General features: G+C 62.4%; 46 protein-coding genes (1 of these 46 running past the window's edge). 40 read left to right on the top strand and 6 right to left on the bottom strand.

The annotated features are described in order from the left end of the window. Window positions 1-1376 carry the 5' portion of a heavy metal translocating P-type ATPase gene (locus H7C19_RS18660; RefSeq protein ID WP_185670564.1) on the bottom strand. The gene continues 922 nt to the left of window position 1, outside the view, so the window shows 1376 of its 2298 coding nt (coding positions 1-1376); it begins with the start codon at window positions 1374-1376; the stop codon falls past the left edge of the window. A gap of 190 nt (window positions 1377-1566) precedes the next feature. On the opposite strand from H7C19_RS18660, the gene H7C19_RS18655 reads away from it, so the two are divergent. The 9 genes from H7C19_RS18655 to H7C19_RS18615 all read left to right on the top strand — a co-directional run bounded on the left by H7C19_RS18655 (window position 1567) and on the right by H7C19_RS18615 (window position 9368). Then, window positions 1567-1740 (top strand): hypothetical protein, encoded by a 174-nt coding sequence (locus H7C19_RS18655; RefSeq protein WP_185670563.1) that lies wholly within the window; start codon window positions 1567-1569, stop codon window positions 1738-1740. Window positions 1741-1747: 7 nt separating this feature from the next. Beyond that, entirely contained in the window at window positions 1748-2134 is a 387-nt protein-coding gene (locus H7C19_RS18650; protein WP_185670562.1) for an ArsR/SmtB family transcription factor, read from the top strand. Window positions 2135-2600: 466 nt separating this feature from the next. Next, entirely contained in the window at window positions 2601-2948 is a 348-nt protein-coding gene (locus H7C19_RS18645) for a YkgJ family cysteine cluster protein (RefSeq protein ID WP_185670561.1), read from the top strand. 105 nt (window positions 2949-3053) lie between these two features. Next, window positions 3054-4034, top strand: a complete 981-nt coding sequence (locus H7C19_RS18640; RefSeq protein ID WP_313731796.1) for a cation diffusion facilitator family transporter — start codon at window positions 3054-3056, stop codon at window positions 4032-4034. A gap of 278 nt (window positions 4035-4312) precedes the next feature. Continuing rightward, complete coding sequence (locus tag H7C19_RS18635) at window positions 4313-4897, top strand: GNAT family N-acetyltransferase (RefSeq protein ID WP_185670559.1); 585 nt, start codon at window positions 4313-4315, stop codon at window positions 4895-4897. Between the two features lie 18 nt (window positions 4898-4915). Next, window positions 4916-5863 carry an ankyrin repeat domain-containing protein gene (locus H7C19_RS18630; RefSeq protein WP_185670558.1) on the top strand — a complete coding sequence of 316 codons (948 nt, stop codon included), beginning with the start codon at window positions 4916-4918 and terminating at the stop codon, window positions 5861-5863. A gap of 12 nt (window positions 5864-5875) precedes the next feature. Further along, on the top strand, window positions 5876-6388 hold the full coding sequence (locus tag H7C19_RS18625; protein ID WP_185670557.1) for a cation diffusion facilitator family transporter: 513 nt from the start codon (window positions 5876-5878) through the stop codon (window positions 6386-6388). An 87-nt stretch (window positions 6389-6475) separates the two neighbouring features. After that, window positions 6476-8698, top strand: coding sequence for a heavy metal translocating P-type ATPase (locus H7C19_RS18620; protein WP_185670556.1), 2223 nt, complete (start codon window positions 6476-6478; stop codon window positions 8696-8698). Continuing rightward, window positions 8682-9368, top strand: a complete 687-nt coding sequence (locus H7C19_RS18615; RefSeq protein ID WP_185670555.1) for a sulfite exporter TauE/SafE family protein — start codon at window positions 8682-8684, stop codon at window positions 9366-9368. The genes H7C19_RS18620 and H7C19_RS18615 overlap by 17 nt, the downstream gene beginning before the upstream one ends. 46 nt (window positions 9369-9414) lie before the next feature. Here H7C19_RS18615 and H7C19_RS18610 read toward each other — a convergent pair whose 3' ends face one another. Together H7C19_RS18610 and H7C19_RS18605 are read right to left on the bottom strand one after the other, a co-directional pair. Continuing rightward, window positions 9415-9834, bottom strand: coding sequence for a FixH family protein (locus H7C19_RS18610; RefSeq protein ID WP_185670554.1), 420 nt, complete (start codon window positions 9832-9834; stop codon window positions 9415-9417). Window positions 9835-9988: 154 nt separating this feature from the next. Beyond that, window positions 9989-11356 (bottom strand): hypothetical protein, encoded by a 1368-nt coding sequence (locus H7C19_RS18605; protein WP_185670553.1) that lies wholly within the window; start codon window positions 11354-11356, stop codon window positions 9989-9991. Window positions 11357-11765: 409 nt separating this feature from the next. Here H7C19_RS18605 and H7C19_RS18600 point away from each other — a divergent pair, with 409 nt between their 5' ends. The 27 genes from H7C19_RS18600 to H7C19_RS18470 all read left to right on the top strand — a co-directional run bounded on the left by H7C19_RS18600 (window position 11766) and on the right by H7C19_RS18470 (window position 50550). Further along, the gene (locus H7C19_RS18600; protein WP_185670552.1) at window positions 11766-13115 is read left to right on the top strand and encodes a hemolysin family protein; all 1350 of its coding nucleotides are present in this window, start codon (window positions 11766-11768) and stop codon (window positions 13113-13115) included. Between the two features lie 173 nt (window positions 13116-13288). Then, entirely contained in the window at window positions 13289-14020 is a 732-nt protein-coding gene (locus tag H7C19_RS18595; protein ID WP_185670551.1) for a ZIP family metal transporter, read from the top strand. An 81-nt stretch (window positions 14021-14101) separates the two neighbouring features. Then, window positions 14102-14935, top strand: coding sequence for an MBL fold metallo-hydrolase (locus H7C19_RS18590; RefSeq protein WP_185670550.1), 834 nt, complete (start codon window positions 14102-14104; stop codon window positions 14933-14935). A gap of 35 nt (window positions 14936-14970) precedes the next feature. Further along, the gene (locus H7C19_RS18585) at window positions 14971-15870 is read left to right on the top strand and encodes a class I SAM-dependent methyltransferase (protein WP_185670549.1); all 900 of its coding nucleotides are present in this window, start codon (window positions 14971-14973) and stop codon (window positions 15868-15870) included. Window positions 15871-16085: 215 nt separating this feature from the next. Continuing rightward, window positions 16086-16616, top strand: coding sequence for a GNAT family N-acetyltransferase (locus tag H7C19_RS18580; protein ID WP_185670548.1), 531 nt, complete (start codon window positions 16086-16088; stop codon window positions 16614-16616). A 40-nt stretch (window positions 16617-16656) separates the two neighbouring features. Then, on the top strand, window positions 16657-17124 hold the full coding sequence (locus H7C19_RS18575; RefSeq protein WP_185670547.1) for a GNAT family N-acetyltransferase: 468 nt from the start codon (window positions 16657-16659) through the stop codon (window positions 17122-17124). A gap of 100 nt (window positions 17125-17224) precedes the next feature. Beyond that, window positions 17225-17413, top strand: a complete 189-nt coding sequence (locus H7C19_RS18570) for a hypothetical protein (RefSeq protein WP_185670546.1) — start codon at window positions 17225-17227, stop codon at window positions 17411-17413. Between the two features lie 196 nt (window positions 17414-17609). Beyond that, window positions 17610-19379: an ABC transporter ATP-binding protein gene (locus tag H7C19_RS18565; RefSeq protein ID WP_185670545.1), complete on the top strand. Its 1770-nt coding sequence runs from the start codon at window positions 17610-17612 to the stop codon at window positions 19377-19379. Window positions 19380-19625: 246 nt separating this feature from the next. After that, window positions 19626-20720, top strand: a complete 1095-nt coding sequence (locus H7C19_RS18560) for a D-alanine--D-alanine ligase (protein WP_185670544.1) — start codon at window positions 19626-19628, stop codon at window positions 20718-20720. Continuing rightward, window positions 20717-22117 carry a UDP-N-acetylmuramoyl-tripeptide--D-alanyl-D-alanine ligase gene (locus tag H7C19_RS18555; RefSeq protein ID WP_185670543.1) on the top strand — a complete coding sequence of 467 codons (1401 nt, stop codon included), beginning with the start codon at window positions 20717-20719 and terminating at the stop codon, window positions 22115-22117. Before H7C19_RS18560 ends, H7C19_RS18555 begins: the two co-directional genes overlap by 4 nt. Further along, complete coding sequence (gene alr, locus H7C19_RS18550; protein WP_246469597.1) at window positions 22114-23247, top strand: alanine racemase; 1134 nt, start codon at window positions 22114-22116, stop codon at window positions 23245-23247. The genes H7C19_RS18555 and alr overlap by 4 nt, the downstream gene beginning before the upstream one ends. 822 nt (window positions 23248-24069) lie before the next feature. After that, complete coding sequence (efeO, locus tag H7C19_RS18545; protein WP_376775381.1) at window positions 24070-24945, top strand: iron uptake system protein EfeO; 876 nt, start codon at window positions 24070-24072, stop codon at window positions 24943-24945. Between the two features lies 1 nt (window position 24946). Continuing rightward, window positions 24947-26233 carry an iron uptake transporter deferrochelatase/peroxidase subunit gene (efeB, locus tag H7C19_RS18540; RefSeq protein WP_185670542.1) on the top strand — a complete coding sequence of 429 codons (1287 nt, stop codon included), beginning with the start codon at window positions 24947-24949 and terminating at the stop codon, window positions 26231-26233. A gap of 15 nt (window positions 26234-26248) precedes the next feature. Next, window positions 26249-28048, top strand: a complete 1800-nt coding sequence (locus H7C19_RS18535) for an FTR1 family iron permease (protein WP_185670541.1) — start codon at window positions 26249-26251, stop codon at window positions 28046-28048. A 271-nt stretch (window positions 28049-28319) separates the two neighbouring features. After that, the gene (locus H7C19_RS18530; protein ID WP_185670540.1) at window positions 28320-30266 is read left to right on the top strand and encodes an ATP-dependent DNA helicase; all 1947 of its coding nucleotides are present in this window, start codon (window positions 28320-28322) and stop codon (window positions 30264-30266) included. 90 nt (window positions 30267-30356) lie between these two features. Beyond that, window positions 30357-30884, top strand: coding sequence for an RrF2 family transcriptional regulator (locus H7C19_RS18525; protein WP_313731791.1), 528 nt, complete (start codon window positions 30357-30359; stop codon window positions 30882-30884). Between the two features lie 107 nt (window positions 30885-30991). Next, a complete protein-coding gene (locus tag H7C19_RS18520; RefSeq protein WP_185670538.1) occupies window positions 30992-31360 on the top strand; it encodes a DoxX family protein in 369 nt (122 codons plus the stop codon). Between the two features lie 314 nt (window positions 31361-31674). Beyond that, window positions 31675-33324, top strand: a complete 1650-nt coding sequence (locus H7C19_RS18515) for a hybrid sensor histidine kinase/response regulator (protein ID WP_185670537.1) — start codon at window positions 31675-31677, stop codon at window positions 33322-33324. A gap of 17 nt (window positions 33325-33341) precedes the next feature. Further along, window positions 33342-38777, top strand: a complete 5436-nt coding sequence (locus H7C19_RS18510; RefSeq protein ID WP_185670536.1) for a HAMP domain-containing protein — start codon at window positions 33342-33344, stop codon at window positions 38775-38777. Between the two features lie 341 nt (window positions 38778-39118). Next, entirely contained in the window at window positions 39119-40255 is a 1137-nt protein-coding gene (locus tag H7C19_RS18505) for a glucosaminidase domain-containing protein (protein ID WP_185670535.1), read from the top strand. Window positions 40256-40288: 33 nt separating this feature from the next. Next, complete coding sequence (locus H7C19_RS18500) at window positions 40289-40456, top strand: hypothetical protein (protein WP_185670534.1); 168 nt, start codon at window positions 40289-40291, stop codon at window positions 40454-40456. Window positions 40457-40742: 286 nt separating this feature from the next. Further along, a complete protein-coding gene (locus tag H7C19_RS18495) occupies window positions 40743-41618 on the top strand; it encodes a M15 family metallopeptidase (RefSeq protein WP_221469332.1) in 876 nt (291 codons plus the stop codon). A 147-nt stretch (window positions 41619-41765) separates the two neighbouring features. Next, the gene (gene selD / locus H7C19_RS18490; protein WP_185670533.1) at window positions 41766-42818 is read left to right on the top strand and encodes a selenide, water dikinase SelD; all 1053 of its coding nucleotides are present in this window, start codon (window positions 41766-41768) and stop codon (window positions 42816-42818) included. Window positions 42819-42844: 26 nt separating this feature from the next. Further along, window positions 42845-43891, top strand: a complete 1047-nt coding sequence (mnmH, locus tag H7C19_RS18485) for a tRNA 2-selenouridine(34) synthase MnmH (RefSeq protein WP_185670532.1) — start codon at window positions 42845-42847, stop codon at window positions 43889-43891. A gap of 63 nt (window positions 43892-43954) precedes the next feature. Then, window positions 43955-45067 (top strand): VanZ family protein, encoded by a 1113-nt coding sequence (locus H7C19_RS18480; protein ID WP_185670531.1) that lies wholly within the window; start codon window positions 43955-43957, stop codon window positions 45065-45067. Window positions 45068-45098: 31 nt separating this feature from the next. Continuing rightward, window positions 45099-49526, top strand: a complete 4428-nt coding sequence (locus H7C19_RS18475; RefSeq protein ID WP_185670530.1) for a DEAD/DEAH box helicase — start codon at window positions 45099-45101, stop codon at window positions 49524-49526. Window positions 49527-49713: 187 nt separating this feature from the next. Then, window positions 49714-50550, top strand: a complete 837-nt coding sequence (locus H7C19_RS18470) for a sugar phosphate isomerase/epimerase family protein (protein WP_185670529.1) — start codon at window positions 49714-49716, stop codon at window positions 50548-50550. A gap of 818 nt (window positions 50551-51368) precedes the next feature. Here H7C19_RS18470 and H7C19_RS18465 read toward each other — a convergent pair. After that, window positions 51369-51716 (bottom strand): winged helix-turn-helix transcriptional regulator, encoded by a 348-nt coding sequence (locus H7C19_RS18465; RefSeq protein WP_185670528.1) that lies wholly within the window; start codon window positions 51714-51716, stop codon window positions 51369-51371. A 291-nt stretch (window positions 51717-52007) separates the two neighbouring features. On the opposite strand from H7C19_RS18465, the gene H7C19_RS18460 reads away from it, so the two are divergent. Together H7C19_RS18460 and H7C19_RS18455 are read left to right on the top strand one after the other, a co-directional pair. Then, on the top strand, window positions 52008-53078 hold the full coding sequence (locus H7C19_RS18460; RefSeq protein WP_185670527.1) for an SDR family oxidoreductase: 1071 nt from the start codon (window positions 52008-52010) through the stop codon (window positions 53076-53078). A gap of 51 nt (window positions 53079-53129) precedes the next feature. Further along, entirely contained in the window at window positions 53130-53429 is a 300-nt protein-coding gene (locus H7C19_RS18455) for a hypothetical protein (RefSeq protein ID WP_221469331.1), read from the top strand. Window positions 53430-53554: 125 nt separating this feature from the next. Here the strand turns inward: H7C19_RS18455 and H7C19_RS18450 are convergent, their stop codons facing one another. Beyond that, the gene (locus H7C19_RS18450; RefSeq protein WP_185670525.1) at window positions 53555-53902 is read right to left on the bottom strand and encodes a winged helix-turn-helix transcriptional regulator; all 348 of its coding nucleotides are present in this window, start codon (window positions 53900-53902) and stop codon (window positions 53555-53557) included. Between the two features lie 202 nt (window positions 53903-54104). On the opposite strand from H7C19_RS18450, the gene H7C19_RS18445 reads away from it, so the two are divergent. Then, on the top strand, window positions 54105-54314 hold the full coding sequence (locus H7C19_RS18445) for a hypothetical protein (protein WP_185670524.1): 210 nt from the start codon (window positions 54105-54107) through the stop codon (window positions 54312-54314). 206 nt (window positions 54315-54520) lie between these two features. Here H7C19_RS18445 and H7C19_RS18440 read toward each other — a convergent pair whose 3' ends face one another. After that, complete coding sequence (locus H7C19_RS18440; protein WP_185670523.1) at window positions 54521-56497, bottom strand: alpha-amylase family protein; 1977 nt, start codon at window positions 56495-56497, stop codon at window positions 54521-54523. 180 nt (window positions 56498-56677) lie between these two features. Here H7C19_RS18440 and H7C19_RS18435 point away from each other — a divergent pair, with 180 nt between their 5' ends. After that, window positions 56678-57547, top strand: coding sequence for a helix-turn-helix transcriptional regulator (locus H7C19_RS18435; RefSeq protein ID WP_185144209.1), 870 nt, complete (start codon window positions 56678-56680; stop codon window positions 57545-57547). Window positions 57548-57671 lie beyond the last annotated feature (124 nt).

Here is a 57671-nt window from a genome sequence, read left to right as displayed (position 1 = left end):
GTATCGAGCTTGCCCAGCTGCTCCAGATGGACGCCGCCTTTGACGAGAATGCCGTTGCGCGCGTTCCGGGCGATGCCGGAGACGATCGCGATCGGCGAGGAGAGGATCAGGGCGCAGGGACAGCCGACGATGAGGACGGCCAAGCCCTGGTACAGCCACTTCGACCAGCTGCCTCCGAAGAACAGGGGCGGGACGAGCAGAACGAGCGCGGCTACGATCATCACCATCGGGGTATAGTATCTCGCGAAACGGTTGATGAACAGCTCCGTCGGCGTCTTGGTCTCTTGCGCTTCCTCGACCAGATGGAGAATTCTCGCGAGCGAAGAGTCCTCGTAGGCTTTGGCGATCCGAACCTGCAGCAAGCCTTCGTTGTTGATGCTGCCGCCGTAGACCGTCTCGCCCGGCGCTTTGTCCACCGGGATCGATTCGCCCGTGATCGCGGCCTCGTTCACGGAGCTTCGGCCGTTCTCGATCGTCCCGTCCGAAGGGATCTTCTCGCCGGCCTTCACGACGACGAGGTCGCCGGCGCGGAGGGAGGCGATGGGGACGACCGTCTCCCCGCCGTCCGTCAGCTTCGTCGCTTCCTTCGGCGCCGCGCTCAGCAAGGAGGCCATCGACCTGCGGGCTTTCTCCATCCCGAGCCCCTCGAGCCATTCGTTCAGGCCGAAGAGGATGGCGACGAGCGTCGCTTCCTTCCAGTCCCCGATCGCCGCGGCGCCGACCAGGGCTACCGTCATCAGCGTATCGATATTGAACTTCAGCTTCGCCAGGTTCTTCAATCCGCGCATGAAGGTGGTATACCCGCTTAGAACAGCCGCAGCTGCGTAAAGGAGGATACCCGTCGATCCGCCTAGGCGGGCGTCGACGATGAGCGCCCCGGCATAGATGATCGTAGAGACGATGAGGGAGACGACGGCCCGGTGGTTCGAAGTTCCGTGATCGTGGTCGTGTTCGCCGTGCGAATGGCCTTCATGCGCAGGTGCGTCATGATCGTGCCCGGCATGGCCGGTACTTCCATGGCCATGGCCCGCATGATCGTGACCCGCATGCTCATGGCCCGCATGCTCATGGCCCGCATGATCGTGACCCGCATGATCGTGACCCGCGTGATCCTGGCCCTCAGCGTGCTCGCCGGTAAGCACCTGCGCTGCAGCATCCGGTCCGGCCTGCGCCTCGGCGGCGGGCAGCGCGATCGCCGCGCCGTCCGACCGGAGGATGCGCCGAATTTGATCGAGCGCCATGCGTTCGTCGATCCGAAGCTTGCCGGAACGATAGCTGAGCGACGCCGTCTCGCCGTAGTCCAACCGCTTGATCTCTTTCTCCAGATCCTCCGCGCAATTCGCGCAGGAGAGACCGTTCACGCGATATTCCCGCATCGCTATCACTCCGCTTCCGTAAAACATATGAATATATGCTCATATGATACTCCTAAAAGCATGTTCCTGTCAATTCCAACATCCGATTAGACTTGCCCAAGTTCGGTTTTCCGCATTCAGAACGTGCGCTTTCCGCCTTTTACCCGTTATAATAGAATCATTTCCCGTTCACGAAAGGATGTCGACGACTTTGCTGACCACGCTGGCCCTAAGGGGAGGAACGCTGCCCTTCATGGCGGAGAACGCCACTCATGATCACCTGGCGGAAACCGAATTCTCGGCCGGCGCGACGATCGCGTTCGTCATCGGACTCTTGATCGTCTTCGCGATCGCGGTCTCCCTATACCGAAGAAGAAGGAAGTGACCCCGGCATGGAACAACTGGAAAAAGCCGTCGAACAACCGTTGCTCGAAGAGTGCGAGGCGTCTTGCCATGGGACCGAGGCGGACCTGCGGACGATCCGGGCGCAGATGCTGGACGAGCCGTCCATCGCGGAGATGGCGGAATGGTTCAAGGCGCTCGGCGACCCGACGCGCGTCAAGCTGATCGGCGCCCTGCTGCAGCAGGAGCTCTGCGTGCACGATCTGTCGGTCCTGCTCGAGATGGGGCAATCCGCCGTCTCCCACCAATTAAGGTACTTGCGCAACGTCCGGATGGTGAAGCGGCGCAAAGTGGGCAAGACGGTGTATTATTCGCTGGACGACGCCCATATCGCCGAGATCTTCCACGTCACGTACGAGCATCTGAAGCACAAGTAAGTTAAACGATAGGAGCTGGAGACGAAAAAAGCCGCGCGCCGCGCGGTTTTTTGCCGTTGCTGCGAGGGCTAGGAAAGGCATGAATCACGTTCGGAACCAATGCGGACGCAGGCGATGACGAACCTCCGATAGAGGATAAGTGGTACAAATACAACGCTTGGGACCGTGACGAACGCTTCAGCAAATAAAGTCCGCGAAATACGCGCAACCGTCGATGAAGTTCGTGCCGAGTTACTTTTGTCCAGGTTGCTAGGGCTACCTCGCATTGATAGCGCTATTGCGCGAACGCATTGCATTAAAAAAGGCAATCGCCATACCGGGAGATCCGGATGTCGATTGCCTGATTCGTCGTATCGGGAAGGGTTGAAAAGGAAAGGGAAAGCATGGTAATATAACTGAGATTAATAGATCTATAATGTTAACATAAAAATATACTAAAGTCAATGAAACGGATTGGAGAGTGGATATGCCTCAACTGCCGTGTCAAGGCTGCAGGGGGATGTGCTGCGGACCTGTGCCGATCACCGAATCGGAGCTGAAGCGCATCCGCAAATATGTCCGGGGGATGCCGCTGCCGGCGCGGTCGAAGCTTGAAGGCCAGCTGCGGTTTTTCGGCACGTGCATCTTCTATGACCAGGACCAGGACAAATGCGGGATTCATCCGGCCAGGCCCGCCGTCTGCCGCGCCTTCGGGCTGCATCGCAATCTGGTCTGCTTCCGCATGCCCGAAGCGGCGAGCGGCGAAGCTTGGGCGGCCGGGGAACCGAGCGTCGGCGTGCTGTCCGCGGATTTCGTGTGGAATGACTTTAAGTAAGGCCGCTTGCGACGAGCATCGGGAGCCGCTAGGCAGGGTATAACATCCGTAACCGGCTCTATGGCCATAAACAATGATCGATCCCTATTGAAGGAGTTATTTGTCGTGAGCGGAGAATCCCAATCCTTTTTCTCGCTAATCAAGAAAGGCAATACATCCTCGGGCACGGCCGCCCTCGGCAATACGGGCCTCGCGATCGTCAAGGGGATCGCGGCGTTCATGACGGGCAGCGGCGCCATGTTCGCTTCGACGATGCACTCGGTGGCGGACGCCGTCAACCAGGCATTCGTCTTCACCGGCAGCGTGCTCGCCGAGAAACGGGCCACGAAGCGATTCCCGACCGGCTTCGGCCGGGTCGTGAACATCTTCTGCATGATCGCGGTCATCGTCGTGACGCTGATGGCGTACGAGACGATCAAGGAAGGCATCCACCTCGTCAAGCATCCCGTGCATGCCAAGGGCGTCTGGATCAATCTGGCCGTGCTCGTCCTGTCGCTGGCCGTCGACGGCTTTGTTCTGATCAAGGCCATGAAGGAGATCTTGAAGGAAGCCCGCGTCGAGAACGCAGGCGGGGCGCTCTTCGTCAGCGCGTTCCGCAACGTGAAGCGGGCGGCTCCGCCGACCCGGCTCGTCTTCTACGAAGATCTCGTGGCGACGTCCGGCGCGCTGCTCGCCCTCATCGCCGTTCTGGTCTCGGCCTTCAGCTCGTTCCATGCGTTCGACGGTCTCGCGACGATCCTCATCGGGCTGCTCATGATCTTCGTGGCGTTCCGGGTCGGCTACGACAACATGGTCGGCCTGATCGGCGTGTCCGCGCCGAAGGAAGTGGAGGACAAGGTGTCGCTCCTGATTCTCTCCGATCCGTCGGTCGTCGACATCTATCAGATGCGCATCTTGCAGGAAGGCCGCTACTATCACGTGGAAGGCCTGATCGAGCTGAAGAAGGGCTTGGCGCTGGCCGATGCGGACGACATCAAGTTCCAGATCCGCGACCGGCTGCTCGGAGATCCGGATATCGCGGACGTGACCCTCGGCATTATCGAAGACAACGGCGTGCGGGATTGGCGAGCCGCGGACAAGTCCTAGCGCTTTCACCCCTAGTAGGCCACACAGCTGGCATTGCGGTCCGACCGCTTGCCGGCTTTTTGTCGCGTTCGGCAAGGCTTCGTCGAAAAGGCAGGAAAACATCGCCGGAATCGGATACACTGGAGTCAAACGATTCCAAGGCGGCGGCTTCGCAGAATCGCGCACCGCCCGGATGGACGACAAAGCAAGCAGTGGGATTCAGGCTATTCGTCGTTATTCATCGAGGCAAACAAAGAGAAGGTAGATCAACTTAAAACGGAACGCGGGAGTGGCGCAGGATGACAGAAGAGACAAACTCGGTACCAGGGAAGCTCGACGGCAGGGAAGTAGAAGCGGGGATCGGGACGGCGTTCCGGGCGGATCAAGCGAAGCCCGCCGACGCGGATGCGGTCATGCGGCTGCTCGTCCGCACGGCGGAATGGTTCCGCAGCCTGGGCTCCACGCAATGGCAAGCGCTGCTCGCGGGCGAGGACTCGCATCGCACGGTCGAAGCGATCTCGCGCGGAGACGTCTATGTCTTCCGGCCGCAAGGGGAAGAGGCGATCGCCGGCATGGTCATGCTGCTGCGCGAACCCAGCGCTTGGGATCGCGAGCTGTGGGGGGCGGAAGGGCATGCGTCCGCCGTCTACCTGCATCGGCTTGCCATCGACCGCGAGACCGCCGGGCGCGGCTTGGGCGGTCGGATCATGCGGTGGGTCGAGACGGACGTCCGCTTCCCGGGCAAGGACCGTATCCGGCTGGACTGTCTCGCGGACAATCCGGTGCTGAACGCCTTCTATGCCGGGCTTGGCTATATGTACGAAGGCAGAGCGGAGAATGCGAACGGCAGCTACAGCAAATACGAGAAGCGGTTGAGAAGCTAGCGAAAAGGGGGGCGGACAATGAGAGAGGAATGGGACGACGTCCCGCAGGACGCGATGCTGGCAGAGGTCTATCCTCAGGCGGTCCGAATGGTAAAAACGGGCGAGTCGGATCAACTCAAGCGGTGGCTATGCGCGTATCCGGCGCTCGCGAAGGCGCGATCGCGGCGAGGCCGCACGCTGCTGCACCACCTGTGCGACTGGCCGGGACATCTGCCGAACGCCTTGGAGACCGGGCAGGCGCTCGTCGACGCGGGAGCCGACGTGAACGCGAGAGCGATCGACGCCGCGGCCGGGGAGACGGGTCTTCAGTGGGCATGCAGCAATGACGATGCGGCGCTTGCGGACTGGCTGATCGATGCCGGCGCGAGCGTCAACGGATTGAACGACGATCGGCGTCCGCTCGCGCAGGCGATCTGGTACGGTTGTCACCGGGTGAAGGAGCTGCTCGTGCGCAAGGGGGCGTTGCTGGATCTGGAGCTGGCTGCCGGACTGGGGAGGTCCGAGCTGCTGCCGTCTTACTTCGCGGAGGACGGCAGCCTGCTGCCCTCTGCGGGCCCGCACAGGCCGCCGGTCAGCGCGACGGAAGCGGGAGACGGCTCGCGGGAAGAGCGGTTGGCTCAGGCGCTCGTCTATGCGGTCATCGGCGGCAGCGCCGAAGCGGCGGCCGAGCTGCTCGATCGCGGCGCGCCGGTGAACGCGATGCCGCCGGGCTTCGACCGGCTGCGGGCGACGCCGCTGCATTGGGCGGCGTGCGGGACCGGCGTGCGCGCCGATTCGCAGGGAGCATCGGAGGATGCTGCAGACGATCTCCGGCTGGTGAAGCTCCTCGTCCGCCGAGGCGCGGACCGAACGGCCGTCGACCCCGTCTACGGATCGACGCCGCTCGGCTGGGCGCGGCACTTCGGCAGGACCGCGATCGCCGATTGGCTCGAAGACGAACAAGTTGAGCCTGGACAACATTGTTGAACGCTTCATAGAATGCAGGCAGTCGCCAACGCGAGATTGGCGAAGCGGATCGACAGCGGCGCCGTTCGCGCCGCCGCGCAGGACAACCGTTCGGACGCGCTCGTCGGTCTGGGCGCGTTCGCCGGCATCCTGGGCTCGCAATTCGGCCTTCCGCGGCTGGACCCCGCCGCCGCGCTGGGCGTCTCCGTGCTGATCGTCAAAACGGCTTGGGACATCTTCGCGGAAGCGACGCATGCGCTGACGGACGGCTTCGACGCCGACCGGCTGCAGCGCATCCGGCAGACGATCCGGGAGACGCCCGGCGTCGGTCGGACGATCGACCTGAAAGCCCGGACGCATGGCAAAAGCGTATTCGTCGACGTAACGATCTGCGTCGATCCCGCCTTATCGGTGAGCGACAGCCATGCGATCACGGAGACCGTCGAGCAGCGGCTGCTTGAAGCGCATCGCATCTCGAACGTTCTCGTACACATCGAGCTCTATGAGAACGAGGAAGCCGATCGGCCGGCCGCCGAACGGAAATGAGCGGCTAGCCCTTTCCGGCTAACATGTTGTGCGTTCCCCCGCATATATTTGAACCGAATCGACGTTCGGACAAGAGGGGGGAGCGAGATGAGATCGGTAGATCTCCAGATCGTCGGAATGACCTGTTCGGCTTGCTCGGCCCGCATCGAGCGCACCGTCGGGCGGATGGACGGGGTGCAGCGGATCGACGTGAATCTGCCGCTCGGCCACGCCTCGATCTCGTACGACCCGCGACTGACGGATCCCGCCCGGATGATCGATCGTATCCGGCAGATCGGCTATGACGCCAAGGGCGACCGCGACGACGCCCGCGCGTCGAACCGGCGGGAGATCCGTTCCTATCTGAACCGCTTTCTGCTCTCCGCGCTGCTCTCCTTCCCGCTGCTGTGGGCGATGCTCGGGCATATGGCCTGGACGGGCGGCCTATGGGTGCCTCCGCTATTCCTCCAAGGCTGGTTTCAGCTTGGCGTCGCGACCGCGATGCAGCTGTACGTCGCCTATCCATTCTATCTCGGAGCGTATCACGCCGTCCGCGCCAGATCGGCCAATATGGACGTGCTGGTCGCCTTGAGCACATCCATCTCTTATCTCTACAGCCATTACCTGGTCTTCCGCTCGGGCGCGCACGCGGGTGTGCATCAACATCTCTACTTCGATACGAGCGCGATGATCTTGACGGCGGTGCTGCTTGGCAAGCTGCTCGAAGCGATCGCCAAAGGCCAGGCGCTGCGGGGCATCGGGAGTCTTCAGCGGATGCAAGCGCAATTGATCCGTGTGGTCCGCCGGCGGCAGGAGGACTGGATCCCCGTCGCCGAGCTGCGCGTCGGAGACATTGCGGTCGTGCGCGCGGACGAATGGATCGCGACGGACGGCCTGATCGTGGCGGGACGCGGCGAGGTCGACGAGTCGTTCTTGACCGGCGAGAGCCGGCTGATCGCCAAGGCGGTCGGCGATCGCGTATACAGCGGCTCGCGCAACCTGTCGGGCACGATCCGCGTGAAGACGGCTGCCGTCCCGCAGGATACGCGTCTCTCGCGGATGATCCGCCTCATCGAGCAGGCGCAGAACACCAAGCCGGTCATTCAGCGCAAGGTCGACCAAGTGGCGGCGATCTTCGTCCCGCTCATGATCGTCTGCGCGGCGGCTACCTTCGCGGGCTGGCAATGGTTCGCTCCCGCCGGCGCCGGGGAGGCGGCCGCCTTGCACAATGCGCTCGCCGTTCTCTTGGTCTCCTGCCCGTGCGCGCTCGGCTTGGCGGCGCCGATCTCGATTCTGGTCGCGACCAGCTTGTCGGCCCGCAGCGGCATCCTGTTCAAGGAAGGAAGCGTTATGGAAGGGCTGCCCCAGGTGGACCGGATCCTGCTCGACAAGACGGGGACGCTGACGGAAGGCAAGCCCACGCTCCTGGCCGTCCGCGCGCCGGGCGGGCAGGGCGTGCCCGAAGCGGTCGCCTTGCGCGCGGCCGCGGCGCTCGAGGCGCACTCGAAGCATCCGCTCGCGCTCGCGATCCGCGAAGCGGCGGTCCGCAAGCGGCTCCTCGTTCCCGCGGCCGAGGCGGTGCGCGAGGAGGCCGGCAAAGGGATCACGGGCACGGTCGAGGGCAAGGAGGTCCGCCTCGGCAGCGGCGGCTGGCACCGGGCGATGGGGACGCGGCTGCCGGACAGCGAGCTGCGCGCGCCGGCGGGGGAAGGGGAGTCCGTGCTCTATCTGGCGGTAGGCGGAAGATGGGCGGGGACGTTCGTGCTGACGGACCGGCTGCGGCCCGCGTCCACCCAGTCCGTCCGGCAGTTGAAGCGTTATGCCGAGGTGCTGATGGTGACCGGTGACGGCCAGGCAGCCGCGGACAAGATCGCGCGGGAAGCGGCGATCGAGCACGTCTACGCGCAGATGTTGCCCGAGGACAAACTCGGACTCGTCCGGCAGCTGCAGCACCAAGGACACCGCGTCGCCATGATCGGGGACGGCATCAACGACGCGGCCGCCCTGGCGGCGGCCGACGTCGGTATCGCCATGGACTCCGGCACGGAAGCGGCGATGGAGGCCGGCCATATCGTCCTGGTCCGGGGAGAGCTGACGCGCGTCGCGGACGCGATCGATATCAGCCGCAGGACGATGCGGAACATCCGGCAGAATCTCGCCTTCTCGCTCTGCTACAACGCGCTGGCCATCCCCTTCGCCGCGGCCGGGTGGCTCGATCCGCGGACGGCCTGCCTCATGATGGCGCTCAGCTCGGTCTTCGTCGTCTTGAACGCGCTGCGGCTTCACAGGTTGCGCCCCGGCCGGAGGGAGCCCCATGGCCATCACGCCTGATACGCTCCTGCTCGCCGCGCTGTCCGGCTTGGCCGGCGCGCCGCACTGCATCATCATGTGCGGCGGCATCGTCACCTCCTTCGCCATGAACGCCCAATCGTCGCCGATGAAGCCGGTGCTCGCCTACAATGCCGGCCGCGTCATCACGTATTCGCTGATCGGCGCCTTCATGGGCGGCGCGGGTTCGTTCCTGAACTACGCCGGGTCGCTCGTCGGGCTGCAAGGCATCGCCAGCCTGCTGGGCGGTCTGCTGATACTGCTCTGGACGCTGAACAAGTTCACGCTCCCCACGCATCGCTACAGCCCGCTGCGAATCCGGTTCGTCGCGGACCGGCTCGCCGCGATGCGCAGCCGGCACGAGCTCGCGACCGTCTTCGTCACGGGCATTCTGCTGGGCTTCCTGCCCTGCGGCTTGACTTATGCGATGCAGATCAACGCGGCCGCCTCCGGCTCGAGCCTAAGCGGGTTCCTGATGATGCTGGTCTTCGGCCTCTGCACGCTGCCCGCGCTCGTCTTGACGGGCTTGTTCGCCTCCAAGATCCGCAAGGCATGGCGCCGCAGGCTTCGAACGGCCGGGGTGGCGCTGGCCCTCCTCATGGGGACGCTGTCGATCATGAAGGGGCTCAGCGCCAACGGCATCGTGCCGCCGATTCATCCTTGGATCTGGTAGCGGGATAGCACGGAAGACCGGAGGAGAACGGAGGAGACGGGGCGGATCATACCGTCTTGAAGTAATGCGCCACCGTCGCCGCCTGCGCGCCGATCTTCATCTTCAGCTCCGCCTTCCAATTCCCCCGCATGGGCAGCACGCCCACCGCGTCATATACGCCCGGCGCGACTTCGTCGATCTTGGCGACGAAGTCGCCGCAGTACATCTTCGGCATGAACATCACCATCTTGAGATCCGCGCGGCGGATCGGCTGCCCGTTCGCGTCCTGCAGCGTGATCGTGAAGCGGCTCTCCCGCAGCGCGGCTATCGGGCGGTCGGGCGACCGGATCTCGACCCGGATGCCGTCCCGCTCGAAGCGGGTGACGGGAGACGCCTCGGCGCTGCCTTGCGAGATATACAGCGCGCCGAGGGCGATCGCCGCGAGGATCAACAGTCCCGCAACTGTGGTCTTGACGGTCTTGGTCATCGCACACCTCATTTTCGTGACGGTCTCGTGCAGACTTCCTCTCACCATTATGCGCGACGACTTGTATGACATGCATGACAAGAAGGCTGCCTCTCGTCCGTAAGGACGGGCGGGCAGCCTTCTGTGCGAGAGCGGCTAGACTTGCCGCGCCCGGTTATTTGGATTCGCCGTTCAAGTAATTGTAGAAGGGGACGTCCGCCCAGAAGTCGTAGTGGGTCACGACGGCTTGGGGATCGAGCTTCCGGAAACCGGCGACGACTTCCGCAGACTTCTCCTTCAAGGAGAACGACTGCGCGTAATAGCGGCCGCCGTCGATCTTGTTGTTCGCGATGGCTTTGTATCCGGACAGTTCGGTGAAGGAGTAGTACAGCGGCTGCCACCAGGAGCCCGCGATCAGGCCGGACTGCGCCTCTTCGTTCTTCTTGGCGTAAGCAAGCACGATCTTGTCGAAGCGGGCCTTGTCCGTTTGGCTGGCGAACTCGAAGGCGATGTCGTATTCCTTGGCGTATTCGATGTAGTTGCCGTTCGCGATCTGACGGACCTCATAGAGATCGGAGACGCCGGGGTCGCCCCACTCCTTCAGATAGACGAACGCCGACGTCTTCGGCTCGAACTGCACTTTGGCGTCGATGCCTTCGCTGCGGAGGAGGCCGATGAGCTGAAGCGCGTGCGTCAAGTCGGAGTGGCCGTAGACGAGCGAGAGCGAATCCACGAAGTTGGCGTCGTAACGGGCGTCCTTAAGGTTGTAGCCGGTCACGAGCGATTGCTCGAGGGCGGCGTCGACGATCTTCCGCAGCTCGGGGGCTTGGATGATGTCCGACTGCCGGTAGGCGTCGGTCAGCTTGGCGTAGATATCCGCGTCGCTGGCGTAGCCGATATAGTGCTTGTACAAACCCTTCACGGCGAGCGTCTGCCCGATCAGGACGGCGGACAGCCCTTGCGAGGCTGAGGCATTCGGCTTCACTTCGGCGTAGTAGGCCGGGGGCAGCAGGCCGGTATCGACGGCGGCCGCGAGCTCTTGGGCCGCGCGGGTCCCGAAGGCGTCCGTGCTCAGCTTCAGCTTCGCGAGGGATTGCTTGACCTTGGAGGCCGGGTACGTGTAGGCCAATTCCTTCAGGCCGGCCGCCTTCAAAGCGATTTGCACCGCGTTGATCGCGGAGAGGCGGTCGGAAGCCCGGACGGTATCGGAGGTCAGGATGCCGAGCTGGTAGAGCGCCTGCGCGTCCTCGTAGTATGAGCTGGTCGAAGGCAGATCCTTGAAGGCGACGGGATCGCCGCTTGGCTTCGCGCCTAGCGCGTCGGCCAACGCGGCGAGGAAGTCCCCTTTTTGGACGACTGCGGGCAGCGCGATCTTCAGCTTCTCTTTCAGGAACGTCTCGTACTCGGAAGCCGTTACGAGGTGCTGCGAGGAGACGGCGGCCGTCGGCCCGGCAGCCCAAGCGGGCTGGGCGGATACGACGAGGGAGACGGACAGCAGGCCGGCGAACAGCCATTTGCGGGTTGCGGGGATCGTAGTTGACATGATTGCATTCTCCTTTGCGCGATAAATGCTTTAAATCCGACTGAATATGTATGGATTAAAGGTAAACTGATCGTAGCACCGCCCATGCTCACTGTCAATGACGGAATAGCGCCCGCTTCGGACCATCCGCGCAGCAGGACGGGAAGGCGTCGCGCGTCCGTATGGCTCGCTCGGTTCGTGCGCGACCGATTTCCGCTTGTCGTAGAGATTGAATGCGGCTTTTTCTGGGTATATCCTAATCACTGAAACGAAAACGCCCATCGCGCGTATGTAAGAGAAGGCACTTTATCTTCATACCATCATTCTCAGGAGGGACAATTCGTAAAGTGGACCCAGAACCCGAACCGACCGCAAGACATGAGCTAGTCCGCCGCCGGCCGACCTTCATCCCGCTAGCGCCTTGTCAGGCATGGGAAAGGAAGGTGTGGCGCGCATGATTGCCTTCAATCTTCTATTGGTCGCCTTGCTGATTCTGCTGACCGCCTTCTTCGTCGCCACCGAATTCGCCATCATCCGCATCCGGTCCAGCCGGGTCGATCAGATGGTGCTGGAGAAGCGCAGGAATGCCGTCGCCGTGCAGCGCGTGACGACGAACCTGGACGGTTACCTGTCCGCCTGCCAGCTCGGGATTACGATCACCGCGCTCGGACTAGGCTGGCTGGGCGAACCGACGGTGGAGAAAATCCTCAATCCGTTGTTCCACGGTCTCGGCATCTCCGAGAGCGTCGGACATTTTCTTTCCTTCTTGATCGCCTTCGCCTTGATCACGTATCTTCACGTCGTGCTTGGCGAGCTGGCCCCGAAGACGCTGGCCATTCAGAAGGCCGAGCAGATCTCGCTGCTCGTCGCCCCGATCATCATCGGATTCCACAAGGTGATGTATCCGTTCATCTGGGCCTTGAACGGCTCGGCCAATCAACTGATTCGCCTGTTCGGCATGAAGCCGGCCAGCGAGCACGAAGAGGCGCACTCGGAAGAGGAGATCCGCATCATCCTGTCCGAGAGCTACGAGAGCGGCAAGATCAACCGGACGGAGTACGGCTACGTGAACCGGATCTTCCAGTTCGACGAACTGCTCGCCCGCGAGATCATGATCCCCCGGACCGATATGGTCTGTCTGTACGCCGGGCGGTCGCTCGCCGAGAATATGGCGGTCATCAAGAAGGAACAATATACGCGTTTCATGGTTGCAAGGGAAAGCAAAGACGATATTATCGGCTTCGTGAACACCAAGCAATTTTTCCTAAGCTACGACAACAATCCGAACTTCGACTTCCAGTCGCTGCTTCAGCCGGTCCTCTCGGTGCCGGAAGTAATGCCGGTCAAAGATCTGCTGCTTCGCATGCAGCGGGAACGCGTGCATATCGCGCTGCTGCTTGACGAATACGGAGGCACGGCGGGACTCGTGACGATCGAGGACATCCTCGAGGAGATCGTCGGCGAGATCCGCGACGAATTCGACGGCGACGAGCTTAAGCCGATCGAGCGGATCGGCGAGAAGCGCTATCTGATCGACGGCAAATCGCTCATCGACGACGTGAACGAGCTGTTCGGCGTATCGCTCCCGAGCGAGGACGTGAACACGATCGGAGGCTGGTTGTACAGCCAGCAGCCGGATCTGCCGAGGGGCGCATCGTGGACCTATGAAGACCTGGTCTTCACGGTCCGGGAGAAGGATCGCAACCGCATCCGGAAGGTCGAGATCGCCGCCGAGGAACCCGGCCTGCATCTGAGGCTCGTGGATCCCAAACCCGAATAACGACTGCCCCGCCCGCTAACGCGCGAGCGGGGTTTTTACGGATTCGCCCCCTCGAACGAACGAATAAGCAGCCCCGGCTCGAAACCGCGCTTATTTCCCTCATTTTCTTTTGCGGCGCGATGCGCCATAATTAAGTTCATCCTCGGATGAGCGTCTAGGAGGTCTCGCCCCCCTTGGAATCCGCGATGATCGGCAGCTTCGTATCCGCGATGGCGACCGTGCTCGGCGCCGTGCCCGTGCTGTTCATTAAGCGATTGACCGAGAAGATGAAGGACATCTTGATCGCTTTCACGGCCGGCATCATGGTCTCGGCTTCGCTGTACGGGCTCATCCCGCAGGCGATCGAGGAATCCGGCATTCTCATGCTCACGATCGGGCTGGCGATCGGCGTCGTCTCGCTCGACTTGATCGAGCGGAACATCCCCCACATCGATGTCGAGAACAACCGGCGGATCCCATCCTTCGACAGCAAGTCGCTGCTAGTCATCATCGCGCTGTTCATTCACAATATTCCGGAAGGGTTGAGCACCGGCTTCAGCTACGCCAGCGACAGCGAGGGGCTCGGCACGATGGTCGCCGTGGCGATCGGCGCGCAGAACATGCCGGAAGGACTCGTGCTCGCGGTGTTCCTCCTGCGGTCCAATGTCGGTAAGCTCCGGTCGCTCGGCATCGTGACCTTGACCGGACTGATGGAGGTCGTGTCGGCCGTTATCGGCTACTTCACGGCCAGCTACCTGCAATCGTTCATCGGGATGGGGCTGGCCTTCGCGGCGGGCGCCATGCTATTCATCGTCTACAAGGAGCTCGTGCCGGAGACGCACGGACACGGGTTCGAGCGGCAAGCCACGTTTTCGTTCATCGTCGGACTGTTGTTGATGATCTATATCGCGCATTGGTTCGGTTGACGGCTCGGCATACAGCAAACGTATCGGGAAAGGCGGCTCGCGCCGCCTGCGTCTCCCAAACGCAAGAAAGGACGTGGCATCATGCGCATCTACAAGACCGATTCGGTCGCCGTATTCCAGAGCGAGTTCTACATGATGAACGCGATCGTCATCCATACGCGAGATCTCGTGCTCGTCGTAGATCCGGGCTATTTGCCTTCGGAGGTCCGGGAGGTCCGCGCGTACGTGGACGAAGTGAAGGAAGACAAGCCGGTGTTCGTGTTCTATACGCATTCGGACTACGATCATATCGCCGGCTACGGCGCCTTCCGGGAGGAGGTGACCGTGGCCGGCCAGGCGTTCGCGGAGACGACCGATCCGCGCGCCGCCGTGGACGAAGTGGAGCGCCACGACGATCGATTCTATATTTCGCGTCCTTATGCGCATGCCTATCCAAAGGCGGACTATATCGTTCGGAAAGAAGGAGAAGCGATCGCCGTCGGCGGAACCTCGCTGCAGTTCTACCGGGCGCACGGACACAATCCGGACGGTCTGATGTGTCTCGTCGAGCCGCTCGGCCTGCTCATCGTCGGCGACTATTTGTCCGACGTCGAGTTCCCTTTTGTGTTCGATTCGTTCGCGAACTACCGCGCCACGCTGGAGCGGTTCAAGCAGGTGATCGAAGCGCGCGAGGGCCTGCTCCTGCTGCCGGGCCACGGATCCCCGACGGGCGAGGCGGGAGAGCTTCGCCTGCGTCTTGGAGAGTCCGAACGGTATCTGGACCTCGTGGATCGGCTGGCCGAATCGCCGGATGAGGCGGCGTTCGAGGCGTACATGGCGCGCAATGGCTACGCGTTCAAGCGCGGGCTGCGGGAGCGCCATGCCGAGAACGTGAAGAAGCGGATCGCGGAACGGGCCGAAGCGGAATCGCGGTAGACGGAGGGAAGAAGAGCAAAGGGAGAGGCCGACAGATGACGGAGTGGGTATGGGACGAACGGATCGACTATTTGAGACGGACCCGGAAGCTTTACTATAACGACGATTATCTGCAATTTCTCGTCGAACGCGTCTGGCGGATCGACCGGCCCGTGAAGCTGATCGATTACGGCTGCGGCTACGGCTATCTGGGCCTGAAGCTGCTCGGGATGCTCCCGGAAGGCTCTTCCTATACGGGCGTGGACAAAGGAGAGAAGCTGATCGCGGAAGCGAGGGAGCTCTTCGCTAAGCTGCCTTATCGGACGGCGTTCATCTGCGCGGACATCCGGAAGCTGAACGCGGAACCGGACTACGATATCGCTTTGTGTCATGCCGTCCTGCTTCATATGGACGATCCCAAGGAGATGCTGCGCGCCATGATCGGGAGCGTGAAGCCCGGCGGCATGGTGATCTGCTTCGAGCCGCATTGGATCTCGAACATGGCCAATCAATGGATGGAGGGCGTCGAGACGTCGGACGTCGTCCGGCTCGGCATTCTCCAGAAGCTGTTCGAGCTGGACGGCCGGCGAACGGGGCGAGACGGCAATATCGGCGAGAAAGTGCCGGCGTACATGAGCGAGCTGGGATTGACCGGGGTCGGCTGCAGGGTGAGCGACAGAGTCAACTTCGTCAATCCGCGCGAGCGGGATGACGATCTCTATCAAGCGCTGCGGGCGGAAGGCTTCGACCGGACGCTGGCGGACAAGGCCGTCTTCGTCGATAGCCTCGTCGCGCGCGGGTTAACCCGAGAAGAGGCGGAGCGGCAATACGAGGCGGAAGCGCGGTTCGTCGCCGCGTTCGGCGAGCGGGGACGGGAGAGCAGCCAAGCGTACGCTCCGACGATGAAGATCTCGTACGGCACGGTGCGGCGAGCCGGATCGGCGGATATGGCGTAACGGTAAAGAGGGCACGTGCTCACGCTTCCTACCTTGTGGTAAAATGTGCCTGAAGTAGAATAGGAAGATGAGAGAAGAGAGGGGGAGCGCGCATTGGCGGAATCGCGAGTTCACTTCCGCACGGCATACGCCGGTCAAGGCTGCCGATTCGACCGCAACAAACAGTGGGAGAGGCGGAGCGCGAACCTCTGCGAGAAAGAAAGGGGCACTGAAGCATGATCCGATATACGACGCTTCGCCGGCTGTCCTTGGCCGAACGGGAGACGCTGGGGGAGTATGGCTACGCCTCACTCGAGCGATACCGGATAAGCAGGGAAGAGGAAGCGGATGCGATCGTCTTCCGGCTGCAGCGGGAACGATTGGAGACGCCGTATCGAAAAGTGTACGAATACGACGAGGAGACGGATTGGCGGATCGCGTTGGGGTACAGTATCGGCGCATTTGAAGAGGATCGGCTGCTCGGCTTCCTGATCGCCGAACCGCAGATGTGGAACCGGACGCTGCATCTGATGGATCTGCACGTCGCGCTTCCCCACCGGCAACGCGGGATCGGGAGAGGGCTCCTCGAGGAGATGGGCGTGCTGGCTCGCGGCCGCGGTTTCCGTGCGCTCGCGGCGGAGACCCAGAACACGAACGGACCCGCAATGGCCTTCTATCGCGCCTGCGGCTTCGCGTTGGACGGTCTCGATCTGACGCTGTACGACGGGCTTGACGAGACGGCCTTGTTCATGAAGAAGCATCTCTAATACGATTCATTCCGTTGATTAACGACAAGAGGAGTTGTCTATGACATTGGAACTGACGATCCGGCCGTTGGCGCCGGGAGAGGACTATCCTTACGACCTGCTGCTCCTCGCGGATCCTTCCCGGACGATGGTCGACGATTACCTGACGCGGGGCTGGTGCCATGTCGCTACGCTCGGTTCCGACGTGGTGGGCGAATTCGTCCTGATCCCTACGCATCCGCGCACGATCGAGATCGTCAATGTGGCGGTCATGGAAGCGCATCAAGGCCGGGGCATCGGCAAGGCGCTCGTCTACGCGGCGATCGGAGAGGCCAAACGGCGCGGAGCGGCGACCGTCGAGATCGGAACGGGCAACTCCGGCTTCCTGCAGCTCAAGCTCTACCAGCAATGCGGCTTCCGCATCGTCGGCGTCGACCCCGATTTTTTCGTGCGGCACTACGACGAGCCGCTCTACGAAGACGGCATGCAGGTGCGGGATATGGTTCGGTTGCGAATGCTGCTCGAATAGCGAACATTTCGGGCGGGAAGAGAACAAGTTGTCTACCAGCGGTACCGCTTTTCGTGGTAAAATGTACCTTTAATCCCATTTTGAAATCGGAGGAATTCTTTTGGAGGGTACTGGGGCAAGCGGCGGCTTCCTTTTTTCACTTCCGATCCTGTTCATTCTGATCTACATCGTACTATTCGGGGTCGGCGTCTATTGCTTGATCCTCTTCATTCAATTGGCCCGCCGCGGCATCCAGGCGCTCGATCTGTACATCGCCGAAAAGAAAAGCGAAAAGGGCGGACGGCAATAGCTTGCATGGGCCGGCGGGCGTCGTCGTGTCCTTTTTATTGCACGAAACAGAAAAACAGCAGCCGCGGCCAACGCGGTTTTTTTGCTGTTTGCTTGCTGTTTGCTTGCTCTCCCGGCCACAGCCGGTTTGATTTTGCTCCGCAACCCGCGTACCTTAGAAATAGCGGGTTACGCCATCTTCACGAAGGAGTCATGCAATGTCCAGCTTTCGCGTTTTCCTAACCTTCGTCAAGCCGTATTGGAAGCTCGTGCTCGTCACCGTCGTCATCGGCATGGTCAAGTTCGGGATTCCCCTCACGATGCCGGTGCTGATGAAGTACGTGGTCGACGACCTGCTGCTCGGACAGCTCCCGACGGCGGTGAAGACGGAGCGGCTCGTCTACGTCATGCTGGGCGCGTTCGCCCTGTTCATCATCGTGCGCGCGCCGGTCGAGTACTACCGCCAGTACTTCGCGCAGCTGACGACGAGCCGCATCCTCTACGACATGCGGAACAAGCTCTACGCGCATATTCAGAAGCTAAGCTTGCGCTACTATCAGAACCACAAGACGGGCGAGATCATCTCCCGCATGATCAACGACGCCGAAGCGACCAAGAGCATCGTGGAGACGGGCATGATGAACGTCTGGCTCGACTTGTTCACGCTGACGATCGCCATGGGCTTCATGTTCTACATGGATGCGGATCTGACCTTGGTCGCGATCGCCGTGCTGCCGTTCTACGCCTGGTCGGTCAAACGGATGTACAAGCGGTTGAAGGCCTTCGCCAAGTCCAGGTCGCAAGCGCTCGCGGAGATGCAGGGATTCGTCTTCGAACGCGTCAACGGCATGCCCGTCATCAAGAGCTTCACGCTGGAGCGGACGGAGATGGAGAACTTCGACCGGCGGAACCGGAACTTCCTGCAGCGGGCGCTCGCTTTGACGCGGTGGAACGCGCTCACTAACGCCATCATCAATACGCTGACGGATCTGTCCCCGCTGCTCGTCCTGCTATACGGCGGGTATCAGGTCATTCAAGGACATCTGACGCTGGGCGCGTTCATGGCGTTCTTCGCCTACCTGGACCGGCTGTTCACCCCGCTGCGCCGCATCGTCAACTCCTCGACCGAGCTGACGCAGGCCAGCGCTTCGCTGGAGCGCGTCGTCGAGCTGATGCATGAACCGTACGATATCGTGGACGCTCCGAACGCGAAGACGATCGAATCCGACGTGCAGGGGAAGATCGCGTTCGAGCGGGTGCATTTCCGTTACGATACTTCCGCGCGCTGGGTACTGGACGATCTGAGCTTGCGCATCCTGCCGGGCCAGACGGTCGCCTTCGTCGGCATGAGCGGCGGCGGCAAGTCGTCGCTCATCAGCCTCATCCCGCGGTTCTACGACATCCAGGAAGGCGCGATCCTGCTGGACGACCGCGATATCCGGTCGCTCACGCTCCACAGCCTGCGCAGCCAGATCGGCATGGTGCTGCAGGACAACATTCTGTTCAGCGGCAGCGTTCGCGACAACATCTTGTTCGGCAAGCCGCGCGCGGCGGAAGAGGAGGTCGTCCGGGCGGCGCAGGCGGCGAACGCGCACGACTTCATCCTGGGCTTGCCGAACGGCTACGACACGGAGATCGGCGAACGGGGCGTCAAGCTGTCGGGCGGACAGAAGCAGCGTATCGCGATCGCCCGGGTCTTCCTCAAGAACCCGCGCATCTTGATCCTGGACGAAGCCACATCGGCGCTGGATCTGGAGTCCGAGCATCTGATCCAGGAGTCGCTCGAGAAGCTGGCCAAGGACCGGACGACGCTCATCGTCGCCCACAGGCTCTCTACGATTACGCACGCCGACCAGATCGTGATGATCGAGAACGGGCGGATCGTCGAGCAGGGCACGCACGAAGCGTTGATGCGCCGGGACGGCGCGTACGCCAGGCTGTTCAACGTGCAGAACTTGAGCGACGGGCACGTCCGTCAGCCGACTTGACGGTAGGGCATTCGCTCTTCGCTTAAGCGGCGGCTCGATCGACGTCATTCGGTACGTCTTGCGAGATTCGGTCTTGCGAGATTCGGTGCATCTTGCGCCATCCGCCCGGCGACGGCGATTTTCCGGTTTATGGAATCGTTTATCTTTTCTTAAGCTTTAATTAAACATTTCTTACAGGCCTCTTTAGTACTGAAGGTTAATCTGGGGACAGATAGCCGAACGTACGAGGAGGCCTTTTTTCTTACCATGAAAACGAAATTGTTTGTCCTATACGGCGGCAAGTCCGTCGAGCACGAGATCTCGCTCAAAACGGCGCTGACCGTCCTGCAATCGATCGATCGCGACAAATTCGACGTCTATCCGGTCTACATCACGCGGGAAGGCGTCTGGTGCCACCGCGGGCGGCTGGTCGAGCGGGTGACGGATCCGAACGATCTGACGATCCCTGCGGATCCCGATCTGGCGAATCCCGCGCGGTCGCTCGGCGCGGTCGCGGCCAAGCTGTTCGGCGGCGGCGGAAGGCAGGTGGCGCTGCCGCTGCTGCACGGCTCGAACGGCGAGGACGGCACGGTACAGGGGCTCCTGGAGCTGTTGGACATCCCCTATGTCGGCAATGGCGTGCTGTCCTCCGCCGTCGCGCTGGACAAGGCGGCCGCCAAAGCGGTGCTGTCCCATGCGGGCATCGCGCAAGCCGCGTACCTGGCGTTCCGATACGCCGACTGGCAGGAGGAAGGGGAAGCTTCGATCCGGGAGATCGAAGCGTCGATCGGCTATCCTTGCTACGTGAAGCCGGCCTCGCTCGGCTCCAGCATCGGGATCAACCGCTGCGAGGACCGCGTCCAGCTGCTCTCCGCCGTCGAGGAGGCTTTCAGCTACGACCGCAAGATCGTCGTAGAGGAAGAGATCGCGGGCCGGGAGATTCAGGTCGCGGTCCGGGGCAACGACCGGGCGTTGGCTTCCGTGCCCGGCGAATTCATACACGATCAGGCATTTTTCGATTACAACGAGAAATATTTGGCCGGGCGCCTCGCGATGTCGATCCCGGCGGAGCTCCCGGAAGCGACGGCGAACGAGATCCGCGAACAGGCGATCCGGGCCTATCAAGCGCTCGATTGCGCGGGGCTCGCCCGCGTCGACTTCTTCCTCGACCGGACAGGCCGACTCTACTTGAACGAGATCAATACGCTGCCGGGCTTCACGGCCTTCAGCATGTATCCGATCATGTGGGAGCGGACGGACGGCACGCGCTACTCGGAGCTGATCGAGAAGCTGATCGACTACGCGTTCACGCGGCATGCGGATAAGCAGACGATTCGGTACACCAGGGGGGACGGCCAATGATTCGCAGAACGTTAAGTCAGATTGCGACCATGCTGAAGGTGCAGGAGCCGGTCTCGACGCGCGAGGCGGATACGGTCATTCGAGGCGTATCTATCGACACGCGCACGCTGCAGCCGGGCCAGCTCTACGTGCCGATCGTCGGGGACCGCTTCGACGGCCATGCCTTCGCGGACCAAGCGATCGCGCAGGGGGCGGCCGCCGTCCTGTGGAATCGCGAGACCCCGCATCCGCCGACGGATCGCGTGCCCGTGCTCCTGGTGGAGGATACGCTCTCCGCCATCCAACTGCTGGCCATGTCTTACCGGGCGCAACTGCGGGCGAAGATCATCGCCGTCACCGGCAGCAACGGCAAGACCTCCACCAAGGATATGCTGGCGGGCGTGCTGAGCGAACGCTACGCGACGCAGAAGACCTCCGGCAATCTGAACAACCATCTGGGCGTTCCGCTCACGCTGCTGTCGCTGGCGGAAGAGACGGAGATGGCCGTCGTGGAGATGGGCATGTCGGGATTGGGCGAGATCGGGTTGCTGTCTTCGATCGCGATGCCGGACGCGGCGATCGTCACGAACGTCGGCGACGCGCATCTGGGCGACCTGGGGAGCAAGGCGAATATCCTGCAGGCGAAGCTGGAGATCGCGCAGGGTCTACGACAGGGCGGCTTGCTGATCTACAACGGAGACGATCCTCTGCTGTCCGGGGCGCTGGAAGGCAAAGAAGGTCCTTACGAGAAGGTGTCGTTCGGCATGTCGCGGCGAAACGACTATTATCCGTTGTCATTCGCGCTGTACGCCAGCGGGACGACCTTCGCCCTGGACGACGGGGACGAGCTGACGACGTTGACGATTCCGGCCGTCGGCCGCCACCAGCTGGAGAACGCGATGGCGGCGGTCGCCGCGGCGGTCCGCGTCGGGATGATGGATCTGGCGCAGATCAAAGCCGGATTCCATAAGGTAGAGCTCACCGGGATGCGCAACGAGATCGTGCGCATCGGATCGGTCCAGATCCTCAACGACACGTACAAGTCGAACCCCGCCAGCGCGAAGGCGTCGCTCGCCGCGTTAAGCGCCGTAGCCGGCGACAAGACGAGGATCGCCGTACTCGGCGACATGCAGGATCTAGGCGACCAAGCGATCGATCTTCACCGGGAGATCGGAGCTTGCGCGGCGGCGCACGCCGACTATCTCTTCGCGTACGGTCCGTTGTCCGCGTACCTCGCGGAGGAGGCGGGCAAGCGAATGAAGCCGAGCCGCGTCTTTCACGACATCGACAAGCAGGCGATGATCGGACGGATCCGGGATGTCCTGCGGCCGGATGCGTTCCTGCTCGTGAAAGCGTCCCGCGAGATGAAGCTGGAAGACGTCGTTACGGCCTTGTCCGAAGGCCAGGTTCAGCCATGAGAGCGGCGCTGGCCATGCGTTCGGACCTGCACCGGGATACGCGGGCGGAGATCGACCTGGCCGCGATCCGGCACAACGTCCGGGCGATTCGGGGCGCTCTCCCGACGGGTGCCGAATTCATGGCCGTCGTGAAGGCGGACGGCTACGGACACGGAGACTTGGCGGTCGCCGAGGCGGCGATCCAAGGCGGCGCGGACAGTCTGGCGGTCGCCTATCTCAGCGAAGCGCTCCGGCTGCGGCGCGGAGGCATCCGGCATCCGATCCTCGTGTTGACGCCGATTCAACCCCGCGAGCTGCCGCTTGCGGTCGAGCAGGACCTGATGCTAACCGTCGCTTCGGCCGAATGGATGGCGGAGGCGCGCGTCTACAAGAATCCGTACACGCTGCCGAAGATCAAGGTTCACGTGAAGCTGGACACCGGTCTCGGGCGGCTCGGCATCCGCGGGCGCGAGGAATGGGAGGCGCTGGTCCCTTGGCTGGCGAAGCGGGACGTCGTCGTCGAGGGCGCCTACACGCACTTCGCGACGGCCGGCCAAGCCGATACGGCCTACCTAGAGGCGCAGCGCCTCCGGTTTCGCGAGATGCTCGGCTGGATCGCGGATTCGGGCATCGTTCCGCGGAGATGCCACTGCGCGAACAGCGCGGCTGCGCTGCGTTTCCCGGCGCTCGCGATGGACATGGTGCGCATCGGTGCGGCGATGTACGGGTTCTGCGACCGGCGCTGGCAACCCGGCGTGGAGCTTACGCCCGCGCTCCGTCTGTCCAGCCGGCTGCTGCAGACGAAGCAGGTGGAGAAGGGCGCGTACATCGGCTACGACAACGCCTACCGGGCGGAGGAGTCCGAATGGATCGGCACGGTACCGATCGGTTACGCGGACGGCTGGTCCCAAGGGCTGCGCGGCTCGGAGCTGCTGGTCGGCGGAGAGCGGGCGCCGATCGTCGGCAAGATCGGGATGGACCAGCTGATGGTTCGGCTGCCGCGCGCGTACCCCGCCGGCACGCCCGTGACGCTGATCGGCGAAGAGGGGGAGGAGCGGATCACCTGCGCGGAGCTCGCCGCCCGTCTCGAGAGCGTGCCGCAGGAGATCTCGACCGCGCTCTCCGCTCGGGTGGAACGCGTCTACCTGTGAGGCTAGATTCGCCTGTAATGCTACCTTTCCAATAATGCTAGATGCACCTATGATGCCAGATGCATCTGATAGGCCAGATTCATCTGAAATACTACCTTCGACTGTGATGCCACCTTCCCATGTGAGGTGCCAATAGGAGGCCGCCCGGCTGCTGAATTGAGGGCGGTTTTTTTGTTTATTGGTCATCCAGCAGATAAAAGTCACTCACCTGTGCATTTCTGTATGACCGCCGATAAAAACGTGTCGCAGCTTGGGAAGGCGGCGAAGCCGTTTTTCTTGTGGAGGCGGCATCGCATCGGCCGTACTAGCATCGGGAAAGCAATAAGTTGCAAAAGTACAACTTTTTTTGCCTATTTTAGCTATAAGAAGGATATTACTTGCAAACGTACAACTTATTTGGGGGAAAATCACTGAATCAGCGAAAACTAGCCGAATAAGTGGTACGTTTACAACTTTTTCTGGTTTGGATGACGTTGGAGTCAAAAAAAGTGGTACGTTTGCAACTTTTTCTGGTTTGGATGAAGGTGGAGACGCAAAAGTGGTAGGTTTACAACTTTTTAGCCTGCTGGCTGCTGCCGGTAGGTTTTATGCCGTTCGTTCGCGCCTAGTCAAGCCAGGCACAGCTAGCCGGTGCGAGTCCGGCCGCTTTACGAAATCTAAGCGGCGAGAGCATCCGCCCCCTCCGATTCAGCGCTTCCTGTGTAGAGCTATTTTCCACATTTCTGCGAACGTCATAAAAAAGCATTGACGCGGTCAATTGATAACGGTTATCATCTGTTTGTTGAGAAAAGCTCTCATTTACCGTTGAAGGAGTTGCACCTTGTGCTGAAATCGTCCCGTACCGCCCTGATCGCCACCTCGCTCGCAGCCGTCCTGCTCGTATCGGCTTGCGGCGAATCCAATAAAGAAGCGAAGTCCTCCGCCTCGCCTTCAGCAAGCGCAACCGCTTCCGCATCCGCCAGTCCGGGCGCCGCAGCATTCCAAGCGGCCGTGGACGCCTACCGGCAATACGTCATCGACCAGACCGACCAATTCGTCAAGTCGACGGACGCCTTCGTTCAGGCGATCCGCGACGGGGACATCGACAAAGCCAAGTCCCTGTACGCGCCGTCCCGGATGTTCTACGAACGCATCGAGCCGATCGCCGAATCGCTCGGCGATTTCGATCCATGGATCGACGCCCGCGAAGGCGACGTGCCGGACGCCGAATGGCGCGGCTACCACAAGCTCGAGAAGGCGCTGTGGGTCGACAACAAGCTCGACGGCCAAACTTCGGTCGCAGACCAGCTGCTGCAAGACGTGAAGCAGCTGCGCGTCAAGATGGAGAGCGTCGAGATCGATACGCCGATGCTCGTGACGGGCGCCGTGGAACTGCTGAACGAAGTGTCGTCCAGCAAAGTCACCGGCGAGGAAGAGCGCTATTCCCATACCGATCTGTACGACTTCGCGGCCAACGTGGACGGCGCGAAGGAGATCTACAACGTCCTCCAATCGACGGTCAAGGAGAAAAACGCCGAGCTGGCGGCCGAGATCGAAGCACGCTTCGCCGATCTCGACAAGACGCTGGAACCGTACCGCAAAGACGGCGGCTACGTCCTCTACACGACGCTGAAGGAAGATGAGGTCAAGAAGTTGAGCCAAGCGATCGACGCCTTGGCGGAGCCGCTCTCCCAAGTCGGAACGGTCGTGGAGGTTTAACATGGACCGCGAGATCGAACAACCGCAGAACGAAGGGCGGGAGCCCAAGCGGGTCTCCCGACGCGACGTGCTCAAGATGGGCGCCGTCGGCGGGATCGGCCTGCTGCTCGGCGCGACAGGCCTCAAGGGGCTGAGTCTGCTCGACGAACCGAAGCCGGCATCCGCCAAGCCTGCGCCCGCAGCTGGAACCATCCCGTTCTATGGCGCGCATCAAGGCGGCATAGTAACACCCATGCAGGATTACGTCTGCATGGGTGCGTTTGATTTCACGACGACCAGCCTGGAGACGGTCCGCAAGCTGTTCAAGCAATGGACGGATGCTTCCGCGCGCATCGCGGCCGGCGAAGGCGTCGCGGATGAGAGCGGGAACGCCCTCGTGCCGCCGGCGGACACGGGCGAGACGATCGGCTTGCTGCCGGTCCGCACGACGCTGACGTTCGGGCTCGGCGCGTCGTTCTTCGACGACCGCTTCGGGCTCGCGGGCAAACGCCCGAAGGCGCTCGCCGACATTCCGGCGTTCAAGCGCGACGAGCTGGTGCCCGAATGGTCTCACGGCGACGTCATCGTTCAAGTGTGCGCGAACGATCCGCAAGTCGCCTTCCATGCCATCCGCAATCTCGCCCGGATCGCCCGCGGGAAGGCCGTGCTCCGCTGGATGCAGCAGGGCTACCAGCGCTCCGGCCTCGCCGACCCGAAGGGCGCGACGCCGCGCAACCTGCTCGGCTTCAAGGACGGGACGAACAATCCGGCCGTTGGCGACGCGGACGTGGCGGGCGAGATCGTCTGGGCCAAGGGCGCGGACGGCGCGCCTTGGATGGACGGCGGCAGCTATATGGCCGTCCGCCGCATCCGGATGCGGATCGAGGTGTGGGACCGGACCACGCTCGGCGAGCAGGAGGCGACCTTCGGCCGCCACCGCGACTCCGGCGCTCCCCTGGGGCAAGCCGGGGAATTCGACAAAGCCGACTATGCGAAAACGGGCAAGAACGGCAAACCGATCATACCCGCGGACTCGCACATGGCGCTCGCCAGCATGGGCGGCAAGGTGAAGATCCACCGCCGCGGCTATTCGTACTCGAACGGCATCGACCTGCGAACGGGACAACTGGACGCGGGCCTGCTCTTCATCTGCTTCAACCGCGACCCGAGAGAGCAGTTCATTCCGATGCAAGAGAAGCTGGCCGCGTCGGATCGGCTGAACGAATACATCCAGCACGTGGGGAGCGGCATCTACGCGGTGCTGCCCGGCGTGAGGGAAGGCGGATATATCGGGGATACTTTACTGTAGGCTGAGGTGCTGACGATGAGACGCTTAGGACTTATATTCATGCTGCTGGCCGTCGGACTCCTCCCGATGGGTTCCGCCTATGCCTCCGACGGCGGAAAGACGGATGCGGCGGCGGAGCTGCACAAGCAGCTGATCTACTACGCGAGCGACGCCCTGATCGGCGCGGGCGACCGCGAGTGGACGACCGTTACGGAAGCGGTCGCCGGGTTGAACAAGGTATGGGGAGCGGCCGATCGCGGCGGCGCCGCCGAAGCAGCGGCGCTGACCGCGGCCATCGCCAAGGCGGAGAGCGCGCTCGCGCAGGCGGCCGACGATCCGGACGCCGCCTACAAGGCCGTGTCCGCGCTGGCCAAATCCGCCGACGCGTTCGTATCGGCCGACGACGAAGCCGGCGGTCAAGGGGACGTGCGCCAGCAAGTTCGGGCGATGCTCCCGAACTTGGAGAAGAGTCTCGCCGCGGCGAAGGAATCGGACTTCGCCGCCGCGAAGCAGGCGTATGCCGGCTTCGTCTCCGACTGGGGGCAAGCCGAAAGCGCGATCCGCAAGCGCGATACGGCCCTGTACGGGCAGATCGAGGTCAAGATCAGCGGCGCCCGCATCGCGATCAACACGGAGCCGCCGAGCGCCGAGCGTACGGCGGCTAAGCTGCAGGAGCTGATCCAGACGCTGGACGATTACGCCTCGGGACGCGCGAACGCGGGCGCCGAGGCGAAGCCGGAGAGCGGCATCGCTTCGATCGCGGATCTCATGGCGCTGCTGGGGAAGGCCGAAGACGATATCAAGGCGTCCCGCGCCGCCGATGCGGCTGCGAAGATGGATCTCTTCGTCTCCGCCTGGCCGAACGTCGAGGGCGAGGTCAGCACGCGTTCGTCCCAAGCGTATACGGCGATCGAGACGGCGATGATCTCGCTCTCCAGCGCGCTGCTGTCGAATCCGCCGGACTATGCCAAGGCGGGCGGTCTGGCCGACCAACTGATGCGGCAGCTCGAGCCTTACGCGAACGCGTCCGGCTACTCCGCCTGGGACGCGGCGGTCATCTTGTTCCGGGAAGGGCTCGAGGCGATCCTCATCATCGCGGCGCTGCTCGCGATGCTCAGCCGCGCCGGCCACGCCGACAAGCGCAAATGGATCTGGTCCGGCGCCGGCGCGGGCTTCGTAGCCTCCGCCGCGTTCGCCTTCGTGCTGACCGTTCTGCTGTCCAACCTGTCGACGGGCAGCTCGCGCGAGATGCTGGAGGGCATCACGGGCCTCATCGCCGTCGTGTTCATGATCACGGTCGGCGCATGGCTTCACGGCAAGTCCAATCTGGCGAACTGGAACCGGTTCGTCGAGCGCGCCATCGGCGCTTCCTTGGCGAAGGGCGCGGTCTGGTCGCTTGCGCTCACCGCCTTCCTGTCCGTCTTGCGCGAAGGCGCGGAGACGATCATCTTCTACGTCGGCATGGCGCCTACGATCCGGATACAGGACCTGCTGCTCGGGATCGGCGGATCGGTCGTCGTCCTGGCCGCGATCGCGTTCGCCATCCTGAAGCTCAGCGCGCGCATCCCGGTCCGGCCTTTCTTCCTGCTGGCCGGTCTGCTGCTGTACTACATGGCGTTCAAGTTCGTGGGCAAGAGCATTCACGCTCTCCAGGTCGCCGGGAAGCTCCCGGCGCACGTGCCGGGCTACTTGCCCGAAGTGCCTTCGCTCGGCATCTTCAACTGCTGGGAAGTCATCATCCCCCAAGCGGCCGTGCTTGTCCTGATTCTCGGCAATTTCGCGCGCGTGGAATGGAGGAAACGAGCCGGCGCCGTCCGCGCCGCACCCCGCGCGTAATCGAATATTCGCCTCGCGAATACGCAGATTCGCCCAGCCCGTCATCGCCGCGGGCTTTTCTTTTTTGTCCTACAGAATGTATAAGTTTCACGCCTACGCAATTCTGTATGACCTCCGATAAAAACGTATCGCCTTCTTCTGAAAAGACGGCAAAGCCGTTTTTACTTGGAACGAACCTTTGCAATTCGCGAGAGATCGTGTGATAATGTCTCGATATGGATCGACGGCGCGAATCGCGCGAGAAAGTCTGCATGGCATGGAGGCCCTTATCTTGAATCGATATCCTTTCGCATATGAACAAGGCAAACCCTTTCTCCAGCAGGTCGGGGAATGGGTGGCCGACGTGTTCTACGATATCCTGCCCGAAGCCGGCTTCGAAGTCCGGGACGAGCAGATCTTTATGGCCTACCAGCTCGAACGAGCGTTCGCCGAGAAGGCGACGATCTTCGCGGAGGCCGGCGTCGGCACCGGCAAGACGCTGGTCTACCTGCTCTATGCGGTGTGCTACGCGCGGTACGTCGGCAAGCCCGCCGTCATCGCCTGCGCGGACGAATCGCTGATCGAGCAGCTGGTCAAACCCGAGGGCGATCTGGCCAAGATCGCCCGTCATCTGCACATGGCCATCGACGCCAGATTGGGCAAGTCGCCCGATCGCTACCTCTGCCTCGTGAAGCTGGACAACGCCCGCCTGAACGGCGAGGACGCGGAAGTCTACCAGTCGCTGCACGAAGAGCTGCCGGACTTCGTGTACAAGAGCGAGGCGATGCAGGCCTTCTACGCTTACGGCGACCGCAAGCAATACGCGCATCTGAACGACGAGCAGTGGAGCCGGATCGGATGGGATGCGTTCCAAGACTGCTTCGTCTGCGACCGCCGTCATCGCTGCGGGCAGACGCTGTCGCGCGACCGCTACCGGCAATCGGCGGATCTGATCGTCTGCTCCCACGACTTTTATATGGAGCACGTCTGGACCTACGAAGGACGCAAGCGGGAAGGGCAGCTGCCGCTGCTGCCCGAGCACAGCTCGGTCGTCTTCGACGAAGGCCACCTGCTGGAGTCCGCGGCGCAGAAGGCGCTGACCTACCGGCTGAAGCATTCGGTCTTCGAAGAGCTGATCGCCCGTCTCCTACAGGGGGAGATCCGCGAATCGCTCGCGTTCCGCATCGAAGAGGCGATCGACCGGAGCGCGCTGCTCTTCGACGTGCTCGCGAAGCAGACGAGACCCGTTCCCGGGTCCGATCGGAAGGAAGTCATCCTGAACGACCGTCTCCTGCAGGAAGTGCGGCTGTTCCAAGGCGTCGTGGACGAGATCGAGGAGGAGCTGGTGTTCGAGAGCGAGCTATATACGCTGAACGAGTACCATCTGCGGATCGTCGAGGAGCATCTGGAGATGATGCAGAAGGCGCTGAACCTGTTCCGGGGCGCGGACAGGGTCATCTGCTGGGCGCAGGACGGCGCGGACGGCTTGACGCTCGTCATCATGCCGCGGGCGGTGAAGGAAGTGCTGAAGGAGCGGGTGTTCGGGCTGAAGCTGCCGATCGTCTTCTCTTCGGCGACGCTGTCGGTAGACGGCTCGTTCGGCTACGTCGCCGAAAGTCTGGGCATCGAGAAATATTTGTCCTTCAGCGTGAATTCCCCTTACGAATACGAGGGACGTATGGATGTCGTCCTGCCGGAGGCAACGAACGGCGCGGGATTCTCCGAGAAGCTGGAAGCGGCCGTCCGGTCGCTCTCCCGTTCCGGCGGCAGGGCGCTCGTCCTCTTCGCCGACAAGTCCGATCTGCGCCGGTTCAAGGAGGCCGTCCCCTCGGTTGAAGCCTTGTCGGAGCTGCGGTTCCTATTCGAAGGCGACCGGGAGATCAGCGATCTGATCGGGGCCTTCCAGCAGGACGAGACGAGCATCCTCTGCGCGGTCAGTTTGTGGGAGGGGCTGGACGTGCCGGGGCCTTCGCTGTCCAACGTCATCGTGTGGTCGCTTCCTTTTCCCCCGCAGGACCCGGTCTTCGCGGCGAAGCGCCAGGCTGCTACGGATCCGTACGCGGAAGTCGATCTGCCTTACATGCTCTTGCGGTTGAAGCAGGGGATGGGGCGGCTGATCCGCACCCGGGAGGATCGCGGGGAGATCGTCCTCCTCGGCGAGGAGCTGCATCGCGACGAGAGTCTGCGCCTGCGCGTCGAAGCGCTGCTGCCGGATGGCGTCCGCCTCGGGGCGGAGTGAGCCGCGCGGGCGGCCGGGATTAAGCCTTTATCGGTTGTTCCCCTATGCCGGAAGTCTTATAATGGAAGGAACGGCATCGCGATGCCATCCGTGTCCGAAGAAAGGGTGACGAATCTCATGAGCACGACGAACCGCATCGCGCAGATCGGACCGCCGCGATTCGGCGTCGCCGTTCATGCGTTGGCGTGGCTGACGCAGAGCGGAGGCGTCCTGTCCAGCGCCGCGCTCGCGAGCCAGGTCAATTCGCACGCGACGTTCCTTCGCCGCGTTCTCCAGACGCTGGCGCAGTCTGGATTGGTCGAAGCGAGAGAAGGACGAGACGGCGGTTACACGTTGGCCCGTTCCCCCGATCGGATCACGCTGGCCGATGTCTATAACGCCGTCCGGGCGGAATGCGCCGGCGAGCAGGCGGACGACGGCGGCTGCGGCGCGGCCGCGGCCGCGGCCGGCCAGTTGGATGAAGTGCTGGCTCGCGTCATGACCGATGCCGAGCAGCGGACGGTCGATCACCTCCGGGGCTATACGATCGCCGACATTTTGTCTCAGGCAGACGAGTTCGCCAAGCCGGACGAGGGCGCGGGAAATTCTTGTTGTCAAAGCGCAATGGATGAAATATAATGTGCTTGAGAAAGTTGCAGTTGAATTCGTTTGACTGCAATTTTTTATGCAGTTAACTGTGCCTTTATTAAGTGCAGTAAAAATGAACGAAAAAGGGGAATGGCTGGATGGATGTCGTCGCGATCGTACTCGAAGGGTTGTTGGGCTTGATGTTCGCCATGGCCGGGATCATGAAGATCGCCGGGGCGAAGATGCACGTGGATAATTTCAACCATTGGGGACTGCCGCAATGGTTCCGCGTCGTGACGGGGCTTGTCGAGCTGGTTGGCGCGGCGGTTCTGGTCGTGGGGATCTGGGTGCCTAGTTGGGCGGCCTGGGGCGGATTGCTGCTCGGATTGACGATGCTGGCCGGCGTTGCCGTTCACCTGCGCGTGCGCGACAAGGCCGCGGCGACGATGCCCGCCGTCGTCCTGCTGGTGCTGGCCGCGGCGATCGTGGCGATCCAGAGCGCGGAATTCGGGAACTTCCCGGGCTGACGGGCGTTTCGCCGCAGGCGGCAAGCAAGACGAAGGAGGGGCGCGGAGAGCGCCCTTCTTTTTATTCGGCGGAACGGACATCATTCGGCAGACCGCGGCGATATTCGCCGCGGTTTTTTGGTTTGTGATCTATGATAGGCCCGGAGCTTAACGTTTATTGCCGAAATTTGGCCTTTATTCGTTTTTTTGCGGATCGGGCTTGTTTCGCGCGGTTCCGGAATGGGTATATAACCCTGAATCTCTCGCATTAATCGACTGTGCCGATCTTTTTTTGTTCGGCATGTAGATAGAGGAGGAAGGATAGGAGGGGCGTCATGGAGGATCCCGTCAATATTCTGCTCGTCGATGATCATCCCGAGAACCTGGTAGCCATAGAAGCGGTACTGGCGGGCGAACCCTATCGGCTGGTTCGCGCATACTCCGGCATGGAGGCGCTGCGATCTTTGTTGGAAGAGGAGTTTGCGGTCATCGTCATGGACGTTCAGATGCCCGGCATGGACGGGTTCGAGACGGCCAGCATCATTCGCACCCGAGAGAAGTCGAAGTACATTCCGATCATTTTTTTATCCGCTTCGCACTACAAGGTAGAAGACTTCTTCGCAGGCTATTCGGCTGGCGCGATCGACTACATGACGAAACCGTTCACGCCGCAGATCTTCAAGGCCAAGATTCAGGGCTACGTCGGCATGTACGAAGCGAACAAGTCCCTCCAAGTCCAGAGCGAGCTGCTCCAAGAGCAAACCAAGCAGCTCGAGAAGACGAACCAGGAGCTGGTTCAGGCCAAGGAGAGCGCCGAGATCGCGTCGCGCGTCAAGTCGGAATTCCTGGCCATGATGAGCCACGAGATCCGGACGCCGCTGAACGGCATCATCGGCATGTCGGAGCTGCTCATGACCTCCGAGATTCCGGGGGAATATGCCCAGATGGCCGAGATCATCCATACGAGCGGCAACGCGCTCCTTTCTGTCATTAATCATATTCTCGATTACTCACATATCGAGTCCGGCAAGCTGAACCTGGAGGACGAGCCGTTCGTGCTGAAGTATTGTCTGGAGGAGACCGTCGATCTCTTCACGGTCAAGTCGCGGGAACGGAACCTGGAGATGATCGTCGTCGTGGATCCCGATATTCCGGTCTATGTGAGAGGGGATATGAACCGGCTGCGGCAAGTGCTGATCAATCTGGTCGGCAACGCCGTGAAGTTCACGACGGAGGGCGGCGTCTATATTGTCGTCAACCGACTCGCCGAAGAAGAGGAAGAAATCGCGTTAGAGTTTATTATCAAGGATACCGGCATCGGCATCCCGCCGGACAAGATCGACCGGCTCTTCCAGCCGTTCTCGCAGCTCGACGCCGCGACGAATCGCAAGTTCGGCGGCACGGGACTGGGACTGTCGATCTGCAAGTCGCTCATCGAGCTGATGGGCGGGAGCATCCGGGTCGATCCTTCGCCGGAGAGCGGCGCTACCTTCGTGTTCACGGTGAAGGTCAGGCGTCACCTGGAACCGGACGGGCTCGTCGATCTCGCGCTGCATACGGCGGCGCAGCAGGTCAAGTTCGAACGCTATCCCCCAGCGGCGCCGACCGTACCGCTCAAGGTGCTGGTGGGAGAAGGCGATCGGGTCGACCGAATCTTAATGAAGCATCTGTTGGGGATACTCGGCTACGCGCCGGATATGGCGCAGAACGGCAAGGAGATGCGGCAGGCGCTGCAGACGCAAGACTACGACCTGCTCTTCCTCGACCCGATGCTTCCGGTGGACGACGGCGAAGAGACGCTCCGGGAGATCGTCCAAGCCGTGCCCGACGACCGTCGGCCGACAGTTGTCGCAATGAACGCAGGCTCCGCCTGCAAGAGCAATGAGCAAATGGGCGGGTCGCTCGTTAAGCCGGTCAGGCTCGGACTTCTGAAGCCACTCATCCAGAGCATTGCGAGCCTGAGAGAGAAGCACTCCAAAAATTAGGGATAAGGGATGAGACCATGGCAGATCAAAAACAAGGAGAAGGCATCGTACGAGCGGAACAGCCTTTGGACGCGGGCGACATCCTGAACGCTCTGATGGCGCTCAAGAAAGGCAACTTCGCTTACCGCATGCCTTATCATCTGACCGGCATCTCGGGCAAAGTCGCCGATACGTTCAATGAGATTCTCGATATGCAGGAGGGCCTCTTGCAGGAAGTGCAAGCCGTGGCCAGGGTCGTCGGGAAGGAAGGGAAGCACACCCGGCGATTCGTTCACAACAACAATGGCGGAGACTGGGAGACGGTCGTCGAATCGCTCAACAGCCTCGTCGTGGATCTGATCCAGCCGACGAGCGAGATGGTGCGCGTCATCAACGCGGTCGCGAAAGGCGATCTGTCCCAGAAGGTCGACCTGGAGTTCGAGGGGCGCCCGCTCACGGGCGAGTTCCAGCGGACCGCGAGCAACATCAACATGATGGTCGATCAGCTGTCGATGTTCTCCTCCGAGGTGACGCGGGTCGCCCGAGAGGTCGGCACGGAGGGCATCCTGGGCGGACAAGCGGACGTGCGGGGCGTATCCGGCACCTGGAAGGACTTGACCGACAGCGTCAACAACATGGCGAACAATCTGACCGATCAGGTGCGCAACATCGCGGCGGTCACGACGGCGGTCGCGAACGGCGACCTGTCCAAGAAGATCACCGCCGACGTCCAAGGCGAGATTCTGGAGCTGAAGGTCACGATCAACACGATGGTGGACCAGCTCTCGACGTTCGCCTCGGAGGTGACGCGGATGGCGCGCGAGGTCGGTACCGAGGGCATCCTCGGCGGCCAGGCGGATGTCAAGGGCGTCTCCGGCACGTGGCGGGACTTGACCGAGAGCGTCAACTATATGGCGAGCAACTTGACCAATCAGGTGCGCAACATCGCGGAAGTGACGACGGCGGTCGCCAAGGGCGACTTGTCCAAGACGATCACGGTCGACGCCAAGGGCGAAATTCTGGAGCTCAAGAGCACGATCAATACGATGGTGGATCAGCTCAGCAACTTCGCCTCCGAGGTGACGCGCGTGGCGCGGGAAGTATCCACCGAAGGGATCCTGGGCGGTCAGGCGGACGTGAAGGACGTCTCCGGCACGTGGAAGGATTTGACCGACAGCGTCAACTTTATGGCCGGGACGCTGACCGATCAGGTGCGCAACATCGCCGAGGTGACGACCGCCGTCGCCAAAGGCGATCTGTCCAAGCAGATCACCGTCAACGCGAAGGGCGAGATCCTGGAGCTGAAGAATACGATCAACACGATGGTGGACCAGCTCTCGACGTTCGCCTCGGAAGTCACGCGCGTGGCGCGCGAGGTCGGCACCGAAGGGATGCTGGGCGGTCAGGCGCAGGTCAAGGGCGTCGCCGGCACGTGGCGCGACTTGACCGAGAGCGTCAACTACATGGCGAGCAACTTGACCAACCAAGTGCGCAACATCGCGGTCGTCACGACGGCCGTCGCGAACGGCGATCTGTCTAAGAAGATCACCGCGGACGTCCAAGGAGAGATTCTGGAGCTGAAGAACACGATCAACACGATGGTGGACCAGCTCTCGATGTTCTCCTCGGAGGTGACGCGCGTGGCGCGGGAGGTCGGCACGGACGGCAAGCTGGGCGGTCAGGCGCAGGTCAAGGGCGTCGGCGGCACCTGGCAAGACTTGACCGAGAGCGTCAACAACATGGCCCGCAATCTGACCGACCAAGTGCGCAACATCGCGGACGTCACGACGGCGGTCGCGAAGGGCGACCTGTCCAAGAAGATCACCGTCGACGTCAAAGGCGAGATGCTCGAGCTGAAAAACACGATGAATACGATGGTGGATCAGCTGAGCAACTTCGCCGCGGAGGTGACGCGCGTCGCGCGCGAGGTCGGCACCGAAGGGAAGCTCGGCGCCCAGGCGGAAGTGAAGGACGTCTCCGGCACCTGGAAGGACTTGACGGATACCGTCAACTATATGGCGAGCAACCTGACCATCCAGATGCGCAACATCGCGGGCGTGACGACGGCCGTCGCCAACGGCGATCTGTCCAAGAAGATTACCGTCGACGTGAAGGGCGAGCTGTTCGAGTTGAAGAATACGATCAATACGATGGTGGATCAGCTGAATTCGTTCGCCTCCGAAGTGACGCGCGTAGCGCGGGAGGTCGGCACGGACGGCAAGCTGGGCGGTCAAGCCCAGGTGCGCGGCGTCGGCGGCATCTGGAAGGATCTAACCGACAACGTCAACATCATGGCGACCAATTTGACCGATCAGGTACGGGGCATCGCGAAGGTCGTCACGGCAGTCGCCAACGGCAACCTGAAGCAGAAGCTGACGGTCGACGCGAAGGGCGAGATCGCCGAACTGACGGATACGATCAACAACATGATCGAGACGCTCGCCACGTTCGCCGATCAGGTCACGACCGTAGCGCGGGAGGTCGGCGCGGAGGGGAAGCTGGGCGGACAAGCGAGCGTTCCCGGCGCGGCTGGCACGTGGCGCGATCTGACCGACAACGTCAACTACATGGCGAGCACGCTCACTACGCAGGTGCGCGCGATCACGAACGTCGCCACCGCCGTGACGAACGGCGACCTGTCGCGAACGATCGATGTGGCCGCGGCGGGCGAAGTCGCTTCGCTTAAAGACAATATTAATGAGATGATCCGGAATCTGAAGGAGACGACGCGGATCAATACCGAGCAGGATTGGCTGAAGACGAACCTGGCCAAGTTCTCCCGGCTGCTCCAGGGCCAACGCGATCTGTACGCGGTGTGCCGGATGATCCTGTCGGAGCTCGCGCCGCTCGTCTCGATGCAGCACGGCGTCTTCTACATCAACGAGCCGGTGAACGGCGAGCATGTGCTGAAGCTGTTCGCGAGCTACGCTTACCAGAACCGCAAGTATCTCTCGAACGAGTTCCGCGCGGGGCAAGGCTTGGTCGGGCAGTGCCTCATCGAGAAGCAGCGCATCCTCCTCACCAACGTGCCGGGCGATTACGTCGTCATCTCGTCGGCGCTCGGGGAGGCGACGCCGCTCAATATCGTCCTGCTCCCGATTATCTTCGAGGATCAGGTGCTCGCGATCCTCGAGCTCGCTTCGTTCCGCTCCTTCAGCGAGATCGATATCGCTTTCCTGGACCAGCTGACCGAATCGATCGGGATCGTCATCAATACGATGCAGGCGAATCAGCGGACGGAGGAGCTGCTGATCCAGTCGCAGTCGCTGACGGAAGAGCTGCAAAAGCAGCAGTTGGAGCTGCAGAACACGAACGACGAGCTCGAAGACAAGGCGAAGCTGCTGGTCATCCAGAAGGCCGAAGTGGAGAGCAAGAACAACGAGGTCGAAGTGGCGAAGCGGTTCCTCGAAGAAAAGGCGGAACAGCTCGCGCAGACGTCCAGATACAAGTCCGAGTTTCTGGCCAACATGTCGCACGAGCTCCGTACGCCGCTCAACTCCTTGCTCCTGCTGGCCGAACAGCTGGCCGAGAACCCGGACGCGAACCTGTTGGATCACCAGGTGAAGTTCGCGAAGACGATTCAGGATTCCGGCTACGAACTGCTGAATCTGATCAACGACATCCTCGACCTGTCGAAGATCGAGTCCGGCACGATCACGCCGGAATACAGCGAGATCTCGGTAATCGAGCTTGCCGGCGGTCTGGACCGGACGTTCCGGCACATGGTGGATGACGCCAAGCTCGAATACCGGATCAAGGTCGAACCGGACGTGCCGCGCAGCATCCTGACCGATCCGAAGCGGCTGCAGCAGATTCTGAAGAACTTGCTGTCGAACGCCTTCAAGTTCACCGATCGCGGGCAGATCATGCTGCTCATCCGCAGAGCCGCCAACGGCTGGAACGAGGAGAACGAGACGCTGAACCAAGCGCAAATGGTGCTGTGCTTCTCGGTGAGCGACACGGGGATCGGCATCGTGCCGGAGAAGCAGCAGATCATCTTCGAGGCGTTCCAGCAGGCGGACGGGAGCACGAACCGCGAATACGGCGGCACGGGACTCGGCCTTGCGATCTCTCGCGAGATCGCGGAGATGCTGGGTGGCGAGATCACGCTCTACAGCGAAGCGGGCAGCGGCAGCGTGTTCAACCTCTACCTGCCGGCGGAGGCCGACTTCCCGGATCCGGAGCCGAAGCCGAAGCACCTGCCGGAGGTGATCGACGTGACGCCGCCGAAGCGGACGCGCAACTTCGCGGCCGGCGACGAGCCGGTGGTGATCGACGACCGGGACCATATCCAGCCCGGCGACCGCGTCTTCCTCATCATCGAAGACGACATGAAGTTCAATGAGATCGTCCTCGACGCGTTGCGGCGCAAAGGGATCAAAGCGATCGTCACGACGCGCGGCTTGAACGCGCTCGAGCTGGCGCTCCAATACAAGCCGGTCGCCATCACGCTGGATCTCCACCTGCGGGACGCCGACGGCTGGCTCGTGCTGGAGCACCTGAAGAACGATATCAGCGTCCGGCACATTCCGGTGAGCGCCATCACGGTGGAGGAGAACGAGATCGCGCTGCTGCAGAAGGGCGTCTACGATTATGTCTGCAAGCCGGTAACGAACGAGGAGCTGGAGAACGCGCTGGACAAGCTGAACCGGTTCGCCGACCAGACGGAGCAGACCTTGCTCGTCGTCGTGCGGGAAGAAGAGCGGCGGAAGGCGTTCGCCTCTCTCCTGGACAACAAGGACATCAAGATCGTCGCGGTCGATACGGGCCGCAAGGCGTTGAACCAACTGAACGCCAAGTCGTACGATTGCGTGCTCCTGGACAACGATCTGCCGGATATGAACGCGGCCAAGTTCGTTCGGGAGGTTCAGAAGAACGCGAAGAACAAGTACTTGCCCGTCGTGATCCACCGCAGCAAGAAGCTGACGCCCGAAGAAGAAGCGGACTTCGACGAGCTGATGCGGTCCGCCGTCATCAAGGAAGCGAAGACGCCCGTTCAGATCATGGACGAGACGACGCTCTTCCTCCACCGGAAGACGGACAGCCTGCCCGCGGACGCGCGCGAGACGCTCATGAAGGCGCATCTGTCCGACGAGATGATCGCCAACAAGAAGGTGCTTGTCGTCGACGACGACATCCGCAATATCTTCGCGCTGACGACGATCCTGGAGCGGCATCAGATGAAGGCGATCCCGGCCGAGAACGGCGAGGACGCGATTGCGCTCCTCGAAGAGACGCCGGACGTGGATATCGTGCTGATGGATATCATGATGCCGGTCATGGACGGCTACGAGACGACGCGGGCCATCCGCGAAAAACCGGATTTCAAAGACCTTCCGATCATCGCGCTGACGGCCAAGGCGATGAGCGGCGACCGCGATCTGTGCCTGGACGCGGGCGCTTCGGACTACATCACCAAGCCGGTCAACAGCGCGCAGCTGCTGGCCATGATGCGGGAGTGGCTGGACCGCTAATGCAGGCCTGAAGGACAAGCCAAAATGAGGCGAAGGACGCGCGGGAGGGAGACCCTCCCGCGCGTTTTTGGTTTGTCCGCCGACGCCGTCCCCTGGGCAGCCGGGCGGGTACAGCCATCCATCACGAGACGACAGCCGATTGTCAATCGGCGCAGTCATTTGAAGAACCGCGTAGAACGCGGTTTTTTTAGGTACATGAACATTTTCTCATTTAGGCCGGATCGACAAATAAACATCCAATAATCGCATATCGTTTGACATGCTTTTCAGGAGCGCGTATGTACAATCTAACCAATATCAACGAGCATCCTCCACCCCCATTCCATGAAAGAGGTGTAGTCATGCGTAGATTAATGAACCGCTATCTGTTCGTGAGCATGCTAAGCGTGACCTTGCTCCTGACCTTGGGCATGAACGTTCTACCTTCGCATAATGGATCCGAGCAGGTTGACGCGGCCGCCGTATCGATGTCCGTCTCGTCGCCGGCCGCGCAGCCCGCATCGCCGTCGCCGGCCGCCTCCGATTCGCCCGGCGCATCTTCCGAGCCGGCGTCTCCGTCCTCAGACGCATCGCCCGCCGCTACGGATGCATCCTCCCCCAAGCCGACGCCGGCTCCGGCCGTCGCCCCCGCCCCGACCGGGTCCGAAGCGCCCGCCGTCCTCCCGGCGCCCTTCCAACCGACCGCCGCCGAACCGGCTCCGCCCCCGCAGCCTACATACGATACGTACGAAGTCACCGCCTACTTCTTGAACGTCCGCACGAACCCTTACGCCAAATCCAAGATTCTGAACGTCGTTGAGAAAGGCACCTTGCTGCAAGTCGTCGGCAAGACCGACGAAGGCTGGCTGCGCCTGCGCGGAGAGGGCTACGTCCACGGGGGCTATGCGAAGCTCGTGCCGCCTTCCGGCGCATCGCTTCCGCAGTCCGAGGGAGAGAAGCCCGCGTCCCAGCCGCCCCAGCCGAAAGCGCCCAAGCTCAAGATCGGAGGCGCGAAGAAGTCGCCTCCTGCGAAGCAGACGGAGACCGGCTCCGCGGCCAAGCCGGGCAAGCCGACGTCCACCGTGAAGTCCGATTCGGGATTGACGGCCGAACATATCGCGAAGATCTTCGAGGGGACGGCGCTCGCCGACAAAGGGCTGGAAGACGCGATCCTGGAGATCGAAGACGACTATGGCATCAACGCCTTCTTCACGATCGCGGTCATGAAGCTCGAGAGCGGCAACGGCAGCAGCAAGCTGGCGAAGACGAAAAACAATCTATTCGGTCTGAACGCCGTCACCGGCAACGAGGCCGTTAAAGCCTTCAGCTTCAAGACCAAGGGGGACAGCGTCCGCAAGTTCGGGCAGCTCCTCGCCAAGAACTACGTCGGCAAAGGTTATACGACCATCGAGAAGGTCGCGAAGAAGTACTGTCCGGCCAATAGCAAGTGGGCGACCAAAGTGAAAAACATCATGTCCAGCGATCATCGAAAAATATAGCGGGGTCTGAACGAAGGGCATATCGGGCCCCGCATGAACATAGATATAGAACGGGAGACGAAGCAAGTCGGGAGAGGCGGAAACCGGGCGGAGGAGCATTCCGATCGCCTGGGAGGGTTGGCCGTGAGCGCGGAACTGGTCATCGAGCTGCTCGTGCTTGTCGTCATGTTGATTCAACTGGCCGTCGCTTCAAAAAAGTAAAGGCGGGGCGGAACCGGGGAAGTTCCGCCGGCGCAGCGTTCGCGCGAGGCACTCCGTTCAGGGGTGCCTCTTCGCTGTGGTTGGTTGATGCCATCCATAGTTTTGGAGACGCGGCGTTCAAACGCATGCGCTGTCCGCGGGAAATGGGCGAAAGTCGAAGGGCGCCGAGCGATCGGCGCCTTTTGGCTCGCGTTGCGCCGTCTAGCGATCTGTGCGATGATCGGTAGAGTTAGAGAGAGAGAGAGCATCGCCGCGGCCCGGCCCGGGCCGGGAAGGAGAAGCGCGCATGAAGTATCTGATCGCCGTCTTGTTTATCGTCGTCCTGGGAGATTTGCGGGCCGAGGCGTTCGCAACCCTGCCGTCGCAGGCCGAAATGACGAAAGCCGAAACGGCGAAGGCCGAGAATTCTAAGGCTGCGCCTCCCAAGGCCGAGATTCCCAAGGCCGAAACGCCGAAAGCTGAGAAGCCCAAGACCGAGACGCCCAAGACCGAGACGCCCAAGACCGAGACGCCCCAACCGGCCGATGCCGCCCCCGTCGCCAAACAGCGGCGCCTGCCGAAGGGCTTCGTCTACGCGGACGAAGCGATCCCGACCGCCCGATTCCATATTGGCTATTATGGCGACGGCAACTTCGTGGGCGAGCGCATCGACGGCTACAGGGCGCCGCTCGCGATCCTGACCGCGGAAGCGGCCCAGGCGCTTAAACGGGTGGAAGAGGACTTGGAGCGTCAAGGCTACGCGCTTAAGATTTATGACGCCTACCGTCCGCAGAAGGCCGTGGATCACTTTATCCGCTGGTCCAAGGACGTCAAGGATACGCGCATGAAGGAGATCTACTATCCGCAAGTGAACAAGAAGGACCTCTTCAAACTCGGCTACCTGGCCTCCAAATCCGGCCATTCGCGAGGCAGTACCGTCGACCTGACGCTGGTCGACGCGAAGACCGGCGAAGAGGCGGACATGGGCGGCATCGTCGACTTCCTCGGCCCGGTCTCCAGCCATGGCGCCAAAGGGATCACGCAAGCCCAAGCCGCGAACCGCAAGCGGCTTAAGCAGGCGATGGAGAAGCGCGGATTTAAGGCTTACAGCAAAGAATGGTGGCACTACACGCTCGCCAAGGAGCCGTATCCGAAGAAATACTTTGACTTCGACGTCGCCTGACGAAGGCGGACGCGGGAGCTGAATAGGCGGGACTGGCGCCGTAAAAAGCGTGGGGAAGTCCGCCGGCCTCGCGTTTGCTTTGACGCCGAGAGATCGTGTACGATGCTAGAATGAAGCTTCACCCATAGAGAGGAAGGAATCGTCTTCATGAATGCCGAAGAACCTGTCAAATTAACTTCCTTGTCCAGCAAGGGCGGCTGCGGATGCAAGATCGGGCCGGCGGATCTGGCCCAAGTTATCCGAAGCTTGCCCAAGGGCACGCCCAATCCCGACCTGCTGGTCGGTCTCGAGACGAGCGACGATGCCGGCGTCTACCGGTTGACCGACGAGCTGGCGATGGTGCAGACGGTCGACTTCTTCACGCCGATCGTCGACGATCCGTATGCGTTCGGGCAGATCGCAGCCGCGAACGCCATCAGCGACATCTATGCGATGGGCGGCAAGCCGCTCACGGTCTTGAATATCGTCGCTTTCCCGATCGCGACGCTCGACAAGCGGATTCTGGCCGATATACTGCGCGGCGCGGCGGACAAAGTCGCGGAAGCGGGCGCCACGCTCGTCGGCGGCCACTCGATCGACGACCGGGAGCCGAAGTTCGGCCTCGCGGTGACCGGGATCGTCCATCCCGACAAGATCCGGACCAACGCGGGCGCGAAGCCGGGAGACCGGCTCATCCTGACGAAGCCGATCGGCGTCGGCATCCTGACGACCTCCATCAAGAAGGACGAGCTGTCGCCCGAGGAGATTCGAATGGCGACCGAAGTGATGGCCGCGTTGAATAAGCGCGCGGCCGAGACGATGGCGTCCTATGACGTACACGCCTGCACCGACGTGACCGGCTTCGGCCTGATCGGCCATGCGCTCGAGATGGCCAAAGGCAGCGGCGTCGGCATCCGGCTGCGCGAACGCGACGTGCCGATCCTCCCTCGCGTACGGGAGCTGGCGGAGCGGGGCTTCGTTCCCGGCGGCACGAAGAACAACTACAATCACGTGAAGGACGACGTCGCGTTCGCGGAGACGCTGGACGAGACGAGCCGCTTGATCCTCTGCGACGCGGTCACCTCGGGCGGCCTGCTTATCGCTGTCGAGGCCGGCCAGGCGGACGCGCTTCTCCGCGACTTGCGGGAAGCCGGGGTAGACGCGCGCGCCATCGGCGAGACGACCGGAGAAGACGCCGGCCGGATCACGGTCGAAGCCTGACGGACCCGGCGAGAAAAGGAGACCGCATGTTTCAAGATATCGCAATTGACGTATTGTTCGAGAAAAGAAAGCGCGGGGAGCTCATCCTCGTCGACGTCCGCTCGCCGTCCGAGTATCGGGAAGCTTCGATCCCCGGCAGCTTGAACATTCCGCTCTTCGACGACGCGGAGCGGGCGGAGATCGGCACCCTTTACAAGCAGGCGAGCGTCGACGCGGCCAAGACGCGCGGTCTCGAGATCGTTTCGGCCAAGCTGCCGGCTTTCATTAAGCAATTCGCCGCGCTGCCGGGGAAGACGGCCGTATTCTGCTGGCGGGGCGGCATGCGCAGCAAGACGACCGCCACCGTGCTCTCCCTGATGGGGATTCACGCTTACCGGCTGACGGGGGGATATCGCGCCTATCGGAGAAGCGTCGTCGATGCGCTCTCGGAGATGGACTTCGCGCCGAAGCTGATCGTCCTGCACGGCAACACCGGCACGGGCAAGACGGCGATTCTGCGCGCCCTGCAGGCGCGCGGCTGCCCGGCGCTGGATCTGGAGGCGATGGCCGGGCACCGCGGCTCCGCCTTCGGGCATATCGGCCTTCCCGCGCACAATCAGAAGACGTTCGACGCGCTGCTCTTCGACGAGCTATCGCGATTCGAACAGGCGCCCTATGTCTTCATGGAGGCGGAGAGCAAGCGGATCGGGAAGGTGACGGTGCCCGACTTTCTGATGCGCAAAAAGGAAGAAGGCCTGCACGTCCGGATCGAGATGCCGGTCGAGGCCCGCGTGAACACGATCCTGAACGATTACCGGCCGGAGGCGCATCACGAGGCATGCCTACAGGCTTTTCGCCTCATCAAATCCCGATTGCATACCCCTGTGGCGGCGGAGATCGAGACGCTGCTCGAGGAGCGCCGGTACGACCGGGCGGTCGCGCTGCTGCTGATCCACTACTACGATCCGAGGTATGCGCATTCATCGGAGGCGTACGAGTCGACTGCGCTCGCCGCGATCCGGGCGGATACCGCGGAAGAAGCGGCCGAAGAGCTGCTTCGCCTTGTCGGAGGCGGACTGGCCGTTCAGCCTTAGCGTCGCCGGTCGTCCGTATCCGGCGACTGCCGTCTCAGGTCGAGCGGAGAAGAGGAGACCCTTATGCTAGACTTCTATCTCTATCCGGTTTCTTACGCGTTCACGACGTTTCCGATCGCGGCCGTCGTCTTCACGCTGCCGTTTCTGGTGGTGCAGTATCATAGGCACGGCTACATTCATAAATATCGCGCGCTGCTCCTCTATCTCTTTCTCCTCTACCTGATGAACGCGTTCTATCTGATTCTGCTTCCGCTGCCGAGCTCCGTTCACAACGCCCCGCCGGCGGCGGAATCGTACGTCCAGTGGATCCCGTTCCAGTTCCTCGCGGATATCGCGCGGGAGACGGGCGTCCGGCTCGCGCATCCGAGCACCTATCCGCTCCTGCTGCAGGAGCGGGCGTTCCTGCAGGCGGTATTCAACGTGCTCCTGACCGTCCCGTTCGGCCTCTTCCTGCGCTATTACTTCCGCAGATCCTGGCTGCCCTGCCTGCTCGCGTCGCTGGGCCTCTCCCTGTGCTTCGAGGTGACGCAGGTGACGGGCATCTACGGTATCTTCGATTACCCGTACCGGCTGTTCGACGTGGACGATCTGATGCTCAATACGGCCGGCGGCATGCTCGGCTATCTGATCGCCGCCTGGCTGTCGCTGCATCTGCCGCGCATCGACCGGCTCGACGCGTCGGTGGACTTGTCCAAGAAACGCGTCACCTACACGCGGCGGGGGTTGGCGTTCCTCTTCGATTGGGCGCTCTTGCTGCCCGCCGCTGCCGTACTCGCGGCGCTGCGCGTGCCGTTCGCGTACGTCTGGCTGATCGCCGCCTACTTTATCGCGCTGCCTTATGCCACCAACGGGCAGACGTTCGGCAAGTGGCTGCTGCGCGTCCGCCTGCGGGAAGCGGGCGGACGCCCCTCGATCCGGGCGCTCGCGATCCGTTACGGGCTGCTCTATCTGGCCGTCGGCGGGCCTCACGTCCTGTTGCTGGCCACGGCGCGGCATGCGTCGGTCCCGCTGCTCGGGCTGTTCTTGGCGATGACCGTCTTCGCCGTGGATGCGGTATTCGCCATACACCTGCTGCGATGCGTGTTCAATCGGGAACGCAAGCTGTTCTACGAAACGAGGAGCGGCACTGCGCACGTCATCAGCATGAACCGACGCGACGCGGCGGAAGCCGAGTGACCCATTATCCGATCCGAAAGAAGGGATATGCATGAGCGAAGCCCGGAAGGTCCCGTTTCACCCGCTGATCCGCGAATGGTTCGACCGTTCGTTCGGCGAGCCGACCGATGTACAGAAGGAAGCCTGGCAGGCGATCGGGAGCGGCGCGCATACGCTCATCGCCGCGCCGACGGGTTCGGGCAAGACGCTCGCCGCGCTGCTGCCCTGCCTGAACCGGCTCGCTAGCGCGTCCGGCGCTCCGCGGGCGCCCGGCGTGCGGATCGTCTACATCACGCCGCTCAAAGCGCTGAACAACGATATCTCCCATCACGCGGTACGGTTCGTGGACGAGCTGAAGGCGCTGGCGGCGGAGCTCGGGACGGACCCGCCGGATATCCGCTGCGAGGTTCGCACCGGCGATACGCCGCCCGCCAAGCGGGCTGCGATGCTGCGCCGTCCGCCCGAGATGCTCGTCACGACGCCGGAATCGCTCTACCTGCTCTTGACGTCGGACAAAGGCCGCGACATGTTGGCGACGACAGAGACGGTCATCGTCGACGAGATTCACGATCTGGCGGCCGACAAGCGGGGGGCGCATCTGTCGCTCTCGCTGGAGCGGCTGACCCATCGCGCGCCGTCCCCGCCGCAGCGGATCGGCGTCTCGGCGACGCAGAAGCCGCTGGAACGGGTCGCGCGCTTCCTCGGCGGATGGATGGAAGCGCGGGACGGCGATCCGGCCGAAGGCGCGGACATGCGTCCGCGTCCGGTGACGATCGTCGAGAGCGCGATCCGGAAGCGAATGCGCGTAGCGGTAACGATGCCGGATCCGAACATGCCGGCCGCGGACCGGGAAGCGGTCTGGAAGCCGCTGCTCGACCGCATCATGGCCGCGGTGACGGATTGCCGGTCCGTGCTGCTGTTCGCGAACAGCAGACGGCTGTGCGAGCGGTTGTGTCTGCGCCTCAACGACCATGTCGGCTACGAGATGGCGCGCGCGCACCACGGGAGCGTCTCCCGCGAACGGCGGCTCGAGGTCGAGCGGATGCTGAAGGACGGCAGCCTGCGCTGCATCGTGGCGACCTCCTCGCTGGAGCTCGGCATCGATATCGGGCATATCGACCTGGTCATTCAGATCGACTCCCCGCAGGAAGCCGCCCGCGGCATTCAACGGATCGGCCGGGCGGGACACGCCGTCGGCGAGGACAGCCGGGGCGTCGTCATCGCCCGGCAGAAGGCGCTGCTCCCCGAGATCGCGGTGCTGAGCCGCCAGATCTCGCTGCGCGAGATCGAAGAGATCCGCATCCCCGAAGGCCCGATGGACGTCCTCTCCCAGCAGGCGGTCGCGATGGCGGCGATGGACGACTGGCCGCTCGGCGAACTGTACCGGCTCATCCGGCGAAGCGACAGCTACCAGCGCTACCCGCTGGAGCGGCTCAAGCGCATGCTGCAGGTGCTGGCCGGCTTCTATCCGTTCGCGAAGCCGCTGCTCGACTGGGACCGCGAGACGGATACGCTTCGCGGGCGGAGCAACAGCCGGATGGCGGCGGTGACGGGCGCCGGCACGATCCCGCAGAGCGGCGGATATCCGGTCCATCATCTGGATAGCCGGGCGAACCTCGGCGAGGTCGACGAAGAGTTCATCCAGGAGAGCCGTGTCGGCGACGTGTTCCTGCTCGGGACGAGCTCCTGGATGATCCGGGATATCCGCAACGACCGGGTGTACGTGTCCGAAGCGGGCAACCGGTTCAGCGAGGTGCCGTTCTGGCGCAACGAAGCCGGAGGAAGATCCTACGAGCTCGGCATGCGCGTCGGCGCGTTCCTCCGGGAAGCAGCGGACCGGCTACGGTTGGAGGAGCGGGAGGAGGAAGGGGATCCCGAAGCGTCGGCGCGGGCGGAGCGGGAGTCGGACGACGCGCTCTGCGCCTGGCTGGACGAGATGTACGGGATGGATCCGCGTTCCGCCGGGGAGCTGACTTCGTTCATCCGCGCGCAGCATCGCGCCGTCGGTCTGCCGACGGACCGGCAGATCGTCATCGAGCATTACCGCGACGTGATGAACCAAACGCACGTCGTCGTGCACCATGCCGGCGGCCGGGCGGTCAACCTGGCTTGGCAGCTCGCGATCGAGCGGCAATTCGAGCAGCTCCTGCCCTATCGGCTGTACGGGAATGCCAAGGACAACGGCATCGAATTCGTGCTGCCCGAATGGGACGCTTCCTGGCTCCAAGTATTGTACCAGGTGACGCCCGCGAATCTGGAGCGGCTGCTCACCGAAGCCGTCACCGGTTCGCCGCTGCTCGCGATCGCTTTCCGGAAGATCGCGGAGACGTCGCTGCTGCTCTCCCGGAGCTTTACCCGCACCCCGATGTGGCAGAAGCGGCTGCGAAGCGAAGCGCTGCTCCGGAGCGCGCTGCCCTATGCGGAGCAGTTCCCTTATCTGCGCGAAGCGATGTCGGAGTGTCTGCACGATTACTTGGGCTACGCGCCGCTGAAGCGTCTGCTGGAAGAGATCGCGGCGGGACAAGTCGCGCTCGTCGTCCGGGAGACGCCGTATCCTTCGCCGTTCGCTTCGCAGTTCGTGGCGGACTACGCGAATATGCGGCTGTACGAGGGGGACGGACTGGACGAGACGACGCGCCTCCAGCTGATGAACGTGAGCAAGGAGCTGACCGCCCAGCTGTTCGGCGCGGAGGCGATGAGCGAAGCGATCAGCGAGGAGGTCGTGGCCGAGGAGAGCCGCCGCCTCGAAGAACCGGCCCGACGTCCGGCGAACCCGGACGAACTCGCCGCCCTGCTCAAGCAGCGCGGCGATCTGACCGCGCGCGAGCTCGGGAAGCTGGCCGGCGACGAGGCGCTGGGCTGGCTGGAGGCGCTTTGCGTCCAGGGCCGCGCGCTGCCGCTCGACGCGGCGGGCGATGGCGAGTTCCGCTGGATCGCGGCCGACGAGCGCGAGGTATACGAGGCATTCCCGGAGACGCCGGCGTCCGTCTCGTTCGTGCTGGGACGCTACGTCGAGCATCAGCTCTCCTTCACCGAGACGGAGCTCTGCGACCGCTATCCGTCGTTGTCGTTCGACGAGGCGCAGCGGACGGTCGAACGCTGGCTGGAAGACGGCACGATCGTCCGGGCTCCGCATGCCGCCAGCGAGGACGAGCGGCTCTGGACGAGCGCCAAGATCGCCTCCCGCATCGTCCGCCTGTCGATTCGGCAGGCCCGGAGCAAGGCGGAGCCCGTCGATCCCGCGCGCTGGTGCGGTCAGATCGCCCTGCTGCAGCATGTGCTGCCGGGGACGCAGGTGCAGGGGAGCGAAGGGCTGCGCGAGGCGATCGCGCGTCTGCAAGGGCTTTTCCTGCCGCTCTCGCACTGGGAGACGATCATCTTCCCTTCGCGCGTCGCGAACTATCGCAAGGAGGATCTGGATCTGCTGTGCGCGTCCGGCGAGGTGCTCTGGATCGGCCGCAAGGACGAAGGGGACAAGGAAGGGAAGCTGGCTTTCTTCCTCGCGGAAGCGAAGGCGCTGCTCGCGCCGTTCGCGCATCCCCGGGCGGAGGAGCCGACGAAGCATCCGAAGCTGCTGCGGCTGCTCGAAGAGGGAGGGGCGAGCTTCCTGACGCGGCTCAGCCGCGAGATGGACGCCGCGCCGTCCGAGCTGCTGCCCGATCTGCTGGAGCTGGTCTGGGAGGGCCGCGTCTCGAACGACCAGTTCGCGCCGCTGCGTCTGCATGCGCAAGCGGGGAACGCGAAGCGCGCGCAGCGGGCGAAGGCCGGATCGGGCTTGGGCCGGTGGTATGCGACGGCAGGGCTGGCGGAGGACGGACCCGCGCTTCCCGACGACCGGGAGGGAAGGGAGGCAGGCGCGGAATCGCCTGCGCTCGTCTGGGCGCACCACCTTCTGCAGGTGTACGGGATGGTGAACCGCGAGCTCGTCGCCCGGACGTCTCCGTTCGCATGGGACGATCTCTATCCGATCTTGAAGCGTCTGGAGGAATGGGGCGCCGTGACGCGCGGGACGTTCATCCGGGGCATGTCGACGCTGCAGTTCACGACCCGGGAGATCAGCGACGCGGTGCGCCGGCCGCTGCCGGCGGCGCCGAACGCCCTGACCGTGCTGTCCTCGGCCGATCCCGCGAATCCGTTCGGCATGATGGTCGATTGGCCGGCGGGAATGCCGGGCGCGTCCTTCGCCCGCAAGCCGGGCAACTTCCTGCTGCTGGACGGCGATCGCTGGGCGTATTGGGTCGAGAACAACGGCAAGAGGATCTTCCGCATGCCGGAAGCCGATCGCGAGCTCGGGTCTCCGGAGCGCCAGGCGGCTCTGCTCCAGGCGGCGTTCCAAGCGATTCTGCGGAGGCAGAAGCTCTCCAAGCTGAGCATCGAACTGTGGGACGGCGAGGCCGTGACGGAGACGGACGCGGCGGAGATGCTGCTTCGGCTCGGGGCGGAGCGGGACCGCCGTTCGCTCGTGTTTTGGCTGAACTAATTCTGCGAGGAGCGCCGCAGCGCGTCGAGATCGGAGCGCTGCGGCTATCGGGCGAGCGGTAGGAACGACGGCATGCCGGGGCAGGAAAATTGGAGCATGTATTCTTGCGCCGTCTGTAATAAGATAGAGACGGGCAAGAAAGCGTTTTTATCGATCGAAGCGCAGAATCAGATTGGAGGAGCAACGGATGCGGAGAGGATTAAGCGTAGCTGGGCTTGGCGCGCTGGAGAACGAAGCGGAGCTGATCCGGCTGGCCGGCAAGCACGGCTTCCGTACGGTCGACGTCAACGCCCATTGGCTGATCGGCCAGTTCGGGACGGAGAAGGCGAGAGCGCTGTTGGCCGAGAACGGGGTGGAGATCGGCTCCATCGGACTGCCGGTGGATTGGCGGACGACGGAGGAGACGTTCCTGGACGGGATGAAGATTCTAGGCGAGCACGCCGCCGCGGCACGCGCGCTAGGGTGCACCCGCTGCTGCACGTACATCCTGCCTTCGACGGACTATCCGTCGGCGCACTTCATGGCGGTGGCGACGCGTCGCCTTCGCGCTTGCGCGCAGCTCCTCGGCGTGTACGGCATTCGGTTCGGCCTCGAATTCGTCGGCCCGCATCATCTGCGGACGCGCTGGTCCAACCCGTTCATCTGGACGATGGAGGAGACGCTGGACTGGATCGGCGCGATCGGCGAGGGCAACGTCGGTTTGCTGCTCGACGCTTACCATTGGCACACGAACGGCTTGAAGGCAGCGGATATCGAAGCCTTGCGACCGGAGCAGATCGTGCACGTCCATCTCAACGACGCGCCGGACGTGCCGGTGGAGCAGGCGTTGGACAACGCGCGGCTGTACCCGGGCGAGGGGGTCATCGACTTGACGGGCTTCCTGCGGGCGCTGCGCAAGATCGGCTACGACGGTCCCGTGGCGCAGGAGATCCTGACCCAGGAGCCGCCGACAGGAACGCCGGAAGCGCTGGCCCGGCATTCGCAAGCTTGCTTCGACCAAGTGTTCGGCGCGGCAGGCTTTTAACGCAAGGCGCGGGAGGACCGTCTCGAGACGGTTTTCCCGCTTTTTATTCAGGGTTCCAGGCATGCACGGCATCTCGCTCACCGCATGGGGCAAGGTGAATTACAAGGACGTGTGGGTGAAGCGGAGTGGACAAGATGAGCCGCCCGGGGAATGAGGGCCGCGAGGCGCCGGAAAGGCAACCAAGAAAAATCGGCTTCGCCGTCTTTTCGGAAGCGCGACGTACCCAGTACGTCACATGGCGAGAACTCGCCGCAGCGAGGCCTATGTAACGTATCCAGTACGTCACATGGCGAGAACTCGCCGCAGCGAGGCCTATGTAACGTATCCAGTACGTCACATGGCGAGAACTCGCCACCGTGAGGCTCATGTGACGTATCCAGTACGTCACATAGCGATAACTCGCCGCAGCGAGACCTATGTGACGTATCCAGTACGACACATGGCGAGAATTCGCCGCTGCTAGGTCTATGTGACGTGCCCAGTACGTCACATGGCGAGAATTCGCCGCAGCGAGGCCAATGAGACGTACCCAGTACGACACATGGCGAGAATTCGCCGCAGTTAGGCTTATGTGACGTATCCAGTACGACACATGGCGAGAATTCGCCGAAGCGAGGCTAATGAGACGTACCCAGTACTTCATTTGCTTTTCAACCCCCACTTCGCGTTGAATTTCTCTTGTCAAAAGGACCTCATCCTCTACCTTGCGGTGGAATTTGAGGTCCTTTCGTTCGTTCATCAATGGGGGTTGTTGCCATTCCAGGCGATTGGAGGACTCACATCAAAAGACCGCCTGCGGGCGGTCTTTTGTGCGGAATCTATTCAACGTCCGTCGGACTCGACCACCGCTGCGCCCAATTGTCCAGCTCCTGCAGCACCTTTCCGAAATCGTAGCCTTTCTCGGTCAACGAATATTCGACCGACACCGGTACGGTGGGGAACACTTCGCGCTTCACGACGCCGGTCTTCTCGAGATGCCGAAGCGTATCGGTGAGCGATTGCGTCTTCACGACGGCAACGTTGCGCTGCAATTGCTTGAAGCGCTGCGGCCCCTTGATCAGCTCCGCGATGACGAGAAACGACCACTTGGCTCCGAGAATCTGCAGCCCGTCGCAGAGATGCGGATTCCCGTCCACGACCTTCGGCTCGAACGAATATAGGTTCATCTGCGTTCTCTCCTCTCCGTCTGCGCGATGGCGGTCAAGATCCGTACCTGCCGTCTCGTTGCTGCGCGTCTCCCTATTATACGTTGGACCCGGCCGCGATTGCCAGCGGAGTTGTCCGTCCCTAGTTTGAGATTCGTCAGCGCCGGCCGCGCGGCGTCATCATTACTTTGAGGTAACTATCGCACTTCGAAGTGCGATCTTCCCGTCGGACGCAGCCCGTAGCATAATGGCATCAAGCCGGAAGCGCAGCCGGAAAGACCGGAACCGCGCTCCCATTCCACCTTGAAGGAGATGCTGCAAATGCAACGGGAAACGAGAAAAGTCGCCCTGGTCGTCGGCGCAAACGGCGTCATTGGACGCAATCTGATCGAACACTTGGAAACGCTGGCGGATTGGGAGGTCATCGGCTTGTCGCGCAGGGGAGGGGAGCCGAGTGAAAGGGTCCGCTTCGTCGCGGTCGACCTGCTGAATCCGGACGATTGCAGAGACAAGCTCGGGACGCTGACCGAGGTCACGCATCTCTTCTACGCCGCCTATCAAGACCGCCCGACCTGGGCGGAGCTCGTCCCTCCGAACATGGCGATGCTCGTGAACGTCGTCGAAGCGCTCGAAGCCGCGGCGCCGGGGCTGCAGCATGTGAGCTTGATGCAGGGATACAAAGTTTACGGCGCGCACCTCGGACCGTTCAAGACGCCGGCGCGCGAGACGGACGCCGGACACATGCCGCCCGAGTTCAACGTCGATCAACAGCAGTTTCTGGAGGAGAGGCAGAAAGGAAAGGATTGGACTTGGTCGGCGATCCGGCCGTCGGTCGTCGGGGGCTTCGCGCTCGGCAATCCGATGAACCTGGCGATGGTCATCGCGGTCTATGCCGCGATCTCCAAGGAGCTGGGGCTGCCGCTCCGCTTCCCGGGCAAGCCCGGCGCTTACGACAAGCTGCTGGAGATGACCGACGCGGGTCTGCTCGCGCGTGCGACCGTCTGGGCGGCGACCGATCCGCGGTGCGCGAACCAAGCGTTCAATATCAACAACGGCGACTTGTTCCGCTGGAGCGAGATGTGGCCGAAGATCGCGCGGTACTTCGGCCTCGAGACCGCGCCGCCGCTCCAGATGTCGCTAGGCGTCGTCATGGCCGACAAGGAGACGCTCTGGAACGCGATGATCGAGAAGTACGGCCTCGCGCCGCACGGTTACGACGAAGTATCTTCCTGGGGCTTCGGGGATTTCGTCTTCTCCTGGGACTACGATATGTTCGCGGACGGCACGAAGGCGCGTCGGTTCGGCTTCCACGAGCATATCGACACGGAAGCGATGTTCATGGGCATCTTCGACGACTTCCGCCGGCGCAAGATTATTCCGTGAATGAATTATCCGTCCAGAGTCGTCGTACCCGGAACGGCTTATCATGTAACGGTGACGAAGGTGTTGAAAGGAGACCTGGAACCCGGTAGCCAAATTAAAATTGCAGCTGGCGGCGGGACCTATAAAACGGAGAAAGCTTCTCTACGCGCCACCCTGCTTGCCGGAGAAAAATATATTTTTACAATCGCTCCGAACGGCGCTGACGCACCCCATTATTACGGCATCATCGAACCGTTCATTTATCAGATCAAGGACAATCGTGTTGTTGCCGTCAGCAATATCGAGAAATATAAATCTACCTTCCAAGCAACAAAAATAAGCGAAGCCGAATTTTGGAGTAAGTTTGAGTAACACGAATGAATAATGGAATGGAAATTAGCTTACGGCGCGGCCACTCGGTTGCGCTTTTTTCCGTGTATTTTGTCGATAAGTAAAGCTGGAAGGACTTCGATCGCCCACGCCTAACGATCCTTCCGTCAGGCCGAGGGGCTGGAGACTTCGCCCTGCTTCATCCGTTCGGCGTGGCGGTCTCCCCACAGGCAGAGCGAGGTCAGGACGTCCTTCAGCGTCCAGCCGTAATCCGTCAGCTCGTATTCCACCTTGGGCGGGACTTGAGGATGGACGATTCTGCGGATGACGCCGTCGGCCTCCAGCTCGCGGAGCTGCTCGGTGAGCACTTTTTGCGTGACGGCCGGCATGAGCTGCAGGAACTCGCTGTTGCGCTTTTTGCCGGAGATGAGATGGAAGAGGATGACGCATTTCCATTTGCCGCCGATGATCTCGAGCGTCAATTCGACGGAGGTGTTGTAGATTTTTTCGGCCACGGCCGGGAAGCCTCCTTTGGCATTCGGATTCCTTTGTCGCTCAGATTCCTTGGATTCGCGCTGTCTCTATCTTACGTGCTGCGCACCCGGATTTCCACCCGGGCTCGAAATCTCGGAATCGGCATGCCGGGACGCAACTCTTGTCCTTCTGAATCGTCTATTCCATGAAAAGGGAAAATTGCTGCGGAGGGAGAGGGAGAAGATGGCCGGAAACGCGCCGTTCGGCGTGGTCGTCATCTTGTTGATCGGCATCGGAGGGATATGGGCAGGAGGAAGGCCAGGCCGGCTGTGCGTCGCGGACCGGAGATGGATGCGCTGGATGGGCGCGGGCCTCATGGCTGCGGCGGCGGGACTGCTGCTTTTCTCCATCGTCCAGCAGCTCGATGCGATCTCGCACGCGCGAGGACACTGAGCGGCCGGGACGGGACGGAACGTTCGGCTGCGGGCACGCCAAGCAAGCAGGCGCATAGCAAGCGGGAGCGAACGTCGAATGAGGCTGCAAGGCGAGAAGGGCTGCGTGCCCGCGAGGCAGAACGGGTCGTCTCGTCCGCAGAGACGAAAAGCCAAGGAGACTCGGCGTTCCGAGATCTCCTTGGCTTTTGCCGCTGCAGATTCCTGCTAGGCGAAGGACAGCGCGACCATCTGATGGCAGACCAGCTCCGGCACCGTATATCGGACTTGGCCGTCGGACTGCTCGAAGGGAATCGCGACGCCGGCCGGTTCGAGCGTGACCGCGGCGACGTCGGACGGCACCCGGACCGTCACGTCGATCTGACGGATCGGGAGCAGGTCTTCGATGACTTCGATGCCGTCGCCGCGGCGTACGGGCGAGGCGTAGAGCAGATGCTGAACCCAACGGCGGGCCGTCTCCTGCTTCTGCAGCGTGACGATGCCCTGGGCGGGCAGGTTCGTCGTCAACGTCTTGTTCGGCAGCAGCCGGTTCAGCGCGTACAGGACGGCTTCGCGCAGGACGAGGCTGCCTTTCTCCGCGTATTCGGAGAAAGCCTGCCAAGCGAAGTAGATGCCGTCCCGGCCTTCGGTCATGGCGGGTCCCGCCGATTGAAGCGTGCTCGGCGTGTGCTGGTGGGAGCAGAAGGAGAAGACGTCCCGGTTGAAGTACGAGTTCTCTCTCTCTCCGTGAACGGTGCCGCCGTCGGCCGTCGCGATCTCTTTGCCCTCCGAATACATCACGTAGGAAGCGGCGGGCAGACCGGCGATGGGGAAGCCGGGGCGGAAGTAGCTCGGCCGGCAGGCCGAATCGCCGATATACCGAGAGCCTAAGTTCAGAGCGAATGCCGTGCCTTCGGTGTTCAAGCCGGAATCGCCGGTGGCGAGCACGCGGCCGCCGCCGCGCAGGAAGTCCTGCAGCTTGCCATGGAGGCGTTCGTCCACCGGGCATCGGTCGGGCAGGACGAGCACCTTGTACTTCGCGAAGTCCGCTTCCAGGTCGACGATGTCGAACAGGAGCTTGCCTTCGAGCAGCATCCGGACGACCCCGGCATCGGGATCGCCGGTCTTGTCTCCGTGCGGGTTCGGGTTCCCGCCGGTCACCGCCTCCACGCTGAGCACCGCGATGTCCGCAACCGCTTCAACGTCGACGCACCAAGGCTCCTTCGCTTCGACCTCGGCATACGCCTCGCCGATCAGCGCGTACGTCGCTTCATCCATATGGCCTTCGGGATGAAGCTGGTCGCCAATGGAGATGCGGGCGCCGTTCGCCAGGCTGAGCGAGGTCTCGTACCGCAGCGCGTTCGGGTGCTTGTAGCCGCCGAACTCGCCCCACGACGTATGGAACTTGCCGGTCATTCCGAGGAAATCCATGCCGAGCGTCTGCGCGTAACGCGCGGACAACGGGAAGTGATCGTACCCCCAGCCGCCGGTCGGCAGCGATTCGAGTTCCAGGTGGGTATTGAAATGCGCCAAGTCGCGCCGGCCGCGCCGGATGTGTCCGCCGTTGTGGAAGACGGGCAAGCCCGGCTTGAGATCGTGGACGGCCGCGTTCGTCCGTTCGCAATACGTCGCATACGTCCGATCCCAGAGCGCGCGCATCGCCTCCAGGTCGCGGGGGTCGCCGCCGGCGGCACGGACGGTCGCGACGCAGGATTGACAGTAGCACTCCGCCACGCCGACGATATCGAGGAAGATGCCGTCCGCGTCGTAGCGGGAGACGACTTCTTCGATCTGGGCGCAGAGCAGGTCCAGGTACGGCGTGTTCATGCAGAAGCGGTGATAGCCGGGCGACAGGAAGTCCGGCACCCAAACGGTCGCTTCGTTCGGACGGCGGATGAGCCACTCGGGATGACGGCGGGCGAGCTTCTGATCCAAGCCGGCGGAGAGGTAGACGGGCGTCTTGACGCCGATCTCGTGGGCGGCTTCGATCTGCGCGCCCAACAGGTCGAAGGAGAGACCCGGATGAATCTCGTTCGCTTCGGACGGATGATAAGCCCAGCCGTGATGGCATTTGGAGAAGACGGTGATCGAATCGACGCGACCTGCGCGGAGCATATCTTGGAACTGCGCCTTGCTGAAGCGACTCCCGATGCCGGGAATAAGCTCCGAGGTATGGAAATCGAGATGAACTTGGCGGAACCGCATGCGCGTGCCTCCTTAGGGTGTGGACTTGATTCCTACTGTAAGGGAAGGCTGGGCGGACCGCTAGGCACATTCTCGACCAGATCTAGCACGATGTCGACCTAATCGAGAGAGGAATTGGCATCGGATCGGCGAATAATAGGGAGAGAATCGTACGAAACCGACCGGCTGGAGGAAACAATGATGCAATGTCTTGAACTCGCCATACCGCCGCTGCCTCAGCTCATCACGGTCGGAGGGGGCGTCTGGTCGCCCGGCACGCAGCACTTCAAGCGCTGCTTCGACGTCTACGATCTGATCTACGTGCGCAGCGGCGAATTCTTCATGACGGAGGCGGACCAGGTCTACGAGCTGGGCGAGCACGAGCTGCTCTTGCTTCAGCCGGGGCTCGTCCATTTCGGCCACCGCCCGGTCGAGACGGCGTCCGAGATCTACTGGTGCCACTTCGTCCACCCGCGTCCGCCACGCGCAATGGAGGACGATCAGATCGCCTGGTCGGGTCTCCTGCAGCGGGCGAGCGACGCCGACCTGCTGCCGGGCGAACAGTTCATGTACCTGCCGAAGCGGGCCGTCGTCGAGCCGCGCCTGCTCGTGCCGGTGATGGACGAGATGATCGCGCTGCATCGCTCGCTGACGCTCGGCAGCGCGCTGCGGCTCCAAGTCGTCGCTGGCGAGATGTTCGCGAGGCTGCAAGAGGTCGTGCGGGGGACGGCGAAGACGCGCGCGTTCGAGATCAGCGAGCAGGTCGTCGGATACCTCCAAGCGCACTTGGGCGAGCCGTTCCGCGCGGAAGCGATGGAGCAGGCGCTCCTGTTTCATTTCGACTACCTGGCGCGCTGCCTGAAGCAGCATACGGGGCTCAGCCCCGTCCAGTATCTGCACCGTCTTCAGGTCGACCGCGCGAAGACGCTGCTGCACCATTCGGATCTTCCCTTGCAGGAGATCGGGGAGCAAGTCGGCCTGCCGAACGTCAATTACTTCATCCGGCTGTTCCGCAGGCAGGTCGGCATGCCTCCAGGCGCGTATCGGCAGCTTCGACATGAACGCGCCTAGCGTGCAGGCGCGAAACGCAGCGGATGATAAGGGGCAGACAGTTGAACGGGCGGACCGAGAGAAACGCTTCGCGCAAAAAACACGCATGACCTTACCAGGTTACAGGCTATAATGAAAATTGCGA

The organism is Cohnella nanjingensis, assembly GCF_014212125.1.
GTDB classification, from domain to species: Bacteria; Bacillota; Bacilli; order Paenibacillales; family Paenibacillaceae; genus Cohnella; species Cohnella nanjingensis.
This window is presented reverse-complemented; position numbering and strand designations above follow the sequence as displayed.

Bases quoted from the DNA above. Each gene is read 5' to 3' on its own strand.
- H7C19_RS18555 (WP_185670543.1), top strand. From the start codon at position 20,717: ATGATTCGCAGAACGTTAAGTCAGATTGCGACCATGCTGAAGGTGCAG.
- H7C19_RS18560 (WP_185670544.1), top strand. From the start codon at position 19,626: ATGAAAACGAAATTGTTTGTCCTATACGGCGGCAAGTCCGTCGAGCAC.
- H7C19_RS18515 (WP_185670537.1), top strand. From the start codon at position 31,675: ATGGAGGATCCCGTCAATATTCTGCTCGTCGATGATCATCCCGAGAAC.
- H7C19_RS18440 (WP_185670523.1), bottom strand. From the start codon at position 56,497: ATGCGGTTCCGCCAAGTTCATCTCGATTTCCATACCTCGGAGCTTATT.
- H7C19_RS18635 (WP_185670559.1), top strand. From the start codon at position 4,313: ATGACAGAAGAGACAAACTCGGTACCAGGGAAGCTCGACGGCAGGGAA.
- H7C19_RS18505 (WP_185670535.1), top strand. From the start codon at position 39,119: ATGCGTAGATTAATGAACCGCTATCTGTTCGTGAGCATGCTAAGCGTG.
- H7C19_RS18645 (WP_185670561.1), top strand. From the start codon at position 2,601: ATGCCTCAACTGCCGTGTCAAGGCTGCAGGGGGATGTGCTGCGGACCT.
- selD (WP_185670533.1), top strand. From the start codon at position 41,766: ATGAATGCCGAAGAACCTGTCAAATTAACTTCCTTGTCCAGCAAGGGC.
- H7C19_RS18480 (WP_185670531.1), top strand. From the start codon at position 43,955: ATGCTAGACTTCTATCTCTATCCGGTTTCTTACGCGTTCACGACGTTT.
- H7C19_RS18575 (WP_185670547.1), top strand. From the start codon at position 16,657: ATGACATTGGAACTGACGATCCGGCCGTTGGCGCCGGGAGAGGACTAT.
- H7C19_RS18585 (WP_185670549.1), top strand. From the start codon at position 14,971: ATGACGGAGTGGGTATGGGACGAACGGATCGACTATTTGAGACGGACC.
- H7C19_RS18435 (WP_185144209.1), top strand. From the start codon at position 56,678: ATGCAATGTCTTGAACTCGCCATACCGCCGCTGCCTCAGCTCATCACG.
- H7C19_RS18590 (WP_185670550.1), top strand. From the start codon at position 14,102: ATGCGCATCTACAAGACCGATTCGGTCGCCGTATTCCAGAGCGAGTTC.
- H7C19_RS18445 (WP_185670524.1), top strand. From the start codon at position 54,105: ATGGCCGGAAACGCGCCGTTCGGCGTGGTCGTCATCTTGTTGATCGGC.
- H7C19_RS18625 (WP_185670557.1), top strand. From the start codon at position 5,876: ATGCAGGCAGTCGCCAACGCGAGATTGGCGAAGCGGATCGACAGCGGC.
- H7C19_RS18565 (WP_185670545.1), top strand. From the start codon at position 17,610: ATGTCCAGCTTTCGCGTTTTCCTAACCTTCGTCAAGCCGTATTGGAAG.
- H7C19_RS18520 (WP_185670538.1), top strand. From the start codon at position 30,992: ATGGATGTCGTCGCGATCGTACTCGAAGGGTTGTTGGGCTTGATGTTC.
- H7C19_RS18610 (WP_185670554.1), bottom strand. From the start codon at position 9,834: ATGACCAAGACCGTCAAGACCACAGTTGCGGGACTGTTGATCCTCGCG.
- H7C19_RS18605 (WP_185670553.1), bottom strand. From the start codon at position 11,356: ATGTCAACTACGATCCCCGCAACCCGCAAATGGCTGTTCGCCGGCCTG.
- H7C19_RS18630 (WP_185670558.1), top strand. From the start codon at position 4,916: ATGAGAGAGGAATGGGACGACGTCCCGCAGGACGCGATGCTGGCAGAG.
- H7C19_RS18500 (WP_185670534.1), top strand. From the start codon at position 40,289: ATGAACATAGATATAGAACGGGAGACGAAGCAAGTCGGGAGAGGCGGA.
- alr (WP_246469597.1), top strand. From the start codon at position 22,114: ATGAGAGCGGCGCTGGCCATGCGTTCGGACCTGCACCGGGATACGCGG.
- H7C19_RS18600 (WP_185670552.1), top strand. From the start codon at position 11,766: ATGGGAAAGGAAGGTGTGGCGCGCATGATTGCCTTCAATCTTCTATTG.
- H7C19_RS18495 (WP_221469332.1), top strand. From the start codon at position 40,743: ATGAAGTATCTGATCGCCGTCTTGTTTATCGTCGTCCTGGGAGATTTG.
- H7C19_RS18460 (WP_185670527.1), top strand. From the start codon at position 52,008: ATGCTGCAAATGCAACGGGAAACGAGAAAAGTCGCCCTGGTCGTCGGC.
- H7C19_RS18465 (WP_185670528.1), bottom strand. From the start codon at position 51,716: ATGAACCTATATTCGTTCGAGCCGAAGGTCGTGGACGGGAATCCGCAT.
- mnmH (WP_185670532.1), top strand. From the start codon at position 42,845: ATGTTTCAAGATATCGCAATTGACGTATTGTTCGAGAAAAGAAAGCGC.
- efeB (WP_185670542.1), top strand. From the start codon at position 24,947: ATGGACCGCGAGATCGAACAACCGCAGAACGAAGGGCGGGAGCCCAAG.
- H7C19_RS18620 (WP_185670556.1), top strand. From the start codon at position 6,476: ATGAGATCGGTAGATCTCCAGATCGTCGGAATGACCTGTTCGGCTTGC.
- H7C19_RS18475 (WP_185670530.1), top strand. From the start codon at position 45,099: ATGAGCGAAGCCCGGAAGGTCCCGTTTCACCCGCTGATCCGCGAATGG.
- H7C19_RS18615 (WP_185670555.1), top strand. From the start codon at position 8,682: ATGGCCATCACGCCTGATACGCTCCTGCTCGCCGCGCTGTCCGGCTTG.
- H7C19_RS18580 (WP_185670548.1), top strand. From the start codon at position 16,086: ATGATCCGATATACGACGCTTCGCCGGCTGTCCTTGGCCGAACGGGAG.
- H7C19_RS18650 (WP_185670562.1), top strand. From the start codon at position 1,748: ATGGAACAACTGGAAAAAGCCGTCGAACAACCGTTGCTCGAAGAGTGC.
- H7C19_RS18470 (WP_185670529.1), top strand. From the start codon at position 49,714: ATGCGGAGAGGATTAAGCGTAGCTGGGCTTGGCGCGCTGGAGAACGAA.
- H7C19_RS18510 (WP_185670536.1), top strand. From the start codon at position 33,342: ATGGCAGATCAAAAACAAGGAGAAGGCATCGTACGAGCGGAACAGCCT.
- H7C19_RS18535 (WP_185670541.1), top strand. From the start codon at position 26,249: ATGAGACGCTTAGGACTTATATTCATGCTGCTGGCCGTCGGACTCCTC.